Genomic DNA, 57,671 nt, shown 5'->3' with positions numbered 1-57,671 from the left:
CTTTTCATTAAAGGTGTATACAGAGAAAGAATATTTTCTTTCATTGTTTGATGCAAACTTGGGAGTATTTGAATTCTATCATTTTGATGATTTTAAAGATAAGTTTAAATGGTTGTTGTCTAATTATAAACCCATAATTAGGAAAGGAAAAAAATATATTGGGATTGTTGAGTGTGAAGAAAATAGTAACCCATTTTACCAAACTAAATGGAGTGAAAGTTTAGCAGAAAAAAATAAAAATTTAGTTGAGAACTTAAAAAAAATAGGTTTTTCTTTAGAATTTAAAGATAATATTAAAGGGAAAGTAATTGAATTAATTGATGGGAATACATTAATTATTGAAATATTAGAAAATAATAGGATCATAGAAGTAAGTATTGAAAGTGATTCTATTAATGAAACTATTTTATATATTCAAAAAAATATTGATAAAATCACCCATGATAAATCAATAAATAAAATGATTTTAGGCAAAGATAGTGATGGCGAAGTTATTATCACACCAACATTAATTAATTTCCCTAGTGTAAGAGAAAATAATAATAAAGGATATATAGATTTTCAAGATAATTATTTTGAGAATTTAATTAACATAAATAAAGATTTAGCAAGGGGGCAGTCAAAAATAAGATTGTCAGCTATTTTATCTAATCTTAAAATATTACATGGAAATGTTTATTTTAATAAGCTTGTTGCTAGTATTGAATTGTTGAAATTTATTCCTGATTATATTGAAAAATATGAAAATAGCCCAGTTAATGAAATATTAAATAAAATATACAAAAAATTAGAAAGTAAGATTTTTAATTATTTTGTAAATATTAATAAAGATAACTTTTTATCTATAGCATCAAAAAATAGCTCAGTAGCAGCTAGAATTTATCAAATCATTGTGTCAGAGAATAATGGAAGTTATTTTGGTATCAGTGATTTTATTTATAATAATATAAAGAGTAATTTTTTATTAAATAATGGAATTAATGTCGATGAAATAAATTATAAAAACTACTATTTCATGTTAGAAAATGAAAATATAAAAAATATTATTGATGGGATCAGTATTAAATATATAAAGGACAGTTTTTTTATCATTTCAAATGATAAAGTTTATACTAATATTACCTATAATCAATTAAATAATAACAGGGAAGATCCTGCAATTAATTATCTATTAGAAGTAATAGAAAATCAGTTGGATAAAAAAATAATTTATAAAGATAAAACTTATAATGAAATCTATATTAGCACATATTCCACTCAAACTTATAAAGATTTTTTATTACAAAAAGAGATCTCTGAATTAGAAAGTATCTATAAGGAAGATAATGATGCGGAATATTTCCCAAATAGATTTTATATTGAAGAAGAAGATCCAGAGAAGTTAATAAATAAATCAATTGAACTATATATTTCTGAACTAGATACTCATAATGTATTATTTGAATATAATGATAAAATAATTAAATATTTATTAGATAATAAGAATATTATTTTAAATAATGATATATCTCATGTTTTTATTGATATTTTTCCCACAGATCTAAATCAAGAAATTAGATTTTTTAATATCACAGGCGTGAAGAATGAATTAATAAATAATTTATTTAAAAAATATCCACAATTAGAAGAATTTATCTCTTTTTGTAAGGATAAAAAAATAAAATTCACAATGATTAGTTATGAGGAGAGTGAGGGGGTTTTTGGTAAAATTGTAAAGAAGAAAAAAGAAATTGAATATGTATACGATACTCTCTATGAAAATACCATTCCAAGCGAAAAAATTATTTATATAGGTAAAAAAGAAAATATTTATAATTCTATTTATAGTGAGCAATTTATTGAAGGCATTGCTCAAAAAATAAATGTGCCAGTATACAAAATTAGCAATGATAAAATAATGTTATCTACTGAGGGAACACTTATTTATAGTGATCCTGTTGATGCTAAAAATATAATAAATAAAATAATAAATGACTTTATATTAAATGAAGTGGTGACGGAAAAATCTATATCATCGATCGAAAAAAATAAAAAATATCATCGTGTTTATCATGCAAATAAAATATATAAAAAAATAAATTCTATTTATCCTGATTATAGAAAGGATAACGATTTTCTATTTGGATATAGAAATAAAATTGTTAACTTTATTAATGATTTCTCAAGTCATATGACTGAAAATGATATTTTAAATTATATAGAAAAAAATAAATATAATTTAAAAATGGAGGAGCTAGGAGCACTGCTTAGAGAAATAGATAACAGAGTATTAAGTCTTGAAGAATTAGGTAAACAAAGAAAGCGATTTGTTCAGTTATTTAATAAAGTTCAGAAGAAAGGAATGGTTGATAGTAAAGCATTATCTCTCTCTTTTCCTCAAAAGATTGTTTTATCAAAATTAAAAGAGGGAGGTGAAGGGTTTTGTGAATCATTAAGTATGTTATTTGCAGGAGTGAAATATTTTGAGCATCAAGGAAATCAGCAAAGTGGCCAATTATTTTTAAAAAAGCTGGCTTGGTTAATTGATTTTTTTGATGCTGATATAAATAAACAGAAAATAATAAATAATGAATTAGAATTAAATGAGTCAACGAAAAATTTACTTTCTATACTTCAAGAGCTTAGTCGTGGTAATTTATCGTTATCTTCAATCACCGAGGGTATTAAGCAAGAAACTCATGAGCTAACATTAAGCTCTATTTTTCATCGTCTTTTTAATAATAAGAATGCATCTTCTAATTATTTACAACTTTATACGAAAGATCATGCTTTATTTGTATGGGGCAATAAAAATAATTCTAATTATGGATTGTACGATCCTAATTTTGGCTTAGCTGAATTTTCAGAAGAAAATAAGTTTAAACATTATTTAACAGAATTTTTTTACGGTGATGATATTAATGCTAAAAAAATATATAAATTAGAAAAAATAAAATCAGACGATTTTTTGTTTGATAAAATATTAAGTATTAACGCAGAGGCATTAATTAATTTTAAATTTAAAAATGGTAAATCTATGAGGGAATTTATTACAGAACCTCTAGATTTACATAAATTAGATATTATGACTAACTCTAATAAGGATTTTGAAAGACACATAACAAATGAAATGTTAATTGATGAAACTAGAATAATTCAGTTAGCGATACCGAGTGAAATTATTGATGGAATTATTTATCATAAATTTTCGATAGATTATTCAGTATATAAATATTATGATGAACTTTCTAAATTATTTCATTCTGAATCTCATGAAGATATAAAAAATAAATTAATTGAAATAATTAATGATCCATTAGTAAGTAAGAGATTCAATCGATTTGTTATTAATGATGTTGATCAAAATAATTTCATGAATATATTTGATAATAAGGTTCATGACTTATTTAATAAAGATAAAATTGTATCTATAAAAATATTAATTAGTTCTATTAATGATGATCCCAGAGTAATAAAAAAGCTATCAGAAAATTCTAAACAATTATTATCTGATTTCTTTTCATTATCTGGGGATGAATTAATTGGTGAGATTTTACGAATAGTATCAACACAAGAAAAGTATTTATATACTATTAATCAACTAGATATGATGCTGTTTTATTCACTAAGTACTAATTTCAATGATGCAAATCAAAAAATTAATGAAACTACAGATCTTAAAAAAATCACTACACAATTCATTACTGATTTAAATAAACAAGAAAAAAATAGTTATCATAAATTTCAAAAGCAACTTTTAAATTTACCTCAATATTTTTCTTTTTCAGGTAATGAAAACTTCTCTTCTTTAATTTTATTTAATTACTTATCCAGTGAAATAAGAGATAAAGTCGAGCGCATTGATCACTTGTCTATGATCGAAGAATTGTATTATAAAAATGCGATAGATAACATTAATAGTCATGAAGAGAACTACTTATCTCTTTTTGAAACATTGCTTTCAACACTTTCAGAGAGTAAAGATCTAAAAGAAAATATTAAACACTTAAATTATGGCATGTTAGATGAAATAATCATTGGACTAAAACCAGGGAATTATATCTTAGAGATAGATCGCGAAAAAATAAATTTAACCATTAATATTTCTCCTGAAGGGAAAATAATATTTGATGTTTTTATTAATAAGGTCGGTAATATAAAAATAATAGGTCATGATAAAAATAAAATAACCTCTGATTTACTAAATTTAATAAATAACATTAGTTATAAAAATAGAACTGAGGGTAATAAAACAGTAGGTTCTATTTATCATATTAGCGAATTTGATACTAAATCAATATCATTATTTAATAAGTTCGCACTTATGGGGAAAGAGATAAAACTTGATTTTGATAATAAAAATACAATTAAAATTGATGATATTGAAATTAATAAAAAAATATTATCTTCATTAGGATGTTATGTTAATGATGTACCTATATTAAAAACAGATCTAAAAGTATTTTCATTGAAAAATGAAAAGCTAACCTTTTATGCAGATAAACTTAATGATTTTTTCTTATCTGCATCAGGTAGTGATGATGATAATGCCATCATTTCTTTATTAAAAAAGCAATTAAATCAAAAAGAAAAAAATATTACTTCAATACTTTCACCAGATATAAACCGAATGGATTATTTAGCAGCAAAAGAGCGTTTAGCAAAAATTATTGAATTAAATGAAGTAGACGTAAATAAAAACTATTGGGATAAATTACGTTATCCAACCTTAAAAATACCACGTTATATGAAAATTATATCTGGTATTGGTTATGGAAATATTACTTTTGGTATATGGCAATCTATAAATTCAACTTTAAATATGATGGAATTATTAAAGGATAACAATTTAAGCGAAGATCAGCGAAAAGAGATCCGCGCTAATCTTGCCATAATATGGACAGAAATGACCTATAACGGGTTATCTGAAATCATTGAAATTGCGGTAGCAAAAGGCATGTTAAAACACCGTACAAATGCTTTGGAATATGCTGGAAAGATGAGTACTCGTGTGGGAATGGCATTAAACCTACTTTCTGTGGGATTTGATATTTATAACATGTACGATAATTTCAGTCGAATATCATCAGAATCGAATGCGAGAAAACGTGATGATTACATTGTTAACGGTACGTTCGCTATTGTATCAGCATTAGCTACTATTGGTGTTTCTATTGCTATTTTGGCGGGAAGCACTGTTGCTGGTCCTATAGGGATTGTTGTGGGGGCCGCCATTGCATTAATAACGACTATTTATAATGCGGTACGTGTTGTTGAAGAAGCAAAAAATAAAGTTTCTTTTACTGTATGGGAGGAAATAGAAAGTGGTTTTCTTGCCGCGTTTACTGGCAAGATTGCCGCCAAAAAACAAAATGAAATTACCTTATTAGAGACTAAAGAATCGATTAAAATATCAACGGAAAAAGCCAGTCTGGATTATTATCAACAATTAATAAAATATAATCCTAATAGTAAATATTTTTATACGAATGAAGACTATCTTTATAAAGAAAAAAATTATTATAAAGTCGTGTATGAATTATTTAATGATCCAACAGGATTATTGATCCCTCCAATAGCAACTTTTATTGCAGAAAATCAAGCTAAATTGATGTCTAAAGAAGATGCAGAGAACTTTGCAAAGTTATTCCCTTATTTTGTTTCAAAGGAAACAAAGTATAAATATTATGAACCTCAAGAAGCAATAAAGACAGATGAAACACTGATATTTGATCTTGATTTTTATATCCATCAACTAAAAAAATATACTATAGATATAGTCCCTCAAAAAGGAGATGCTCGTCATTTAGAAATGATTGATGATGAATTTCTCAATAAAATTACTATGACGGAAAATAAGATCTTGCCATTGAAAAAAATTTTAAATAAAGAGTTACACTGTGTTAATAATCAGCAAATTTATTATGATTATTATCAAATCAAAGAAAATGAAGATTTCTATTTTAATACTAAAAATGGTAATGACATTATAGCAGCTCCGAAAAACGCAAAAAATACCTTTGATATTTATAATGGCACTAAACGGTTAAGCGGAGGAATTAAAGATGATATTTTTAATCTTTACACGACAAAATCTCCGCAATTTGCGAGCCGTTTTTATGGGAGAGAAGGTAATGATACACTTTGCATTGCTGAAAAATCAAAAATACATTCAGGTTATGAAGTAAATTTGTTGGCAAATTTCGTAAAATTTACTCATGTACTTAATCCCTCTAATAGCCTTAATTTTGGCTCTAAAATTTATCTCTATCATGATAAAAAGACACAAACACGGGCTCCAAAAGTGATTGTTGATACAATGCCGAATATAAAATTGCAATCTCATGAAGTTATTGCTTATTTAGACAGTATTGAAAATGTAATTGGCAGTGATAAAGGGAACGATTTATTGGTTGGTAATAACCAAGATAATTATCTTGATGGAGTATCGGGTAATGACACGATTTATGGTCATCAAGGTAATGATGTCATTCGGTTAGTCGAAGGGATTGCTGAAGGAGGAGATGGCGATGACACTTATATTGTCGCATTGGCACCAGAACATTACAGTGATAGAAAACAGATTAATATTACTCTTTTTGAAAATATAAAAAATAAAAGCAATAGTGTTGTAAAGTTAGAGCACTACTTTAATGATATAAAAAAAATAACTCGTGATAAAGAAGATCTTATTATTGAAATTAATAATAAAATAATTCTTTCGGATAAAGAAAATAAAATTATCCCAACATTTATTAGATTAAAAAATGTATATAAAAATATTACAAGTACTGAAGTTAATCATCATTATAACTTGATTACGGATGATGGTTTTATGTTAACAATAAATGATAATTTGATGCCAAATAATAATGTGTTATTTAATTTTAGCTATTTGGAAAATTATTCAAAACGTAAGGAGAAAATGACACATTTTTATTTGGATGAAGTCAAAAAAAAGCTTATAGCAACTTTTTCTCATTATAATGAAACATATAGCTTATTACCTGAGTTAAAATATAGCGGTGTTGCTTTGGGTGAGGCTATTTCCTTTACTTTAGAAGGTAGTGCTGATGATAATGCTTATTTTTCAGTGACTCCAAATTCAAAAATAAAACTGAGTAATGGACAAGATGCTTATCAATTAAAAACATTTATTGCGAACATTGATGGTGAGCATATTGATATACTTATTAACTCCTCTAATTTTGACGAAAGTAAAGAAAGCAGTGCTAATATTATTCTTTCCGATGTCAGTGGTTATGAGCTTAAGTTAGATAACGGTATTCTTGCTCATCGCTACAATCCTAATGGACATCTATATTTAGATATAAATAAAATATTATTAAAAAATAATTTATTCAAAAATTTAACATTTCGTATTATTGATAAAGATAGTAAGGTTTTTTCTTTACCTAATAAATATAAAGAAAATGGATTACTTGTTCCTATAGTACCTGATGTTTTTGAAATATCATCGGGTGATGATAATTTAGTTATTCAAAATAATATTATATTTAATGAATTTCTTAGGAATGGATCGGGCGTATACCATCATAATGCTGATCCCTCTTTGTTATCTCAGACATTTAAACAGCAAGATATTCCTAATATTGAATTATTACCAATTATCGATGTATTTGAAGGGAATGATATTGTCATTAATCATAATGAAGCAAGTTCAGTGATCTCGGGGGGAGCCGGTGATGATATATTGATTGTAGAAAAAGGGCATCATATTCTTCTAGCCGAAGAGGGAAATGATAAACTTTATGGTGGTGAGGGTAATGACTTACTTATTTCAGATAAAGGTCATGATTATCTGAGCGGTAGTGTAGGTAATGATATTTACGTGGTAGCACAACGTGAAGGAAATGTGGTTATCATGGATAACCAAGGCCATAATAGGGTATTTATTACTGGGGTTGATAAAAATAAACCGTTAATCTCATTACGAGAAGGAGATGATGAAATATTACGTTCTCAGGATAATCAATTTACGTTAACTATTAAAGATCAATACTTCAAAAGTTCACCCTCATGTCAAGTTGAGCAGAAAGCAAAAGAAGTAGACAGTGTCAATTTATCGGCAATTATTTATGAAATGGCACAATTTAATCAGACACAACTTTCCTCGATGGTCGGGGGGCAGCTTCCTAGTACACCTGATTGGTCATTATTACCCGTCATAATTAATCATTTAAATTGATCGTTATGTATTGATTTTGCATTAGAGAACAGTAATAAAGCCCACATTTTAATGTGGGCTTTGCTCATTAAAGAGATTGCTCTGCGCGTTTAAACACTAAGGTGTTACCTTCAGATTCTGCTGAGTTAAACTGATAACCCTCTAAATCAAATTCTTTAAGTTGTGTTTTGTCAGTGAGTTTTTCTTGAATAATAAAACGGCTCATTAATCCGCGCGCTTTTTTAGCGTAAAAGCTAATGACTTTGTATTTCCCATTCTTCTCATCTAGAAAAACAGGCTTAATAATTTCAGCATTGAGTTTTTGCGGGTTAACTGATTTAAAATATTCATCAGAGGCTAAATTAACTAAAACGTTATCACCTTGTGCTTCAATCGCTTTGTTTAACGCTTCTGTAATGGTGTTTTCCCAAAATTGGTATAAATCACTCCCTTTTTTATTTTTTAGTTTTATTCCCATTTCAAGGCGATAAGGTTGCATTAAATCCAGAGGGCGCAATACACCATATAAGCCAGAAAGCATGCGTAAATGTTGTTGAGCAAATTGAAAATCATCTTCAGAAAAGAGTTCAGCTTGCATGCCTGTATAAACATCACCTTTAAATGCTAAAATAGCTTGGCGTGCATTTTCTGGTGTGAAATTAGGTTGCCACTCACCAAAACGTGCTGCATTTAATCCTGCTAATTTATCGCTTATTTTCATTAAACTAGCGATATCACTTGAAGATAATTTTCGGCACTCTTCGATAAGTTGCTGGGAATATTTTAGCAATTCAGGTTGGGTGAACTGCGTTGTTGCTAAAGGCGATTCGAAATCCAGTGTTTTAGCTGGTGAAATAGTAATTAGCATAATTCCCTCGGTACGTTATTTTAATATTGACTGAATATAACAAATTCTTTCGATGATAGACTAAATTATAGCAATAGGAAAAAACAATGATTTTGCTAATTTGTCGTAAAAATCGACAAATTAAACGATTCAGCTTATGATCTTCTTCTGTTTTTTTCCGCTTTTGCTTTGCGAAAACGTTTGGCATTCAAATAATTGCTTTGTATGAATCTAAGCGTCTTGTAGTGTGAGCAGTCCATGTTATTATCAATAGATATCCGCAGGTGACTGCAAACAGATTTACCTAGTAGATGAGATAAACAAAATGACCAACAAATTGACTTCTTTGCGTAAACTGACAACGGTTGTTGCTGACACTGGTGACATTGCAGCAATGAAACTGTATCAACCACAAGACGCAACTACCAACCCATCTTTAATTTTAAATGCAGCTCAAATTCCTGAATATCGTAAATTAATTGATGAAGCGATTGAATGGGCACGCGCACAAAGCGATTCTCGTGAACAACAAATCGTTGATGCTTGTGACAAACTGGCAGTAAATATCGGTTTAGAAATTTTAAAACTGATCCCTGGTCGTATTTCAACAGAAGTGGATGCACGTCTTTCTTATGACACTGAAGCTTGTATTGTTAAAGCGCGTCATTTAATGAAGCTTTATAACGATGCAGGTATTAGCAACGATCGTATTCTTATCAAATTAGCATCTACTTGGCAGGGTATTCGTGCCGCAGAGCAATTAGAAAAAGAAGGTATCAACTGTAACCTGACTTTACTGTTCTCTTTCGCTCAAGCGCGTGCATGTGCTGAAGCAGGTGTTTACCTAATTTCTCCATTTGTTGGTCGTATCATGGATTGGTATAAAGCTAATACAGATAAAAAAGAATTTGCACCTGCTGAAGATCCAGGTGTTATTTCTGTGACTGAAATCTATAACTATTACAAACAACACGGTTACAACACCGTAGTTATGGGCGCAAGCTTCCGTAATATGGGTGAGATTTTAGAATTAGCAGGTTGTGATCGCCTGACTATCGCACCAGCACTGTTAAAAGAATTATCAGAAGCTGAAGGTGAAGTTGAACATAAGTTATCTTATAAAGGTGAAGTGAAAGCACGTCCAGAAGCTATCACTGAAGCACAATTCTATTGGGAGCATAATGCAGACCCAATGGCAGTAGATAAATTATCTGACGGTATTCGTAAATTTGCTGTCGATCAGGAAAAATTAGAGAAAATGATTGCGGATTTATTATAATTCGTCGTTAAATTCTTATAAAAATCTTAAATACCCATCTTTTATAGGTGGGTATTTTCATTTTTTTCTTCTCAAAATAACATTTAAGAAGATTTTAAGATTAAATTGATTGGAATATATTATTTATCCAGTAATAATTATAAAAATATATTATTAAAATACTCTATTTATTATTGGTGAATTATGAAAAAGATTGTCTTGGCAACGGTACTTGCATCGTTATTTTTTGGTGGCGCTGCAATGGCAGAGAGTAAAACCGCTTTCTCTTTACCTGCAATTGAAAAAAGTGCTGAAGGTGGAAACTCAGCGTCTCAATATCAATTGGGCGTAAAATATGAGAATGGCGAAGGTGTTGAACAAGATGCACAAAAAGCGCTGGAATGGTATACCAAAGCTGCAGAGCAAGGTCATGCTGAAGCGCAGTTAAACTTAGCACTTATGTATGACATGAGCGATGATATTGATCGCGATGCAGAAAAAGCAGTTTATTGGTATAACAAAGCTGCGGTTCAAGGCGTTTCTTTAGCACAATACAACCTTGCTGTTTCTTATGACGATGGTGATGGTGTAGAGCAAGATCATGAGAAAGCCGTGTATTGGTATACTAAAGCTGGCGAGCAAGGTGATAGTGATGCGCAATACAATCTCGGTATCTCTTATGATGAAGGTATCGGTGTAGCACAAGATCATGAAAAAGCGGTTGTCTGGTATACGAAAGCAGCAGAACAAGGCCACTCTGATGCGCAATATAATCTTGCTGTCTCTTATGATGACGGTGAGGGTGTAGAGCGTAACGGTGCTAAAGCTGTTTTCTGGTATACGAAGGCTGCAAACCAAGGTAATCGTGACGCACAAAATAACTTAGGTGTGATGTACGATGAAGGTGATGGTGTGGCTAAAGATGCACGTAAAGCCGTTGAATGGTACAGAAAATCAGCTATTCAAGGTAATGGTCTTGCACAAAATAATCTTGCGTTAAACTATTACTACGGCAAAGGTGTTAAACGTGATCTGAAACAAGCTTATGCATGGTTTACTGTTGCTGTTGAAAATGGCGATGGTGATGAAGCAATGCTAAAACGCACTGCTCGTGCATTAAATGCGGCACAATTAGCAGAAGCTAAAAGTTTAGCGGCATCTTATATAGCTAAATATATTGATGAATGATATTGATTAATATTATTTAGGATTAAAGAGAGGGGGCTTATGCTCTCTTTTTCTATTTTAGTTAACGATAAATAAAATAGAGAGTTATCAATTTTTATTATCCGTCCTCAATAATCAAATATTAAACATCATTAATATAATGAGATTATTTTTAATTCTCTTGTGTTCTCATGGTAATATCTGCGCGCAAGTTAGATGGTCATTGATTAATTGAGGTTGATATGAACGAATTACGCATAGGGTTAGTTTCTGTTTCTGATCGCGCATCAAGTGGGGTTTATGAAGATAAAGGCTTACCCGCTTTAGAGGCTTGGCTAAAAACTGCGTTAACAACGCCTTTTCATATCGAATCTCGTTTGATCCCAGATGAACAATTGATGATTGAGCAAACGCTTTGTGAACTTGTTGATGAATCAGGTTGCCATTTAGTACTAACAACGGGAGGAACGGGGCCTGCACGCCGTGATGTTACTCCTGATGCGACGTTGGCCATTGCAGATAGAGAAATGCCTGGTTTTGGTGAACAAATGCGCCAAATTAGCTTGAAATTTGTACCTACTGCAATTTTATCCCGACAAGTGGGGGTTATTCGTAACCAAGCATTAATTTTAAACTTACCCGGACAACCTAAAGCGATTGCAGAAACGTTAGAAGGGTTAAAAGACAGCGAAGGCAAAGTGATTGTTAGTGGTATTTTTGCGAGCGTGCCTTATTGTATCCAATTGTTAGATGGCCCTTACGTTGAAACAAACGAAGATATTGTGACAGCATTTAGACCAAAATCAGCCCGCCGTTCTACTTCTGCATAAATAATTTAAGAGGTTATTTGAACTGTTTGTATGAATGCTTGGAATTCGTACTGTATTCAAGTAGTACAAAAATAACCTCATTCTATTCAATCTCTTTTTCTTTTTTGTTTGTTAAAAGTCTTAATTTTCAATTAATTATGATTGTGTTTTGAGTTAAGTCTTAAAGTTTGTGTGTTAATTCGTCATGATATTATTTGCGTGTTATATAACTGTTTGATAAATAATAAATTTTAATTTATTTAGACATGGCTGATCCAATTTTTTCGCATTTTTTGCATTTTTTTTTATGATTCCCCTTGATGAATGTATTTATGACCCCATCTTCTTTTCAACTGCAATTACCACTATTGAGTTGCGTTGATTTTATATCCGCTTTGAAATGATATTGTTAAGTCTATTAATTTTTGACTTGAAAAATGAATATTCATCCTCATATAGATTGGTAGTCAAATTGATAAAGAATTCTCTTTGGAGGCGTTTAAATGGGTAAAATTATTGGTATTGACCTGGGTACAACTAACTCTTGTGTTGCTGTAATGGATGGCAAAACTGCTCGGGTTATTGAAAACAGTGAGGGCGATCGTACTACTCCTTCAATCGTTGCATATGCACAAGATGGTGAAATCTTAGTTGGTCAGCCAGCAAAACGTCAGGCTGTGACTAACCCACAAAATACTTTATTTGCCATCAAACGTTTAATTGGCCGTCGTTTCGAAGATGAAGAAGTTCAACGTGACGTCGCTATCATGCCTTACAAAATTATTAAGGCTGATAATGGTGATGCTTGGATTGAAGCTCGTAACGATAAAATGGCTCCGCCACAAGTATCTGCTGAAGTCCTGAAAAAAATGAAGAAAACAGCAGAAGACTATTTAGGTGAAGCCGTTACTGAAGCAGTGATTACTGTTCCTGCTTACTTTAATGATGCGCAACGTCAAGCAACTAAAGATGCGGGTCGTATCGCAGGTCTTGAAGTTAAACGTATTATTAACGAACCAACAGCAGCTGCTCTGGCTTACGGTTTAGATCGTGAAGTTGGTAACCGTACTATCGCAGTTTATGACTTAGGTGGTGGTACATTCGATATCTCTATCATCGAAATCGATGAAGTAGATGGCGAAAAAACCTATGAAGTTCTGTCAACCAATGGTGATACTCACTTAGGTGGTGAAGACTTCGATAGCCGTTTAATTAACTACTTAGTTGATGAGTTTAAAAAAGAACAAGGCATTGATCTACGTAACGATCCATTAGCAATGCAACGTCTGAAAGAAGCTGCTGAAAAAGCGAAAATTGAATTATCTTCAGCACAACAAACAGATGTTAACTTGCCATACGTTACTGCCGATGCAACAGGCCCTAAACATTTAAATATCAAAGTAACTCGTGCAAAACTAGAATCTTTAGTTGAAGATTTAGTTAAGCGTTCAATGGAACCAGTACGTGTTGCATTAGAAGATGCAGGCCTGAAAGTAAGTGAAGTTAACGACGTTATTCTGGTTGGTGGTCAAACTCGTATGCCAATGGTTCAGAAAACTGTTGCTGACTTCTTTGGTAAAGAACCACGTAAAGACGTTAACCCAGATGAAGCGGTTGCAATGGGTGCGGCTGTTCAAGGCGGTGTATTAGCGGGTGATGTTAAAGACGTTCTGTTACTTGACGTAACTCCACTGTCTTTAGGTATCGAAACAATGGGTGGTGTAATGACATCCCTGATTGCAAAAAATACCACAATTCCTACTAAACATAGCCAAGTGTTCTCTACCGCAGAAGATAACCAATCTGCAGTAACTATTCACGTATTACAAGGTGAACGTAAACGTGCTAGTGATAATAAATCACTGGGTCAATTTAACTTAGATGGTATTCAGGCTGCGCCACGCGGTATGCCACAAATCGAAGTTACTTTTGATATCGATGCTGATGGTATTTTGCATGTATCAGCTAAAGATAAAAACAGTGGTCGTGAGCAAAACATCACAATTAAAGCCTCTTCTGGTTTAAATGAAGAAGAAATCCAAAAAATGGTACGTGATGCAGAAGCCAACGCAGAATCAGACCGTAAATTTGAAGAATTAGTGCAAACTCGTAACCAAGCTGACCAATTAGTTCACGGTACTCGTAAACAAATTGAAGAAGCAGGTGATAAATTACCAGCGAACGATAAAGAAGCTATCGAAAAAGCGGTAAGTGAGTTAGAAATTGCTTCTAAAGGTGAAGATAAAGACGCTATCGAAGCAAAAATTAAAGCATTAGTTGAAGCTTCTGAGAAACTGTTAGAAATCGCACAACAACAAGCACAAGCTGGTGCTGCAGGTAATGCTGCTGGCGCAGATGCAAGTGCGAAGAAAGATGATGATGTTGTCGATGCAGAATTTGAAGAAGTTGACGGTAAAGACAAGAAATAATGCCCTTAACGGGCCACGGTAACTCACTTGTGAATAGTTACTGATACCGAACACGGGCGTCGAGGAAACTCTACGCCCGTGTGCTTATGTCAAGGGTAATCTAGAATGGCAAAAAGAGATTTTTACGAAGTTCTCGGTTTAAGCAAAAACGCCGATGAAAAAGAAATTAAACGTGCATATAAGCGTTTAGCAATGAAATATCACCCAGACCGTAATCAGGGTGATAAAGAGTCAGAATCAAAATTTAAAGAAATCAAAGAAGCCTACGAAATTTTAAGTGATGCACAAAAACGTGCAGCTTACGATCAATATGGTCATGCTGCTTTTGAGCAAGGCGGATTTGGTGGCCAAGGTGGTGGTGGTTTCGGTGGTGGCGCTGACTTTGGTGATATTTTCGGTGATGTTTTTGGTGATATTTTTGGTGGTGGTCGCCGTCAACAACGAGCATCACGGGGATCTGACTTACAATACAACATGGATTTAACGCTTGAAGAAGCGGTTCGTGGTGTAACCAAAGAAATTCGTATACCGACATTAGAAACTTGTGATAAATGCCACGGTAGTGGTGCTAAAGAAGGTACCTCGGCTGAAACATGCTCTACCTGTCATGGTGCGGGTCAGGTTCATTTACGTCAAGGTTTCTTCACTGTACAACAAGCATGTCCAACGTGTCATGGTCGCGGTAAAGTGATTAAAGAGCCTTGTTCTAAATGTCATGGTGATGGTCGTGTTGAGCGTTATAAAACACTGTCTGTTAAAATCCCAGCTGGCGTTGATACGGGGGATCGGATCCGTTTAAGCGGTGAAGGTGAAGCGGGCGAGAATGGTGCACCAGCAGGCGATTTATATGTACAGGTTCATGTTCGCCAACATCATATATTTGAGCGTGATGGTAATAACCTTTATTGCGAAGTTCCGATTAACTTTGCGATTGCTGCCTTGGGGGGCGAAATTGAAGTTCCTACACTAGATGGCCGTGTAAAACTTAAAATCCCAGCAGAAACACAAACGGGCAAAATGTTCCGTATGAAAGGTAAAGGTGTCAAGTCTGTACGTAGTAGCACTGTCGGTGATTTGATGTGCCGTGTTGTTGTTGAAACACCTGTTAAGCTCAATGAAAAACAAAAAGAGTTAATGGAACAACTTGGTGAATCATTTGGTGGTAAAAGTGGTGAGAAAAATACACCGCGCTCTAAAAGTTTCCTAGATGGTGTGAAAAAATTCTTTGATGATTTAACGAAATAATCTTCATTACTCCTTTCAAAAAGGCCTGATGACAGTATTTATCATCAGGCCTTTTTATTTGAATGTGGCTCAAGATTATCCCATCTTGATGGCGACAATACCGGCTAAAATGACTAAACACGCTAATAATTGTTTGCGGTTAAATTGTTCTTTTAGCAAATAAACAGATAAGACCATGGCAAATAGTACGCTGGTTTCTCTTAATGCCGCTACAAGCACAATAGAAGCATGACTCATTGCCCATATCACTATGCCATAACTGATTAATTGCATGACACCACCTAAAAATGCGGGCTTCCAATAATTTTTTATTTTAGTTTTTAAGTGTTGGCGATAACGAAGCCATGCCAGCAAATACATTGCGATACCATTTAAAAAGAAGAGCCATAAAATATAAGCAAAAGGTGTTTCTCCCACTCGGGAGCCATTACCATCAGATAGGGTATAACTTGCGGTAAATAATGCGGTAAGGAGCGCAAAAAAGAGTGCATCTTTACGTAAATTAAGCGTCGCTATTTTTCGGCTACGTGAAATAAGGATAATACCTAAAATAATCAATAAAATGCCGATTAAGCCAGTAACAGGAAGTGTCTCATGAAAAAGAAAAAAACCAAGAACAGCGGTCATTAATGGCGCACTACCACGAGAAATCGGATAGACCTGATTAAAGTCTGCCAAGGTATAACACCGGCTTAAAGAAAGGGTGTACCCAATATGAAATAGGACGGAAAGAATAAGCCATTTCCATGCTCCTATATCGGGAAGTCCAACCCAAAACAGAGCTGGGATTGTCACAATACCTGAAAAAAAGGTAAGTAACGAGATCCCAAGAAATCGATCACTACCTACTTTGACTAATGCATTCCAACATGCATGGAAGACAGCGGCAAATAGCACAGCAATAAAAACGGTAATCGACATATTGATAGAGGCCTTTGTACTAAAGCGAAAATTATTTTTATAAAACCATAACACAATGGGTAAATAGTGAAATATATAACATTTTTTTCCTCATAATCTAAGGGTGTTATAAACGGAAAAGATAAACATAGTATTATTTTTTGATAATTAAAAATTAATATGTTTGATCTATTTTATCGATTGGTGTCGTTTATTGAATTAGATGCTTATTTTTACTAATAATTTAAAAAAATATATGTTTATTAATATGTTATAAATTATTTTTTAAATTATTGTTTTGTTTTTTTATTAAGAATTAATGTTTATTAATTTCGACTATCTATCTTGTTTTACTTAATATTTCTCAATTAACTCGAAAAATACGAATTGTTATCCATAAATAAACTGTTTTTTACGAATCCATGGTTAGCATATTATTAACAAGATTAGTAATTTTGAGGTTAATATTATGACGGCAATTATTAGACAATTTTTGAGATTAGAGGCATCAGGCGGTATTCTTCTGATTATTGCTGCTATTATCGCATTGATTATGGCGAATACACCTCTAAGTGCTTTGTATAATGAGTTTTTATCTATTCCTATTATGCTCAAGTTTGGTGCATTCGAACTTGATAAGCCATTACTGCTTTGGGTAAATGATGCCTTAATGGCTATTTTCTTTTTGGTGGTTGGATTAGAAGTTAAGCGTGAATTAAAAGAAGGCTCTTTAGCTCAACGTGATAGAGCCATTTTCCCTGCAATTGCTGCTGTAGGAGGAATGTTAGCTCCTGCATTAGTTTATCTTATGTTCAATCATACCGATCCTATTGGGCAACAAGGTTGGGCAATTCCAGCGGCAACAGATATTGCATTTGCATTGGGGGTGATGGCGTTATTAGGTAAGCGTGTCCCTGTTGAATTAAAGGTTTTCTTATTGGCTTTGGCGATCATCGATGACTTGGGCGTTATTGTGATTATTGCACTCTTTTATTCAAAGAGTATTGCACTGATGCCGTTGGCTTTGGCTGGGGTGATTGTTATTGCTTTGGGCATAATGAACTGGCGTAAAGTTGGCAATACCGCCGCTTATTTAGTTCTTGGGTTTGTTTTGTGGGTGTGTATTTTAAAATCGGGTATTCATGCCACTATTGCGGGTGTCATAGTTGGATTCATTATCCCATTAAGAAATAAAGAAGGTGATTCGCCTTCTGAAGAATTAGAGCATGTGTTACATCCTTGGGTTGCCTATTTAATTTTGCCACTCTTTGCATTTAGTAATGCGGGGGTTTCCTTAAATGGTGTGACATTAGATGGCATGTTATCCGCATTACCGTTAGGTATCGCATTAGGACTATTTTTGGGTAAGCCGATTGGAATTTTCCTCTTTAGTTGGGTTTCGGTAAAACTAGGCATTGCAAAATTACCAGATGCGATTAATCTTAAGCAAATATTTGCAGTATCTGTGCTCTGTGGTATCGGTTTTACTATGTCTATCTTTATCGCAGGATTAGCATTTGATGGTGCAAGTGAAGCTTATAATACCTACTCTAAGCTGGGTATTTTAGTAGGTTCAACGGTAGCTGCAGTTGTGGGATATTTGTTGCTTCGTTCTGTTTTACCGAAGTCAAAAACGAAGTCAATATAAGGAAATTTATTACGGATTTGAGTTTCTAAACACAATAAATACCGAGCTATATATTTAAATCTACGGTGCAATACAGTGTATTGTGCCGTAGATGTTTTTATGAGGATTGGATGCAAGGAAAGCCAATCGCAAACTAATGCGTTATTACATAGTCTGTGTTTAAGGCACAGAAGTTGAAAGGAAGATAACTATGCGGGTGTCACATCTCAATTTTAACCATCTTTATTATTTTTGGCATGTGTGTAAAGAAGGCTCTGTTGTAGGTGCAGCAGAAGCTCTGTATCTTACACCTCAGACAATTACAGGGCAAATTAAAGCATTAGAAGAGAGATTGGGTGGTAAGTTGTTTAAACGCCAAGGAAGGGGGTTAGTTCCTTCAGAATTGGGACAACTTATTTTTCGCTATGCCGATAAAATGTTTATGTTAAGCCAAGAGATGCTGGATATCGTCAACTATAGTCGTGAATCGAACTTGTTGTTTGATGTCGGTGTTGCGGATGCATTATCTAAACAATTAGTCAGTCGCGTATTAGAAACGGCCGTGATTGATCATGAGCAAATCCATTTGCGCTGTTTTGAATCAACGCATGAATTATTATTAGAACAATTAAGCCAGCATAAGCTGGATATGATTTTATCGGATTGCCCAGTAGATTCTTCACAACAAGAAGGCTTGTTTTCTGTAAAACTCGGTGAATGTAATATGAGTTTCTTTTGTAGCCATCCACTTCCTGAAAAACCGTTTCCTGAATGTTTAGAAGAGCGAAAATTACTGATCCCTGGTCGTCGATATATGTTAGGTCGCCATTTGTTAACGTGGATACGTAATAAGAATCTGCAAGTGGAAATTTTGGGAGAGTTTGATGATGCGGCATTAATGAAAGCATTCGGATTAAATTATAATGCCATTTTTGTAGCACCTTCACTGTATACTGATGAAACTTTTGCTCATAGTAATATCGAAGAAATTGGAATGCTTGATACAGTAAAAGAAGAGTATTACGCGATTTTTGCAGAGAGAATGATCCAGCATCCAGCGGTTCAGCGCGTTTGTAATACTGATTTTTCAGATCTTTTTAATGGGAATAAGAAGAGTATTGTAAATCCATAAGTGAGTATGGTTAAAAAGTAGAAAACAAAAAACCGGCATAAGCCGGTTTTTTATAACACAAGAAAGCAAATATTACATTGCTTTGATTTGTGCTTGCAGATTAGCTTTATGACGTGCTGCTTTATTCTTATGAATTAAGCCTTTAGTTGCCTGACGGTCAACAATCGGTTGCATGTCATTAAATGCTTTTTGTGCTGCTTCTTTATCACCTGAAGCAACTGCTGCGTATACTTTTTTGATGTAAGTACGCATCATAGAACGACGGCTTGCGTTGTGTTGACGACGCTTTTCAGACTGAACCGCACGCTTCTTAGCTGATTTGATATTAGCCAAGTTCCAACTCCCAAATATATTCTAGCGAGGACAAATACAAAGGTGAAGGAATATGCCTTTTCAACCTAAGTTTGTCAATGGATTTATACAAAATTAGCGTCGTTGTACGCGACACTTGTTTCGTTGTGATGGCGCAAGATTTTATCAGTTAAGGCGGGTAGAATACAGTCTTTTGAGTGAAAAAATCATCAAAATCGTGTATATGAGTAATAAATAATAGATTCTAAGAGGATCTACGATTGATTTTATGCGATTTTATAACCAAGAAGCGAGTGATAGTCCATTTTTGTTTGATGTGAGCAATCAAATTTAAGAACAACAGTGAATCGACTTGTCGAGATATTACTCATCAATAAACATTGATATATTGGGTTACTCTCAAGCCTTTGACAAGGTATAATCCAATAATTTCCACGGTATTGAGCCAGTTATGGAGCTAATTCGCGGTATACAGAATATTAGAGCGCTACATCATGGTTGCGTTTTAACAATTGGGAATTTTGATGGTGTCCATCGAGGCCATCAGGCATTATTGAAACACTTGAAGCAAGAAGCCTCACAGAGAGGATTACCCACGGTTGTGATGACATTTGAGCCTCAACCACTTGAGTTTTTTTTACCAGAAAAAGCACCAGCACGTCTGACTCGTTTACGAGATAAGATAAAGTATTTGGCTGAATGCGGTATTGACTACCTTTTGTGTGTCAAATTTGATAAACAATTTGCGGCACAAACACCCGAAGAGTTTGTTTCATCTCTACTGGTCGATAAATTAGGGGTGAAATTTCTTGCTATTGGTGATGACTTTCGCTTTGGCAAAAATCGTGAAGGTGATTTCCATTTTTTACAACAAGCAGGTGTTCGGTATGGATTTGACGTCGCAAATACAGAAAGTTATTGCGATAAAGGGTTACGTATCAGTAGCACCGCAGTAAGAGAAGCGTTACTCAATGATGATTTAGTTCTTGCTGAATCACTCCTTGGACATCCTTATAGTGTTTGTGGACGAGTTGTTCATGGTAATGAATTGGGTAGAACTATTGGTTTTCCGACAGCCAATATTCCAATGAAGCGCTTAGTTGCACCAGTGAAAGGTGTTTATGCCGTTGATGTCTATTTATCAGATAATCAATTACCTTTGCCAGGTGTGGCAAATATCGGAAGTCGTCCAACTGTAAAAGGAAAAGGCGTACAATTAGAAGTTCATTTAATCGACGTTAATATGGATTTATATGGACGTTGTATTGATGTTGTGTTACGAAAGAAATTGCGTAATGAACAGCGATTTGCATCATTGGATGCATTGAAGCAGCAAATCGCAGATGATGTGGCTACTGCTAGGGATTTTTTATCACAGTAGTCGGAGTCATAAACTAGCGGAAAATTGGAACTGAGAATCGAATGAGTGACTATAAAAATACCCTGAACTTACCAGAAACAGGGTTCCCTATGCGCGGGGATTTAGCAAAGCGCGAGCCAGAGATGTTATCACGTTGGTACAAAGAAGGTTTGTATCAAGCTATTCGTCAGGCGAAAAGCGGTAAAAAAACATTTATTTTGCATGATGGCCCTCCATACGCCAACGGCAATATTCATATTGGTCACTCAGTAAACAAAATTCTCAAAGATATTATTATTAAATCCAAAGGGCTGTCAGGCTTTGATTCTCCGTACATTCCAGGATGGGATTGTCATGGATTACCTATTGAACTAAAAGTTGAACAAATCGTAGGTAAGCCAGGAGAGAAGATATCTGCAGCACAATTCCGCGAGGAATGTCGTAAATACGCTTACGAACAAATTGAAGCACAGAAAAAAGATTTTATTCGTTTGGGTGTTTTGGGTGATTGGGATAAACCTTATCTCACAATGGACTATAAAACCGAAGCAAATACTATTCGTGCTTTGGCGCGTATCATTGCAAATGGTCACCTATTAAAAGGCGCTAAACCTGTTCACTGGTGTACCGCGTGTGGCTCATCATTGGCTGAAGCAGAAGTCGAATACTACGATAAAACATCCCCTTCTATCGATGTACGTTTCACCGCCGTAGATTCAAAAGCTGTTGCTGCTAAATTTGGCTCAGCAACAGATAAACCAATTTCTTTGGTTATCTGGACAACAACGCCTTGGACATTACCTGCTAACCGCGCTATCGCCTTAAATGCAGAATTTAATTATGCCTTAGTCTCATTTAATGATGAGTGTGTGATTTTAGCTGCTGATCTTGTTGAATATGTGATGAAACGTATTGGCGTAACTGACTGGGCTGTTTTAGGTGAATGTAAAGGTACAGATCTAGAATTGTTGCGCTTTAATCATCCATTTATGGGCTTTGATGTTCCTGCTATTTTAGGTGATCACGTTACTTTAGAAGCAGGTACAGGGGCTGTTCATACTGCACCAGGCCATGGTCCGGATGACTTTGTGGTTGGTCAAAAATATGGTTTAGAAGTTGCAAACCCAGTTGGGCCAAATGGTTGTTATTTACCTGGCACTTACCCAATATTAGACGGTGTTTTTGTTTTTAAAGCGAATGATGTCATCGTTGAATTGCTAAAAGAAAAAGGCGCTCTGTTACATCACGAAGCGATGCAGCACAGTTATCCTTGCTGTTGGAGACATAAAACTCCAGTTATTTTCCGTGCAACACCTCAATGGTTTATTGGCATGGATAAAAATGGGTTGCGTCAACAATCATTAAAAGAGATCAAGGGTGTTAAATGGATACCTGATTGGGGTCAAGCACGAATTGAGTCAATGGTTGAAAACCGTCCTGACTGGTGTATTTCTCGTCAACGTACTTGGGGTACTCCAATGTCTCTGTTTGTTCATAAAGAGACACAAGAGCCACATCCACGTACTTTAGAGTTGATGGAAGAAGTTGCAAAACGTGTTGAAGTTAGCGGTATCCAAGCATGGTGGGATTTAGATATTCGTGACGTGTTGGGTGATGAAGCTGACGATTACATGAAAACACCAGATACGCTGGACGTATGGTTTGACTCAGGATCAACACACTCAACCGTTGTTGATGCTCGCCCAGAATACCATGGTAATTCAGCCGATATGTATTTAGAAGGCTCTGACCAACATCGTGGTTGGTTTATGTCTTCGTTGATGATCTCAACGGCAATCAAAGGTAAAGCACCTTACCGCCAAGTATTAACACATGGTTTTACCGTAGATGGACAAGGCCGTAAAATGTCTAAATCTATCGGTAACACAGTAAGTCCTCAAGATGTGATGGATAAATTAGGTGCTGATATTTTACGTTTATGGGTTGCCTCAACAGATTATACAGGTGAAATCGCCGTATCTGATGAGATCTTAAAACGTTCTGCGGATACTTATCGTCGTATTCGTAATACTGCACGCTTCTTCTTAGCAAACTTGAATGGTTTTGATCCTGCAAAACATCAAGTTAAACCAGAAGAGATGGTCACGTTAGATCGCTGGGCTGTGGGGCGTGCGCAAGCTGCCCAAGCAGAAATTTTAAAACATTATGAAAACTATGATTTCCATAATGTTATTCAACGCTTAATGCAATTCTGCTCAGTGGAAATGGGTTCTTTCTATCTAGATATCATTAAAGACAGACAATACACAGCGAAAAGCGACAGTGTTGCTCGTCGTAGTTGCCAAACAGCATTATTCCATATCAGTGAAGCATTAGTCCGTTGGATGGCGCCAGTTATGTCATTCACTGCTGATGAAATCTGGAATGAACTGCCAGGTGAGCGTGCAAAATATGTCTTAACTGAAGAGTGGTATACCGATTTATTTGGTTTAGATGCATCAGAAACCTTAAATGACGATTACTGGGCTGAATTACTGGCTGTTCGTGGTGAAGTCAATAAAGTGTTAGAGCAAGCACGTACAGATAAACAACTACGTGGCTCTTTAGAAGCATCAGTCACACTGTATGCAGATAACGCTTTAGCAGATAAATTAAATGCATTAGGTAATGAACTGCGTTTTGTTTTATTAACATCTCAAGCGACAGTAGCTGATATTAGTGAAGCACCAGAAACAGCATTAGCCTCTGATATGGCGGGTTTAAAAATCGCCTTTAATAAAGCAGATGGCGAAAAATGTCCTCGTTGCTGGCATTATGCGACAGATATCGGTCAAGTAGCGGAACACGCTGAATTATGCGGACGCTGTGTTACTAACGTAGCCGGTAACGGTGAAGAACGTAAGTTTGCTTAATTAATGAAGAAAACACTTTGCTCTACAGGTTTACGCTGGTTGTGGTTAGCAATTGCTGTAGTGGTGTTGGATTTAGGAACAAAACAGTATTTCATGCAGACATTTCGTCTGTATGAATCTGTTGCTGTGATGCCTTTTTTCAATTTCACTTACGCACATAACTATGGTGCTGCCTTTAGCTTTTTAGCGGATAAAGGGGGATGGCAACGTTGGTTTTTTGCACTGATTGCATTAGCAATCTGCATTACTTTATTAGTAATGATGTATAAAAATAAAGCGAACGCCAAACTAAGTAACATTGCTTATGCGCTTATTATTGGCGGAGCATTGGGTAATCTTTCTGATCGTCTGATCCACGGGTTTGTTATCGATTTCCTTGATGTTTATGTCGGAGATTGGCATTGGCCCACTTTTAATATTGCTGATATGGGTATTTGTATTGGTGCTGGACTTATTATCATTGAAAGCTTTTTCCCTGATAAAAATGTCAGTCCGCAAGATACAAAAAAGCAAAAGTAATCAGACAATGAGTTAACTAAAATAACCCCTGCCTTATGGCGGGGGTTACGCTTAATAGAAGGTATTAGTATGGTTATGCAGGTACTCAACAATAGTGCGGTATTGCTGAATTTCACTTTAAAATTAGCCGATGGCTCTGTTGCTGAATCTACGCAAGCACATGGTAAACCCGCTCTTTTTCGTTTAGGTGATGAAAGTTTATCGCCAGCCTTAGAAGCTGAATTATTGGGGTTATCAACGGGAGATAAAAAAACTTTTACGCTTGCGGGCGAACATCTTTTTGGTAAATACAACCCTGACTTGATCCAATACTTTATGCCTTCTGACTTTGCAGAGTCTGGGGTGCCAGAAGCGGGCACTATTATGCTATTTACAGCAATGAATGGCAGTGAAATGCCGGGCATTGTAAAAAATGTCACTGAAGATTCTGTCACGGTTGATTTTAATCACCCATTAGCGTCAGAAGAAGTGACATTTGATATTGAAGTTGTCAGCATCAATCCTGAGGAGGAAACAACACATGCAAATACTGCTGGCTAACCCACGAGGCTTTTGTGCGGGTGTTGACCGAGCTATCAGCATTGTTGACCGCGCTCTGGAAATCTATGGCGCACCTATTTATGTTCGTCACGAAGTGGTTCATAACCGTTATGTAGTTAACGATTTACGCGAACGTGGCGCTATCTTTATTGAAGAAATTTCAGAAGTACCCGATAACGCGATTTTAATTTTTTCGGCTCATGGTGTTTCTCAAGCTATTCGTCAAGAGGCTCGTTCACGTAATTTAACAATGCTTTATGATGCAACTTGCCCATTAGTAACTAAAGTTCATATGGAAGTAGCTAGAGCTAGCCGTAAAGGTAAAGAGGCGATACTAATCGGTCATGCAGGGCATCCCGAAGTTGAAGGTACAATGGGGCAATACAATAACCCTGAAGGAGGGATGTATTTAGTTGAGTCACCTGCTGATGTCTGGAAGCTAACAGTCAAAGATGAAGACAATCTTTGTTTTATGACCCAAACAACACTTTCTGTAGATGATACATCTGAAGTTATTGATGCTTTAAATGCACGTTTTCCCAAAATTATTGGGCCTCGTAAAGACGATATTTGTTATGCAACAACCAATCGTCAAGAAGCGGCGAGAGAACTTGCTGAAAAAGCAGATGTTGTTTTTGTTGTTGGTTCTAAGAACTCATCAAATTCAAACCGCTTAGCAGAATTGGCTCAGCGTGCAGGAAAACCTTCTTATCTTATTGATAGCTTTGAAGATATTGATGAGTCATGGGTGACTAATGTCAATATTGTCGGAGTGACTGCAGGAGCTTCTGCCCCTGATATTTTAGTACAGCAGGTATTAGAGCGTCTAAAAAGCTTTGGTGCTGATGAAGTGATCGAATTATCAGGGCGTGAAGAAAATATTGTTTTTGAAGTACCTAAAGAACTTCGACTTGATTATAAAGTTATCGAATAAGACATCTAGAAAGCGTGGTTTTTAAAGCAGAGTTTAAATCTCTGCTTTTTTTATATCTAAAGTTAAATGAATAATCATGCTATTCATCTCTTTTACTGATAATTAGCGCTGTTTGGTGTGTTTTTCTTATCTAGAACGTTAAATACTGGCATCAAACGGATGACATCGCTAATCTGTAAATAATAAATAGAGATCATAAGCATTGTTAAGGAGAAATTTAGTTATGTCTGCAAAAGAACTTCGTCTTGCTGTTGTAGGTGCTGGTGGACGCATGGGGCGCCAATTAATTCAGGCAATTTCTCAACAAGAAGGAACTGTGCTAGGTGCTGCTTTTGAACGTACAAATTCTTCATTAATTGGCTCAGATGCGGGCGAGTTGGCTGGCATTGGCCATATCGGTGTCACGGTAACTGATAACTTATTAGCACAAGCTAATTCATTTGATGTATTAATTGATTTTACACGTCCAGAAGGCACGCTTTCGCATATTGAATTTTGTGTAGAACAACAAAAAGGTATGATTATCGGTACGACAGGCTTTGATGATGAAGGCAAGAAAGCCATAGATGATGCAGCAAAAATCATCCCTATTGTGTTTGCAGCCAACTTTAGTGTTGGTGTTAATTTGGTGCTTAAATTACTTGAAAAAGCCGCTAAAGTGATGGGATCTTATAGTGATATTGAAATTGTAGAAGCGCACCATCGCCATAAGGTTGATGCACCATCAGGCACAGCATTAGCAATGGGTGAATCTATTGCAGATGCATTAGGTCGTGATCTTAAAGAGTGTGCCGTTTATGAGCGAGTAGGGCATACGGGAGAGCGTGACCCTAAAAGTATTGGTTTTGCTACTATTCGTGCAGGTGATATTGTGGGTGAACATACTGCGATTTTTGCCGATATTGGCGAAAGAGTCGAGATAAGCCACAAAGCTTCTAGTCGAATGACATTTGCAAATGGCGCAGTAAAGGCGGCTATTTGGTTAAGCTCTAAAAAATCAGGTTTATATAATATGAAAGATGTTCTTTCTTTAGAAGATTTGTGATTTATTGTTTTTTATAATCAATTGAAAACTCATGATTATTTTTTAATTGTGAGTTTTTTTATTTGATTTTTTATTTTTATTGTATTCTTTCTTGTTTATATTGATTATCTCTTATATTTTCTGTTTTTTTTCTAAAAAAAGACACAATTCTTCTGTTTTTTCTTTTAAAATCTCATTTTTAAATTATCTTAGTAAGCAAACGGTTAAATTTGCAAGATTTGTTATATTAATTGTCACTTGGTTGATTAAATTGCTAATGATTGATATTTTTTTAATTAAAAAGGTGTTTTTTCTAGACATCTGTCCATTCGATCTTTAGAATGCGCCCAATTTGCCAAAAATTTGCCCAATTTTATGTTTTTGGCATTGATTTAGAGTCTTAAATCTGAATTAATATGCATGAAATGTGATTTATTATTCTCTGGAGGGCGTTTTGATTAAATCAGCTATACTGGTTCTAGAAGATGGGACCGAATTCCACGGCAAGTCGATTGGCGCAGAAGGCGCCGCCATCGGTGAAGTCGTTTTTAATACTTCAATGACTGGTTATCAAGAAATACTAACCGACCCGTCTTACTCTCAACAAATTGTTACTCTCACCTATCCCCACATTGGCAACACCGGCGTTAATCATTCAGACGAAGAATCAGAAACCATTCATGCTCAAGGCTTAATTATTCGTGATTTACCATTAGTGATGAGCAACTATCGTGCACAAGAAACATTATCTGATTATCTTAAACGCCATAATATCGTTGCGATTGCAGATATTGATACACGCAAGCTAACGCGCTTATTGAGAGAAAAAGGTGCGCAAAACGGTTGCATTATCGCAGGCAATCACCTTGATACTCAACAAGCTCTCGAAAAGGCCAGATCATTTCCTGGTTTAAAAGGAATGGACTTAGCAAAAACGGTGACAGTGAAACAGCCTTATCAGTGGACTCAAGGAAGTTGGACATTAAAAGGTGAGTTACCCAAAGCAAAATCAGTAGATGAATTGCCATTGCATATTGTGGCATATGATTTTGGTGTGAAACGTAATATTTTACGCATGCTGGTGGATAGAGGGTGTCGAGTTACCATTGTACCAGCACAAACACCTGCGCAAGATGTTTTAGCACTTTCACCTGATGGTATTTTTCTTTCAAATGGTCCCGGGGATCCAGAGCCCTGCGAATATGCCATTAACGCCATTCAAACATTTTTAACAACCGATATTCCTCTCTTTGGCATCTGTTTAGGTCATCAGCTTTTAGCATTAGCCAGCGGTGCAAAAACCATCAAAATGAAATTTGGGCATCATGGTGGTAACCATCCTGTTAAAGATTTAGATAAAAATACGGTGATGATCACAGCGCAAAATCATGGATTTGCCGTTGATGAAACCTCTCTTCCTGCCAATTTACGTGTGACACATAAATCTCTATTTGATGGTTCTTTACAAGGCATTCATCGCACAGATAAACCTGCATTCAGTTTTCAAGGCCATCCAGAAGCCAGCCCTGGGCCACATGATGCTGCACCTCTTTTTGATCACTTTATCGAACTTATCGCGCAATATCGTCAAAACCTGCAATCAGTAACAACAAAATAAATCAGGAGCGAAAGAAAATGGCTAAAAGAACAGATATCAAAACAATCCTGATTTTAGGTGCAGGGCCGATTGTTATCGGACAAGCGTGTGAATTTGATTATTCAGGCGCTCAAGCATGTAAAGCGCTACGTGAAGAGGGGTATCGAGTTGTTTTGGTAAATTCAAATCCTGCAACCATTATGACCGATCCTGAAATGGCTGATGCAACGTACATTGAGCCTATTCACTGGCAAGTTGTGAGAAAGATTATTGAAAAAGAGCGTCCTGATGCGGTATTACCAACAATGGGCGGGCAGACAGCACTGAACTGCGCTTTAGAATTGGAGCGCCAAGGTGTTTTAGCTGAATTTGGTGTCACCATGATTGGTGCAACAGCTGATGCAATTGATAAAGCAGAAGATAGACAACGCTTTGATAAAGCGATGAAAAAAATCGGCTTAGATACAGCACGTTCAGGTATTGCACATAACCTTGATGAAGCGTTTGCGGTCGCACAACAGGTTGGCTTTCCTTGTATTATTCGTCCATCATTTACTATGGGCGGTACAGGGGGCGGTATCGCCTATAATCGTGAAGAATTTGAAGAAATTTGTACTCGTGGTTTAGATTTATCACCTACCAATGAATTATTAATTGATGAATCATTGATTGGCTGGAAAGAGTATGAAATGGAAGTTGTTCGCGATAAAAATGATAACTGTATTATTGTTTGTTCTATTGAAAACTTTGATGCAATGGGCATTCACACAGGGGACTCCATTACTGTTGCACCTGCGCAAACATTGACTGACAAAGAATATCAAATTATGCGTAATGCCTCGATGGCGGTATTACGTGAAATAGGTGTTGAAACAGGCGGTTCTAACGTTCAGTTTGCCGTTGATCCGAAAACAGGACGTTTGATTGTTATTGAAATGAATCCTCGGGTGTCACGTTCTTCTGCCTTGGCATCCAAAGCAACAGGCTTTCCAATTGCTAAAGTTGCCGCAAAATTAGCGGTAGGTTATACCCTCGATGAGCTGATGAATGACATCACAGGAGGAAGAACACCTGCCTCTTTTGAGCCTTCAATAGATTATGTTGTGACAAAAATTCCTCGTTTTAACTTTGAAAAATTTGCAGGAACCAATGACAGATTAACAACGCAAATGAAATCTGTTGGCGAAGTGATGGCAATTGGTAGAACGCTACAAGAATCTATGCAAAAAGCATTACGAGGCCTCGAAGTGGGGGCGACAGGTTTTGATCCTAAAGTCGATTTAGACGACCCAGAAGCATTAACCAAGATCCGTCGAGAGCTAAAAGAAGCAGGCTCTGACCGAATTTGGTATATCGCAGATGCTTTCCGTGCTGGATTATCCGTTGATGGCGTCTTTAACCTCACCAATATTGATCGCTGGTTTTTAGTTCAAATAGAAGAAATCGTTCGCCTTGAAGAAAAAATCAGCGAAGTCGGTATAAAAGGCTTAAGTGCTGATTTCTTACGTCAGTTAAAACGTAAAGGTTTTGCTGATGCACGTTTAGCTAAAATACTTAATATAAAAGAGCACGCTATTCGTCAATTACGAGAGCAATATCAGCTACATCCAGTCTATAAACGTGTTGACACATGTGCGGCAGAATTTGCGACTGATACCGCTTATATGTACTCGACTTATGAAGAAGAGTGCGAAGCAAATCCACATCAAGATAAACCTAAAGTCATGATATTAGGTGGCGGACCCAATCGTATAGGTCAAGGGATTGAATTTGATTATTGCTGTGTTCATGCGGCGCTTGCGTTACGTGAAGACGGTTACGAAACCATTATGGTGAACTGTAACCCTGAAACAGTTTCAACAGATTATGACACTTCTGACAGACTCTATTTTGAACCAGTCACATTAGAAGATGTGCTTGAAATTGTACGTATCGAAAAACCAAAAGGGGTTATCGTGCAATATGGTGGGCAAACCCCACTGAAATTAGCAAGAGCGCTAGAAGCTGAAGGTGTGCCAGTCATTGGCACAACACCAGATGCTATTGATAAAGCAGAAGATCGTGAGCGTTTCCAAAAAGCGGTTGATAAATTAGGGCTAAAGCAGCCTGAAAATACCACGGTGACTGCTTTAGAAGAAGCGGTAGAAAAAGCACAGTTAATTGGTTATCCACTGGTGGTTCGTCCTTCCTATGTACTTGGTGGACGCGCAATGGAGATTGTTTACGATGAAGTCGATTTACGTCGCTATTTCCAAACCGCGGTGAGTGTGTCAAACGATGCGCCAGTGTTGTTAGACCGTTTTCTTGATGATGCGATTGAAGTCGATATTGATGCGATTTGTGACGGTAAGCAAGTCGTGATTGGCGGCATTATGGAGCATATTGAACAAGCGGGTGTTCACTCTGGTGACTCAGCTTGCTCATTGCCTGCTTATACCCTAAGCAAAGAAATTCAAGATGTGATGCGTAAACAAGTTCGTGAACTTGCTTTTGAGTTAGGTGTAAAAGGGTTAATGAATGCACAATTCGCGGTAAAAGGTGATGATGTTTACCTTATCGAAGTCAATCCTCGCGCTGCTCGTACTGTACCTTTTGTATCAAAAGCCACAGGTGTGCCATTAGCCAAAGTCGCCGCGCGTGTGATGATTGGCCAAACTCTTGAAGAGCAGGGCGTTACAAAAGAAGTTATTCCCCCTTATTACTCAGTAAAAGAAGTCGTTTTACCTTTTAATAAATTTGCAGGCGTTGACCCCATTTTAGGGCCAGAAATGCGTTCAACAGGTGAGGTAATGGGCGTCGGTGCAACCTTTGCACAAGCCTTTGCTAAAGCAATGTTAGGCAGCAGTTCTACCATGAAGAAAAAAGGTAGAGCACTTCTTTCTGTGCGTGAAGGTGACAAAAAGCGTGTTGTTGATTTGGCAACGAAATTACTAAAAAGTGGATTTGAATTAGATGCTACACATGGTACAGCCATTGTATTAGGTGAGGCGGGAATAAATCCACGTTTAGTCAATAAAGTACATGAAGGGCGACCGCATATTGAAGATAGAATTAAAAATGGTGAATATGACTATATTGTTAATACCACATCTGGTCGCCAAGCCATTGAAGATTCTAAAATTATTCGTCGCAGTGCATTAAGATATAAAGTCCATTATGACACGACGTTAAATGGCGGATTTGCAACAACGTTGTCATTAGCGGCCGATCCTACGGCGAGTGTTATTTCAGTTCAAGAAATGCATAAAAAGATAAATAAAGCTTAAGTTTATTTGTTGCCGTAATAATGATCCTGAATATGAGGAAACTTGTATTCGGGATTTTTTATTTTTTATCGCTATTAAAAAAAAGAAAATTTTACGGAAAAAAGAAAGCCCCAAATAAATTTATTTGGGGCGATTGCAAAACAAAGAGGTGGGTGCGGATCTTTTTTTTCAAGTAAGGAGTCAAGAAAATAAAATAAGTTAATTTCTTTGTTTTAGCGGGTTGATTTTGTCTTTTTTTGTCGCTTGAGTCAAGAGAAAATTATTTTACGATATTAAGTAACGTGTTGTTTTAATTGATTTAAATTTGTTATTTGCTACGGAAGAGGTATAGGGGATAGAGAAATTTCTGTTACTATATTGGCGGGTGCTTGGATCATTTTGGTTCAAGCATTTTGCAAGAGCCAAAAAGAGAAAAGCCCCGAATTCTATTTTTATAAAATCCGGGGACAGACTCAAACCTCAACAACTTGATTCTGTCTCCTTTTCCGAAAGGAGTCAATCAAATTGACGAAAATAACCTTATTTGGCATTACGGTTATCTGTGTGACTGTTCTATGTTTTACAATAATTGTAGGCGAACGATTATGTTCACTTAACATTAGTAATGGAAACACAGTCGTTCAAGCTATTTTGATGTGTAATAAATAGCTTGGTTGGAGGGAGGTTTTCTCCCTCCCAATTTTTCTTCAAGTTGTCAGAGTTTTGGTACAAGCACCCTGTCTTTTAAATTATTCTTTGTGATAGTTGGATATAAATGATAATGATTGCTATTTCGTTGAATGTTTGACAACATAGCTGATTATTTACTCTGCTGATATCTTTCTATTATGTCTCAACACTCTTCATTCTATTCATATATTGGTTATCAACCTAAGCATCAACAGGTTGAAGAATATCGCTTTCAAGACCAAATTTTATTACGCCAAGGTGTATTAGAAACTACAGAAGATCTGCATATTGAAGAGACTTATCAAGCCGGCTTTAATTTAGTGGCAGTTCATAGTGGAAGTGTGATTAGTGAAAGTGTCAATGGGCAGAAAATAGAGATAGCAACACCGAGTATTTTTATTGCTAATAGTGTTGAACGTTATTCTTTATTGAATCAATTTAAATCTGGCGATCCTCTAAGATACACATTATTGCAATTATCATCTCAGTGGCTTGAGCAACAATATATTTTATTACCTGAGATATTAAAGAAAAATCAAGGATTAACTCTGCATCATCTGACTTTGGATAATACGTTTTTAGCGTTAACCATGCAGTTATTCCAAAATCCGGTTCATGATTCCTTAAAACCACTTTATTACTCAGGTAAAGCTTGCGAATTTGCTTCATTAAGTTTGCAATATTTATGTCATGAACAAGAGCCAGCCAATCGGCCATTAAGTCAGCGTGAAAAAAACAGTTTAAAACAAGCCAAAGAAATTTTAATTGCTGAAATGGAAACGCCACCAAAGCTTGAAATATTAGCAACTCGTGTGGGATTAAATACTCGAAAACTTACTCAAGGTTTTCGTCAATTATTTGGCAATTCTGTTTATGGTTGGCTACAAGAATATCGTTTACAAACCGCATATAATATGTTGCTAAATGAAGGGGAGTCTATCTCAAGTGTTGCCTATTATGTTGGTTATACACCCGCTCATTTTTCCGTCGCGTTTCGTAAACGTTTTGGTATATTACCGGGAGATGTACGCAAAGGGCATTTTACGCCTTAATTGATTTTATTAGGTTTATCGGTATATTTATTATCTTCATCGCTTGATTTGTCATCTATTAAACACTTAATTAATTCTATCTTTTCCATCTTGCTTAATAAATAAGCAAAATGCGTCTAAATCGAAAGTAATAGTCACGCAATCTAAAGTCTTGTTGCTAGAGGGAAAATACCCTTTTCGCTATAGTGCCACAAGATGTTGTGGAGATTATTATGCATAATGAATTATGGATGTTGTTGCGTCCTTATCGCCCTTTATTAATAGGTGCGCTGTTACTACAAGCTGTTGCAGGTTTTAGCTCTTTAGTACCTTGGTTAGCACTTTATCAACTTATTGTTTCTTTTCCTTCTACTAATACATTCTGGCTAACTATTGCGGTTATTGGTGGCATTGTATGGCTAATATCACAAACCATTGCATTTCATTTAACACATTTAATGGATGCAAAATTAACCTACCAATTACGATTAGCATTATCAGAAAAAATGCAAAAATTACCGTTAAATTGGTTTGTTAGCCAAGGAAAAAATGGTATCAACCAATATGTTCAGCGCGATATTAAAGCATTACATCAATTAATTGCTCATGCACCTGCTGATATCGTGCAATTAATGGTTGTTCCTGTTATTGCTATTATTGTGTTATCAACATTAAATCCTTTTTTACTGGTTTTCTCTCTTATTCCTTTAATCATTGCTTATTTTTGTTTTAAACAAACACAATCATCACGTTATCAAACCTATTGTGAACAGCGTGATGAGGCAATGAAAATGCTCTTTGAAGATTATCAACTTCTTGCTGAAAATCCTCTCGTAGCACGCCAATTTCCGCATAAAGGAATTGTTGATAAAACAGAGAAAGCACTATTTAATTTTGTTTTTCATTTTCAAAATTGGGTTAAACGAGTTGGATTATTAGGATCACTTACCCAATTATTATTGAGTGCCACCTTATTAACAGGATGGCTATTATTGGGTGCTACTATTTTTGAACAAGCGTTACCATTGGCCGATTTATTACTGTTTATTTTATTGTTAAGACGTATTGCAGAGCCTGTTATGGCTATGGGGCATGGCGGTGATGCCTTATGTGCGGCAAAAAAATCTGCGCAGCGGATACAGCAATTATTAAATCAGCCTGAAATGCAATATGGTGATTTATCAACAGAGACGATATCTCACGCTGTAGCGTTAACAGCACACTCTGTTTGCCTTTCGTATGGTGATAAAGAGATCCTCAATAATATTAATTTTGAAATTAAGAAAGGAGAATTTATTGCCATTGTAGGCCCCTCTGGCGCAGGAAAAAGCTCTTTACTACAACTGATTGCTCGATTTATGGATGCAACATCAGGTGAGATTTTTATTGAGAATAAGCGTTTACAGGCGTATTCACGTAATACATTAAATCAAATTACTACAGTGGTGATGCAAAACAGTCAACCATTGCCTTATTCAATTAAAGATAACTTATTGTTATTTAATCCCCATTGCAGTGAAGAGCAACTACAATCAGCAATGAATGAAACATATTTTGCTGAAGTCGTTACTAACTTACCCCGAGGTTTATCTACTTTAATTAATGATGAAACGCCACTTTCTGGCGGTGAAGCACAACGTTTGGCAATAGCGCGTGCTTTCATTGCTAATAGCCCACTGTTATTGGCTGATGAACCTTCTTCAGCACTAGATCCTGATAATGCCCAACATATTTTTAATGCATTAAAAAATAAAACCATGACACGGATAATCGTCACACATTCACTGGTTTTAGCACAACAAGCCAACAGAGTGATATTTATGGTTGATGGAAGATTAGTAGCAATGGGAAATCATGATGATTTGCTACTCAATTGTGAGCGCTATAGTGATTTTGTTCAGAAACAAGGAGAGCAAAATGAAGACTAATCCCTTTGTTTCATTACTCTTATCTTTAAAATATCCTCTCAGTTTTATGGTATTGAGCGCCATTTTAGAAGGGCTGTGTGGTTTATTATTATTGCCGATTATTATCTATTGGGATCAGGATGCTAGCCAATATTTATGGATGTTAGCGGGATTAACATTAATTACACTTGTTTTTCAGTACATTGCGACATTAAAAGGTTTTCTTGCGGGTACAACGGTGATGAAAATCTTAGTTCAAGCGTTGATCCGCCATTTACCTCGTAGTTTAACACCACCACCTCAAGCACACACGTTATGCTCAGGTGCTGCAATGAGTGCAATGAGTATCCCTGCCCATTTATTAGCGCCTGTTATTAGTGTTGTAGTGACGCCATTAACTGTAATTATTGGGCTTTTATTTTATAACATCATTTTTGCTTTGATTTTTATCGTAGCTGCATTATTACTTGTTGCAGTGATGCGGATCAGTGCCAAGGGGCTGTATAGACAAGAAGTGACACTGCAAACAGCAGAGTCTGTTGTGGCTAAAACATTGGCTGATTTTGCACAACATCAGGTATTATTGCGAAAAAGTGGGAGAAATACGCTGTTTTCACAGCAATTACAGCAAGACTTATTGGATCAACACCACCAACAAGTGCAATTATTACAACGAAGCTTACCCTATCATCTGATTTTTTCTTTATGTATTCAGGTTATTTTCATTGCTGTTTTAGTTATTGGTGTAGTGAATGTTGATATTAATACTCTTACTTTAACGCAGTGGTTGGCTGTCGTGGTATTAATCGCTCGTTTTATTGAACCTTTATTTCAGCTTTCTCATATTGATCAAGCATTAAGGCAGAGTAAACAATCACTTACTTTAATAAAAAATACGTTGGATGCTCCCACATTACAAAGCCCAAAACAAAGTGATACTCCTAAAAGCAATGACATTCGTTGTGAACAACTGGAGGTGAATAATAGTTTAGGAGCGCTGATCCTTTCTAACATAACAGTGCTATGCCCTGATAAAAAAATGACGGCAATTGTCGGCAGTTCTGGTGCGGGTAAAACAACATTATTACATGTTTTGGCACGTCTTAGGGATGCTGATAAAGGGCAGATTTATTATGGAGACAAAAGGGTCAATGATTTATCTGAGAGTGTATTAGCGCAAACAAGACAAATTGTATTTCAACATAATCAATTAATTAGAGGCACATTGCGTTGGTCATTATTACAAGATGATAACTCAACTGTCAGTGATAATGATATTTTGCATCTACTTAATGCATTGAATTTATCGGTGACTCAAACAGATTTAGATGAAGATGTGGGCGATCAGGGAGATCGTTATTCCGGTGGACAAAAACAGCGACTATGTTTAGCGCGTTCATTATTAGCCGATCCTAAGATCTTATTTTTAGATGAGCCAACAGCGAGCCTCGACATCGTCAGTCGTGAGAAAGTGGTACGTTATCTTGAAGGGCTAACATCTACTCGTGTTGTGATCACGCATGATCCTGATATTGCTAAACATGCTGATCACGTGATTGTGCTTGATAATGGAAAAGTTATTGCTGAAGGTTCGCCTAATACGTTGTTGACATCTTCAACATGGTTTCTGAATTTTTGTGGCTCATTGTGAGTGTTAGATCTTTACTGATTGCCAATCAATATCGATTGGCAATCGAAAGAGATAATCTGGCAATCTAAAATACCGTAATCCTAAAATTGGTAGAGTGATAACCATTATCATTTGAATATTTTGGGATGAATATGGTTTGCATTTCTTCTTTAGCTGGCTTAGATAAAACACAGAAATTATCGCCAGTATTAAATCAACGTACACAAAATAAATTGGCATTAACACAATGTGCTATTTTGTGTTCTACCGCTTTATTTTCACTTTCTGCCATCGCAAATACAGCAACAGAAAATAATAAAGCAGTCGATGTTTTGGTTGTGACTGAAAGCGTAGCACAAAACCGAAATAACCTTGCTCCTGGTGTTAGTACATTAAGTAAAATGGCGCTTAAACCTAGAGAGATCCCACAAACTGTCTCTGTGATAGATAGAGAGCAGATAGAAAATCAAAACCTAAATACTCTTGATGAAGTGATGACTCGTGCTAATGGGGTTACTAGTGCACCTTTTGTTTTATTAACAACGGCTTATTACGCACGTGGTTTTCAAATTAACTCCTTTGAACTTGATGGTGTTCCCGCATTAATGGGAAATATGGCAAGTTCGCCACAAGATATGGCAGTGTATGAGCGTGTAGAGATCTTAAAAGGCTCTAACGGATTAATGCATGGAATGGGAAATCCTGCGGCAACCGTCAATATGGTACGTAAACACGCCCCTTTAGACTCACAATTAAAAGCAACATTTACGGCTGGGAGTTGGAACCGTTATCGCGGTGAAGTCGATGTGGGCGGACGTCTAAATCAAGAAGGTAGTGTGCGCGGTCGTGTCGTAATGGCATGGGAAGATAAAGATTTTTTCTATGATATTTCAGATCAAAAGACGCGTTTGATTTATGCCACAGTGGATGCAGACTTAACGACTAACACACTATTACGTACCGGTATTCAATATCAAACAATAGACTCCATCACCAATATGGCAGGTGTGCCAATGGGAAAAGATGGTAGCGATTTACACCTTCCTCGTAAAACTTATTTAGATGCTGATTGGGATCGCTTTAAATGGGATACCACTCGGTTATTTACCGGAATTGAACATCAAATTAATGATGATTGGTTGTTTAAAATCAACGGTGATTATCAATATGCTAAAGCGCGTTTGTTGTATGCAGGGGCATGGGGAAATATTGATCCTGAAACCGGTGATGGTGCCATGCTAATGGGAGGAGCATACAAGTTTCATAACTATCAAACCAGTCTTGATACCAACGTCACAGGAAAACTTAACGGTTGGGGCTTACAACATGATCTGATAGTGGGAATGAGCTACTCAAAAGCCAGTGAAGAACAGCACACTGGGCAATTTAAAGATCCTCTCAATGTTCCTGTAAATATTTATCGCTGGGATCCTCATAGTGTACCGAAACCACAAATAACGGGTTATTCCTCTCAAGGCGCGACAAAAACGGAACAAACTGGTGTCTATGGAATGGGGCGGATCAAGCTTATTGAGCCAGTAACATTGATTGCAGGGGCGAGAGCGAGCTGGTGGGAAGTGAAAAAACCCCAAGCTAAGTTTACTGAAAATGGAAAAATCACCCCTTATGGTGGTTTGATTTGGGACTTTGCACCTCAATGGTCATGGTACAGCAGTTATTCTACGGTTTATCAACCACAAACGGGGAAAACCTGGAGTGGTGACATGTTGAAACCAGTGGAAGGACAAACAGTTGAAACCGGGATCAAAGGAGCGTTGATGAACGGTGGGCTTAATGTATCAGCCGCTGTTTTCCGTATCGACATGAAAAATAATCCACAAGAAGATCCGGCACATCCTGGCGGTGGTTTTAATACCTATTTTATTAGTGGCGGCAAAGTTGTTAGTCAAGGTTTTGATATTGAAGGAATGGGGTACTTATCGCCATTTTGGGATCTCTCGGTCGGTTATACCTATACCGATACGGAATATAAAGAAGATACCTTGAATAAAGGTAATAGCTTTAACTCATTAGTGCCTCGTCACATGGTAAGAGTGTGGACAAATTATCAGTTACCTTGGGATGCGCGTAAGTGGAGTGTGGGTGGTGGTATTCAAGCGCAAAGTGAATATAGCAAAACAAACGGTGAAGTTACGTTACGCCAAGGTGGCTATGCGGTATTCAATTCGCGTTTAGGTTACCAAATTAATGAACATTGGTCTGCTGCATTAAATATTAATAACGTCTTTGATAAACGTTATTACTCAAGCCTTTTCTCACCTCAATGGAATAACCGTTACGGCGAACCTCGTAACGTTATGTTGAATATCAAGGCTGATTTCTAATGCAAAAGGCACTGCTGATCAGTTGTGCTGTTTTAGGCAGCGTAATAGGGAGTATTACGCTGTCATTATTGATAGCAACATTTTATCCCAGCACTGACCCCCTTAATCGCCTATATGCAGCCGTCTTTTTACCCGTTGTCTGTTTATGTGGATTGCTCTGTTTTAGCTTATTCTCACTAAATGGAAAACAGGTATTTTGGCGCGCATGGAGCTGGTGGCCATTACCTTTAATATTGATGGAATTTATTGTATGAAAGCAATATTAAAGCGCCAATTTTTACAACTTCATCACCAAGTGGGTTCTTTGTTTGGTATTCTATTATTTATTATTCTATTGACAGGAACATGGTCATTAGCACATGAAAATTTAAATTTATGGGCTCAATTTAAGCCATTAGATAGAGAGTTATTGCCGTTAGATCAGTTATTAGTAAAAGGCGAATATCTATTAGGTCAAAACGGTTTCAATAGTGTGAAATTACCCTCTATAGACCATCCAATTATTACTTTCTGCCAAGGAATGGGCGATTGTTCACTGCAATTAAATGCACAAACGGGTGAAAAAATTACAGTAAGAGAAGTTATCTCTCCTATTGTTAATTTACATAAAAATCTATTTATGGGTTTTTCTGGGCGGTTATTTATTAGTTTATTTGGTTTTGTGTTTGCGCTATTACTAATAACGGGCATTGTTATTCATCACCGTAAAGTTTATCAACTATTTCGACTCCGTTTTAATCAAGGGCGTAGGCTGTTTTTCTTTGATTTACATAATGTAATTGGATTATGGAGTTATCCTTGGCTAGTAATGTTTGCATTAACTGGAGCATTATCAGGATTAGGGGCATTTGGTACATTAATGCTCGCAAAATATGTAGAGCCAGATGCTCCAGTACAAGTCATGATGAAATTAATGGGACAATCAACGCCTGTTTCATCTGAGTTTATTGCATCTTCTCCTAGCTCATTATTAATTCAACTTTCACAAGAAAAACCAGACTTTATTCCTGAAACTATTAATTGGAAAAATAGAAGTAATACTGAGCAGCAAATTACAGTGAGTGGTATTCATTTATATTTACCCAGCACCGCTAATTTTGAGCAGTTATTTTTTTCTGGCTTAGATAACCATTGGATTGCGGAAAAAAGTTCTGTGTCTCAGCAATTTTGGACACGTGCTTTTATTGCCATTCAACCTTTGCATTATGGTCAATATTTATGGGCAGGTTCAGCAAATTTTAGTTTATCGGTACTTCATTGCCTAATGGGAATGATGGCCTGTGTATTGACCTTTAGTGGATTAGTAATTTGGGCATTAAAAAAGCCTATTAATATCAGTTCCCGTTTAGTGTTAGGAAGTTGTTCTGGCTTAATTTTTGCCAGTACATGTTTACTTCCTTTCGCTATTTTCTCCGCGTTATCACCGATACTGCCTTTTTTTGGTGTTTGGTTGATAACGCTTCTTTTTTATTTTTTTTATCCGCAAGTGATCCAACTTACTTTTCTTATTTTAACCATCAGTAGTGTGGTTTTATTTATCAGTGTCTTTAGTCACTTATTTATAACCCACGCTGCTTTGTGGTGGATAAGTTGTGCCTTGTTGATCAGTGCTATTTTTTATTTTTTGATAGGTCTTTTTCTACTAAAAAGACAGTAATTGGAGTCTGTTATGCAAGAATTATTAAAACATCGGCAATTAGTGATAACGCTAGGTTTACTTTATTTAGCACAAGGTATTCCGATGGGAATTGCGATGGATGCATTGCCTACATTATTACGCCAAGAAGGTTCGGCTTTAAGTGCAATCGCATTTATTCCATTAGTTGGATTGCCATGGGTATTAAAATTTTTATGGGCGCCAGTGGTTGATAATTATTGGTTTAAATCTTTAGGTCGTCGCCGTAGCTGGATTATTCCCATGCAGATCATTGTGACGTTCTGTTTATTATTATTAGCAATCCTTGGTATTTCTATCGAAACGGCAAAATGGGGTGTCACTTTATTAGCTATCGCTTCATTAGCCAGTGCTACACAGGATATTGCAACAGATGGTATGGCCGCTGAACATGCGAGTGGCACGTTATTATCGAAAATAAATGCTGTTCAAATTGCAGGCGTGATGGGCGGCTTTTTCTTAGGAGGAGCAGGTATGATGATCCTCACTGATAAATTAGGCCAGCATACCGCATTACTGTTATTTGCCTTAGTGCCCGCTATCAGTTTATTTTTTATTACGTTATTTCGTCAAAAAGCAAAATATGATGAGGGTGAAAATGGTGATTCACCTAATGCAAGCCTATTAAAAATGGTACGGAGAAAAGGAGCGGTAAGACTATTAACACTGACATTGCTTTCAGCAGTAACCGCAGTATCAGGCTTTGGTTTAGCAAAGCTCTTTTTAAGTGACAGTGGTTGGTCTTTAGCAGAGATTGGGAAAATGGGCATGATGGGTGGCATGGTAACCCTTTTCTTTGGTTGTGGCGGTGGTGCTTGGTTAATTAATAAAATTGGTGTGTGGCGCGCTTTTTCTGCAGGATTACTGTGTGCTTTAGGTTCCTCATTATTATGGCTTTCACAATCAATAGGCTCTATCAGTCTTACAATAGTTACTGTGTGTATTGTATTAGGCTCTTTATCATCAGGGATCACTTCTGTGGCTATTATGACCGCAGGCATGCGTTTTGCGTCAACCGATAATCAAGCCGGTACTGATATGACCGCAGTACAAAGTATGCGTGATATCGGTGAAATGGCGTGTGCAATGATGTTGGTGAGTTTAACGGCAACAATAGGGTATCGTGGTGGGTTTGGTTTGGCAGCTATAATTGCAGTTTGTGCATTGGTAGTGACGTTGATGAATGTAAAATACCAAGAGAAAGTGTCGATTTCTTAAAATTAGAAAAGATAAAAGCATTGATGATTAAAAAACCCCCGTAAAAAGTAAACTTTACGAGGGTTTTATATTAATCAGTCATTTTTTAATTTACTGCTTTATTATAAATAGTGCTGACTTTATTTTTATTTGGATCACCTGTGCCGTCCCATTGAACTGTTTGTTGATATTCTTTGGTTACTCCATTGATCGTGATATTTGTGATTAATGTCGCTGAGCCTGAATCAGGATCACCTGCTAGAGGTTGAAAACAATCTTCTTTCATCGCTAATGAAGGAAACGTATTATTGAAAGAATTATTTTGAGTTGAAGTATTATACACGTATTCATCATGATAATCGACTTCACTACGACTTGCATCACCTTGAATATTAATGAGTTTATGAGAAACTGCTATAGGGTATAATAATTTCTCAGAATATAACCCTAATGAGGTAACAGGAGAAGCCATAACATGTGTCATTGTATCTGTTGGTAATGTTCGGCACGAACTGGTTTGTGTGCCATTATTACTTGTTTCAATAAATAAGATTTTTCCAGCTAATGTAAAATCCATATATTTAGGAGAGATTGCTTTAACATTTAAAGGGTAGAAAGTAGGGTATTCTTTATTGTTGTCAGCAAGATCAAATACAATAACTTTGATTTTAAGATCAGTGCTTTGTAATGAATTTTTTTCCATCGTTAATCGCGTTGTGACTGTATTCCCCGAAGCGATTGCGTTTGCTGGATATTCAAATATTTTGCTAGTTTTTTTGTTACCGTCCCATAATTCAAAGTTAACTGCATATTCCATTCCGGATGTTTTAGGCGGTATCCAAGAAAAAGTTAACGCATCATCCTCATAAACCGGTGTCCAACTTATTGGTGTATTGGTATTTGGAATAATTTGAGCTTTATTATTATTATCCACTCTTCGTGAGACATAATTAATTGTGACATGAGGCACCTTTCTTACATTAACAAAATAATACCCTTCTGATTCATAGAAATAGTCATTTTCTTTTGATGTTAATGTAATCTCTGTGCTACCTGAGCTGACTTTAATAATGGTTCCATCTTCTTTTATCGAAACAATACTAGGATCTTTTGCTGACCAAACACCTTGCGCCTCTTTAGGTAAAGGGGATATGGGTTGTTGAACCTTAATATTGGTATCATTTTCATATAATATCATGTTTTTTGATGCAAATTGAATGGACAGTGTTCCTTTATCTTGTTGATAGTCAACGGTCACGGTATCTGCTAAAAATTGTTCGGTGGCATCACTGTTTATATGTATTTTTGTTTTACCGGGCTTGACTTCCGTAATAGTACCTTGTGTATCAATAGTCATTACGTGTTGGTCATCACTTACATAATTTAAAGGAATATTTTTTGCATCAGCATTGTCAAAAGTAACGCTAACATTATATGTTACCCCATCATTCCATGTTGATTGTATAGAGAGTGGGGACGTTAGTTTTAGATTTGGTTTCGCTTTTTCAATCACCAAAGGATAGCTGCTTTGAGATGGTTGATATTGGTCATTACCCGCCGTTTGTAACGTAATAATCGCGGTTCCTGCTTTTTTCATCGATACTTCACCGTTAAGAGCATCAATTGAGGCTACTGAAGGATCAGAACTAGACCACATCACATTAATGTTATTTGGAATACCTGTATAACCTAATGCGTTAATGGGTGCAGAAGCATAGGTTTCTTGCTGAATAGGCTTATCAAAAATAATCTCAGGTTTAGGAATAGTCACTTTAATGGTGATAGGTTTGGCAAGCGTTATCCCCTCTGAATTTGCCGTTAATACGATATCTGTTTTGACATTCGACGTGAGGTTGGTTTGATATTCTCCATTTCCCACGGGTTTTAACGGATTATCGCTAAAGTGAGGTGTGCCGCTGGTGGCGGTAATCGACACTTTTTTACCCTCAATGGCGTTATCATACTTATCTATTAATTTAACAGAGAGTAAGGCGCTATCTTTGTCATTTCCACCAATAGATTGACGGCTACTGCTAAAGGTTGATTTATTGGCGTCAATATCAGCTGGTGTGACAACTACATCATGAATAGGTTTATGATTATTTAAATCAAGGTAAGCACTCATTTTTAATGTGCCTGCAACATGACTTGTGACTTTCGTTCTTGCGACACCTTTTGCATCGGTGTAGGTACTAAAGTCATAATCATCCGCCAAGCCTTGTAATTTCCACGAGACGATAACGTTCGGCAATATATTGTCATTGGCATCGACAATGGTGGCTTGGTAATTAACGCCTTTGTCACCGGCAATTATGGTTGTTCTATCAACATCAACAGCTTTAACTTGCCATGTTGCTGGATCGGCGCGCAGTTGTAAGGTTTTTTGCTTCTTAAATTCGACTCCATTCACTTTAACAGTGAGTTGTGTGGTGCCTGATTGAGTCCCTGTGACGGTGATTTCATAATGACCAGGGGACACCTGTTTTGCTGTGCTAAATTGCAAGGTTGGGTTAGCTGAAATACCTTCAACAGTTTGATCTGGCAGAATATTGCCTCCTTTATCACGAACCGTTAATGAAAGTACCGCACTATCTTTACCATTAGCAATAATACTTGAAGGCAATAAACCAATTTCTGAGCGATTTTCGTCAACATCATCGGCGATAAAATTAACATCATCTGCAGGATAAGTACCCGTGCTTAATACAACACTGACTTTGGCAATACCAGCGGGATCTCGGGTTAATTTAGCTTGTGTTACACCTTTACTATCAGTAAAAGTGAGCGGTGTAGCTAATAAACTGTCTTTGTTTGTTGTCCATGTGACAGGCATACCCGCAATAATAGGGTTGTCATTGGCATCAATTAAGTAAGCATCATAGGTGATGGTATCTCCTGCATGAGGTGTTCTATCACTGATCACAAATTTGCTGACTTTTGCCGTTTGTCCATTAGGTAAGACAGTTAATGGTGCGGTTTGCGTTAAAGTGACTGCGTTGACTTCGGCACTGATGACCGTCTGTCCTGCTTTTATCGCGCCAATTTGTGCTTGATAAATACCTTTATCCGTTTCAGTAAAAGGAGAGATTGTAAACGTGAGATCCGTACTGTAACGAGCATTAATTTTACTTGCTAATCCTTTGAGTAAATTCCCATTTTTATCTTTTAATGTGAGTGTCAATGTGGCTTTTGTTACTGTGGAAACAATGCTATCAGGGGTGAGCGATAACTGAGATTGATCCGCAGAAATAACATCAGTATTAAAGGTAATAATATGGTCTGCATCTAAAGATTGCTGACTGTCTAACAGTGCACTGACTTGTGTTACACCCGCTTGTGTACTGGAAATGGTGGTTTCGGCAATACCTTGCGCATTAGTTTTGCTGAGAGGGGAAGAGAATGTGCCTAATGGACTTATCCAACCGACAGCAACATTTGCCATGCTTGGATTCCCTTGCTTATCAACTATTTCTGCGCGAAGTGTAACTTTATCATGACCGTTAGCAATGACTTCATAAGGCTTGATAACTGTGACACTTTTAATCACGGCATTTTGGGTATCAGCAACAAAACCTAATGGTTGAGTTAAGGTAAATTTGGTATTGCTTTGCTGATATTGCGCACTGATGGTGCTTATTCCTTCTTGTTTACCACTGATATTGAGTTGATAAATTCCTTTGGCAATTTCTTTGATAGAACTAAATTGAATGGTGTTGTTATCCCCAGTTAATAACAGTGTTTTTGCTTGCTGAGGCACAGGGTTATCAAATTTATCTTTTAACGTAATAGTGGCAGTAGAAACCGATTTACCATCCGCAATAATCGATTGTGGATTGAGTATCATGCTGCTGTGTGCACTGGCAGCATTACCCGGTGTGAAGATAACATCTAATGACGCTTGTTGTTTATTTAACAGCGTTGCGGTGAGTGTTGTTGGTAGTGCTTGTGTTCCTTTTAATTCGATATTAACGTCGCCGTTATTATCAGTTTTAACTAAGTTTTTGCTTAATGTATTGTGTGTTGCCTGCCAAAAAACAGGGTGCTGCATTAATGGATTATGATGTGAATCCACAACATGAGCTGTAAATGTCAGGGTGTCGCTATCATCAGCAATTGCACTGATTTTACCATTCAGTGGAGTAATGGTGACAGTTGCACTGTTATGATCAGCAACGGCCATTAAGGTAACTTGTGCTGTTTTACCATTTGCCAATTTGGCGTTAATGGTGGTTAAACCAGCTTGATTTGTCGTGATACGTGTTTGAGTTTGTCCTTGTTTATCAGTTCGTGTCTGAGGTGCACTAAATACTACACCTTGAGAGCCTTGCCATTGCACTGACATATCCGATAACGGGTTGCCTAAATTGTCGGTAATAACCGCTGTGAGTAATGCACTGTCTTTGGTATCGGCAGTAATTTGGTTTTTATCAATCGTTAATGAAGCAAAAAGAGCTTGTTGAATATCAGCAGTAAAATGAATAGGTGCAGCATCAACAGTATCGTTGCTAATGCTGGCGGTCACTATTACATCTAACTCTTTGGTGCTGGTGATTTGCGTCGTCGCTATCCCTTGATCGTCAGTAACAGACATATCATCAATTTTTACGCTATTAGGATCTCCATCAGTTGACCAAATAATTTTTGCGTTGATTAATGGGTTGTTATTATTATCTTTTACCACAGCGGTGTAGGTTACTGGGGTTTTACCATCAGCAATATAAGGTGGCGCAGATGCGGTGATAGACGTGATTTTTCCATTTGACATATCCGCAATAAATTGTGTTTTTTCTTGGCTAACCACGTTATTAACTTCAGCACTAACGGTCACAATTCCTGATATTTTGCTGGTCATTGTGGTAGAGGCAAGACCTTGTTTATCAGTCGTTAATGTGGTTTGTTTTAGTTGCGCTTTATTGTCAGCAGTTAATTGAATTGTGATATCTGGAACGGGGTTTTTATTGGCATCAAGGACTTTAAATGCCAACGTTTTTTCATCACTATTATTGGCAAAGGAGCGATAAGGCGTGATGGTGAAAGTCTCTAATTTTGCCGTATGAACATCAGCAATGAAATTAACTTTCGCCGCATAAGCAATATCTTTCACTGTGACTTCAATGTTTGTTTGACCTTGCAGTGTATTGGTAATAGGAACAATAATTTTACCCTGTGCGTCAGTCTCACCTTGTTGCATTATCGTTGCACCATTATCAGCACTAAAGCTAACGGGATAATGAGGAATTGGATTATGGTTAAGATCAGTGACTATCGCTTGGATTTTATTTTGACTTTTACCATCAGCAGGGGCGTTATCTTTAACAACTGTTAACTCACCCTTGGCAATATGCGCAGTAATATCATCAGCAATAAAAACAACCTTTGCCGAATTAAAGGTATCATCTCTAAATTTCGGCGTTAATGTGACCGTTTCAGGTGAACTTCCTGCCGTGATAGTAAGCTGATATTTCCCTGCATCAAGACGAGTAAACGCGGAAATTCGGCTGGTGCTTATTGCGTTATCCGAGCTACTGTTTAGTGATAATTCTTTAAGATTAATATCAACGGGTAATTTATCGTTATCCAGTACGGTTAACAGTAATGATTGCGTGGAGTGCCCATCAGCAGCTAATTGGCTTATTTTAGGCGTAAATTGGCTATTTTGCGTATTAATTGCCGATTGAGAAACTATAATTTTGCTTTGTACAGGATCAGAGCGATTACCTTGTTCATCAATAGCAATTGCACTGATGGTATAGCTATTTTGTTGCTCAGTACCAGTGACATGGCGAGGTAAAATAACTGAATAATTAAAGCCACCGTTATGATTAATTTTACCGCCATTGGTGATTAAGCGACTTGCAGACCATTCAATATTTTTCACGGGATATTTAGCGTGAACATAAACATTGAGATCTTTTTCTTCATTGGCATAACCCGAAAGTGAAGGTGCCATGGAGAGGAAAACCAGCGTTTTCTTTTTATACTCCAAAACAATATCGTTATTTCTATCGACAAAATCATAGCGGCTACCCGACATTAAACGCATTGCTCGCACATTATCAGGATTAAGCTGTGATGAGATTGATTCACCAAGGTGATATTGTAAGCTAATATCTAAGCGATTATCGCCATTGTCGTTTAAACCAAAGCGACGCTCTGCACCAAAAGTGAGCAAAGGAACGGGGGTATAAGTGAGTCCAGCAGTATAAGCGTGAGGATTTTCTTGACGATTATCTTTGCCAAACAAACCCACTTCTTTGCCGTAATACTGTTCAAAAATAAGTTTTGCACCTAATTGTGGATATGCTGGCAAATAGCCTTCTGTTCTGATATCCCAACCATTAGCTGGGCGTTCGTTATAATCCATGACATCATCAGAAGTGCGCCAATTGGATAAACGATGGTAGTGGTTCATGCTGAGTTTAAAATAATCTCGCCAAACTTCAGCACCAACACCAAATCGGCTGTGATAGCGGCTGAGGTCGTAGTCATAAAACGCATTAAGTCCCACCATAAATTTATCGGTAAAATGACGATAACCAATTCCTTGGTTGAATTGGCTACGTGAGTCTTTACGGTGATAACTTGTTTGAGTAAAAACTAAATTTTTCTCTTGATCGTAAATGGGAATTAATAAATCGGCCGAGCTATTTTCTAACGTAAAATCTTTATCTGTGGATAATGATACTCGAGCATGACCAAATTGATTTAACCATTGTTCTATTTGTTGATTGGCTTTACTTGATACTCGGCTAATTGCATATTGTGTTGCATCAGTCTCTTTATTTAATAAAGATGAGTTATCAACAATAATTTGAGCGAGTTCTTGTCCGTCTGTTGAAGGAATAGGATTATCTTGATTGTTATTATTTAACCATTTTTTTGTCAATAAAGATTTACTAGGGATATTCAGTGTAATACCTGTTTTTATCTTTAAATTACCAACTAAAGAGACATAATCAGGATTTATTTCAATTAACTCAAATAGCTTTATATTAAACTGCTTTGCAATAGACTCAGGGGTATCACCTTCTTTAACTTGATACGTATTTTCTTTATTAATGAGTTGATTTTCTTGTATATTCCCATCCGCAAAAACATTGACAGGTATTGTTGCTGAAATAGGAAAAGCTAACTGAATTATAATATTAAACCAAGCAACTTTCTTTGTAATGGAGGAAAGTTGCGGTGTTAGCTCACTTTTAAATTTTGTCATTTTTAAACTCACCGTTACAAATAATGATGAGATTCTCGTATTTATATATCTTTTTTATATCAGAAAGTGAACTTGAATTAATTAATTTCTAAAGATATAAAAAAATGCATTCAGAAAAATAAAAATATATCGTCAAAAAAAGGAAGAATAGAGGATGAGCGAATTGAATAAGAAAAAAGTCAATAGGAAATAACACTATTGACTTTTAACGTGTGAATTAATATTAGATATCAACAAAAACATCAGGATCAGGTCCTAAACGTTTTTTCTGCTCAAGTGTTGTTATTTCCGCAACTTCCTCTTTTTCTAATTTAAAATCAAAAATGTGAAAGTTTTCTTCAATACGAGAAGGGGTGACAGATTTTGGAATAACCACTAGTCCACTATCTAAATGCCAACGTAACACAATTTGAGCGGGTGTTTTATGGTATTTTTCAGCCAGTTTTTGAATAATTGGTTGATCAAATACGCCCTCGCCGCCTTGGGCTAATGGGCTCCAGGATTCAGTCACAATATTGTGAGTCGTATTCCATGCTCTTAATGGTGCTTGTTGCATTAATGGATGAATTTCAATTTGATTAATAACAGGAGTAACGCCCGTTTCAGTAATGATACGTTCGAGGTGCTCTTCTTTGAAATTACAGACACCGATACTTTTGACCAAACCTTCTTTTTGCAAGATGATCATTTGCTTCCACGTTTCAACATAAAGTTCACGTGATGGTGCTGGCCAATGTATTAAATAGAGGTCAATATAATCAAGTTGTAAACGCTGAAGACTTTCTAAGACAGCACCACGAGCATGGGTTTGATCGTTGTTCCATAATTTGGTTGTGATAAAGAGTTCATCACGAGGAACCGTCGTCTGTTTTAGCGCTTTACCTACACCTTCTTCATTGTGATAAATTGCCGCGGTATCAAAAAGACGATAGCCTGTATCAAGAGCGTGGTGAATAGCTTTAACCACTTGATGGTTATCTGCTTGCCAAACGCCAAGCCCTAATTGAGGTATTGCGTTGCCATCAGATAATTTGATTAGTTTAGGTTTATTCATTTATATCTCCAAAGTCGTATTAAAGTCCTTAGAGTGCCGCTGTATAAATACGTTGGCTGACTTCTAACGTGATATCTTGGTGCTCGCCCAGCGCTGTTTGTCCATGCTCTTCCAATTTTCGCACTAATGCGGGAATATCTTCTTCATTGATTTTGAAATCAGCCAGTCGAGTTCTAAGACCCATTAATTCAAAGAATTTTCGAGTTTCGTTAATCGCAGTTTCAATTTTAAAAGCGTCAGAACCTTGGTTTATACCCCAGACTTTTTGTGCATATTGGATTAACTTTTCATATTTAGCCTGTCGTTTTTCATTTAATAGGGCAGGTAAAACGATGGCGAGAGTTTGTGCATGATCAAGCCCGTGTAAAGCTGTGAGTTCGTGACCTAATGCATGCGTAGCCCAATCTTGAGGAACACCAACACCAAGGATGCCATTAAGGGCTTGTGATGCTGTCCACATAATATTAGCACGGATATCATAGTCTGTAGGTGATGTCAGCGCTTTTGGTCCTTGATCAATTAAAATACGTAAAAGGCCCTCTGCATATTCATCTTGTACACGAGCATTCACAGGATAAGTGAGATATTGCTCTAATATATGAATAAAAGCGTCTACAACCCCATTAGCCGTTTGTCTTGGGGGTAAAGAATAGGTAGTTGTAGGATCTAAAATGGCACAATGAGGGTAGACATAAGGACTGGAAAAGCTTTGTTTATCCATGGTCTGTTTTTTACTGATAACTGAAAAACTGTTTGTTTCTGTACCAGTTGCCGGAAGCGTTAATACGCAACTTAAAGGTAGGGCTTTTTCAACGACTTTACCGCGACTGGTAACAATTTCCCATGGCTCGCCTTGATAGGGAACAGCAGCTGCAATAAATTTTGTCCCATCAATAACCGACCCGCCCCCTACGGCTAATAAATGCGTGATACCGTGATATCTTGCATAAGAGACGGCTTTCATCAATGTTTCATAAGAAGGGTTGGGTTCAATACCACCGAATTCATGAATTTGATGGCCGGGAAGTGCAGTATAAATTTGGTCTAATACACCATTACGTTTAATACTACCCCCACCATAGGTCAGTAATATCCTTTCATTTTTTCCGATTTCAGAACGTAATTTTTCGATTTGACCTTGACCAAAATGAAGGCGAGTAGGGGAGTAATAAGTAAAGTTTTGCATGTTGTTTCCACCTTAAATTGATGTTCTGTGGGATGACAATAAATCAGGAAAAATTTATTTATTGTATCTAGACGAAATAGCATGACATAACTATAACTGTAAGGTTGTAGAATTAAGAGGTGAATTATCTGCCTTAATGACTACAACGTCCTATCGTGTTGTAATTTATAAGGAGTTATATGGAAAGTCATTATTTAACATTAAACCAAGAACATTGGGATAAACAAGCTGCAATGGAAAATCAGTGGTCTAAGCCTGTAAGCGATGAAGAAATTATCGCTGCAAAGCAAGGCGACTGGAAAGTTCATTTAACGCCTAACCCAGTTAAGAGTGAGTGGCTAGCTGATATTAAAGGTAAAAAAATACTCTGTTTAGCGTCTGCGGGTGGGCAACAAGCGCCTATTTTAGCCGCGGCTGGTGGTATTGTGACAGTATTTGATTTATCAGAAGGGCAATTAAGTAAAGATAGCCAATTGGCGCAAAAGCATCAGTTAGATTTGGTGGCAGTACAAGGAGATATGGCAGATCTAACAGCATTTGCTGATGAAAGTTTTGATATTATTTTTCATCCTATTTCCAATTTATATGTACCAGATGTAAATCCTGTTTGGCAAGAGTGCTACCGTGTTTTGAAGAATGGCGGTGTATTGATGGCGAGTTTCTATAATCCCGTTGTATTTGTTGATGATAGAGATCCGCAATTACGTTCTCAGGGATTAATGAGACCCACTTACCGCTTACCGTATAGTGATCAAGATTCATTGCCTTCAGACATTCTGCAAGAAAAAGTGGCCAAAGGTGATGGGCTTGTATTTGGTCATTCTTTAACGGATCTTATTGGTGGACAATTAGCGGCGGGTTTTCTATTACAAGATTTTATTGAAGATTTTGCCCCTCATGCGCGTTTTCTTGTTGATAGCTATATTCCTACATTCCTTGCTTCAAAAGCGATTAAGCTTTAAAGAGAAATAGAGTAAAAAGACCATGATTGTAATTAATATAAATGGATTTTTAGTCAGATATTAATAGATTAGGAGATAAAACAATGAACAACTGAACTTTTGAAGTATTAGATGATTAAAAACGCCATTATAATGTTTAAAATAATGGCGTTTTTTTGAATTACTTATTACTGGGGCTATTTTTACGATGGCGAATATACATTACGATAGAGCCAATTAAACCTGCGCTTAAGAGCAATACAGGCAGTGTCATCAAAATATTCATCACTAATGTTTCATGCTTTTGAATAAAGGGAATTAAATTCAATACATAACCTAGTGACACAATAATACCCACCCACAAAAAGCCACTTAACCAGTTAAATATTTGAAAGCGACGTTGTTGTAATTCGGATAAGCCTGCTAACGTTGGTAATAATGTTCGTACAAAACCGATAAAGCGACCAATTAATAGTGCATACAAACCTTGGCGATGGAAAAGATCATTTGCCTTATGGTGATATTGCTCAGGTAATTGAGCCATCCAACGTTTAACTATTTTTGTATCACTTAACCAGCGACCTTGTAAAAAACCAAGCCAACTCCCAATACTGGCGGCAGTACCTAATACAATGATTGTCGGAAAGAAGTGTAAAACATCTTTTGCAATTAAGGCACCGCAAAGAATAAGCAGTGTATCTCCTGGTAAAAATGCTGCGGGTAACACCCCATTTTCCAGCATAATAATAACAAAAAGAACAATATAGATAACCCATAACACATTAGGATTAGCCAACACCATATAATCGTGTTGCATTAATGCGTGAATTATCTCTTTTAATGTACCCATTAGCGAACTCGCATTAAAAAGAACTTTATGTTCGCTATTCTAACGCAAAATAAAGATAACAGTTTGATTTAATCCCTGTGGAACCACAGGGATAGATTTTTTTTATAAAAATTTAATGATTAATTAAGAAATACGTAAAAATGCGTGTTCAAGATCTTCAATTAAATCATCTACATTCTCTAATCCAATATGAACACGGAATAATGTGCCAGTAAATGTAGGTTGTGTTTCATATTGGCGCATTGCTTTAATGTCATTAGGTTGATAACCCAAAATTAAAGATTCAAATCCTCCCCATGAGAAAGCCATTTTAAATAATGAAAAGTTATCTAAAAAAATCTCAAATTCTTCTGGCGAGAGGTTTTTTTTCAAACTAAAAGAGAATAATCCGTTACTGCCTGTGAAATCACGTTGGAAATATTCATGTCCTGGGCAAGAGGCTAGCGCAGGGTGATAAACGTTATCAACTAATGGATGCTGTTTTAGCCAACGAGCAACTTCCAATGCGCTTTGCTCATGTTGCTTCATTCTTACTGGTAATGTTCTTAATCCTCTTGCTGCCATATAAGCAGTATCAGGATCAACACATTGTCCTAATAGATAGGTATTTTCTCGTAACTGTTTCCAACAGCGTTCATTCGCTACAGCAAAACCTAACATGCCATCAGAGTGGCCATTAATATACTTTGTGGCAGATTGGATTGAAATATCGACACCAAAAGTCAGTGGTTTAAGTAGCAATCCTGCCGCCCAAGTGTTATCAATCATAATAATGATTTCAGGATTATATTGGCGAACTGAGCTGATTATTCCTTGTAGATCTTGAATTTCCATCGTGATTGAACCGGGGGATTCAAGAAAAATAATTTTTGTTTCAGGTCGCAGTAGTTGACTGATATTTCTACCTATTAATGGATCAAAATAGGTTGTTGCGACTGAAAACTTACGTAAGATCTGATCACAAAAGTTTTGCGTTGGATCATAAGCTGATCCTGTCACAAGAATATGAGAGCCTTGTTCAACAAAGGCGAGTATAGACTGCGTAATAGCTGCCGCACCTGAAGGAAAAAGTGCACAACCTGCACCGTTTTCTAATTCAGTTAAGGCTTCTTGTAAGGCAAAATGGGTGGTTGTACCTCGACGGCCATAAAAAAGTGTACCCTCCGCGCGTTTTTTGGTTGCATCACGTTTTTGTGCAACTGAATCAAAAATAACAGATGAAGTGCGTTGTATAATAGGGTTTACTGCGCCGTGAGAATATTTTTTAGCTCGACCAGAAAGGAGGAGTGAGGTTTCTTGTTTTTTTAGCGTCATCCTTAATACCTTCTTTTAATTGATGGTGTGTTTACTCCACGTTAATTCATTTTTTGGATAAGTACAAAAGACGATCGATGTAGTTGATAAAATTTCACGTTACGTGAAATAACGATAATTTGTCTTAAAAATCGACAAATGAAAAAAAAATAGCCAAATAGTAATGATAATTACTATCAAAATGCTTCATGTTTGATATCATTTGAGCGTTTTCTCTTTCCTGATGGCAAACAGGATGATTGTAAGCGAACGATTTTGGGTAAGTAGTGACGGAAAACGTCATTGCTGAATAAATAAATAGATAAAAAGAGAGTAAAAGGCCAACTGATGCGTAATTTGACAGCTTCTATTCTATTGGCAATCGGTCTGACAGGCTCTGCTTTTGCGGATACGACTCCTGCCACACCAACTGAACAGCCAACTACTGCTGCCGTTTCTTCAACAGCTTCTACACAGGGAACTGCTACAACTACAACACCAACAACAGACTCATCTGCGAATACCAGCAATGAGGCTAAAGTACCGGGTTCTGAACCTGCTAAGCCTGAGGGTGAAAATACTTTACCTGCAACGGTTGAAAATGCAGAAAACACGGTAAATACTCCGTCAGCGACAGAAAATTCATCACCAGCAGTAGAGCCAGAAATGGTTGCTGGTGGTGGGTTTGCAGAAGATTTATCCGTAATGGGCATGTATCGTAATGCCGATTTAGTCGTTAAAAGTGTCATGATTGGCTTACTGTTAGCTTCTATTGTGACGTGGGCGTTATTTTTCGCCAAAGGAAGCTACTTACTCTCATTACGTCGTCGATTAAGAAATGAAACAGCGCAATTAGTTGATGCTAAATCACTCAATGATGCTTTAACCATTAGCAAAAAATTTGGTAATAAGAGCGCGACTGCTGATTTCTTTAATGATGCTGAATTAGAGCGTACATACTCTCAAGAAAGTAAAGTGGCATCAGGCATTAAAGAACGCGTTGAAATGCGTATGGAACGTCGCGTTGCTGCCATTGTTCGTGAATTAGGCCGTGGTAATGGCTACTTAGCGACTATCGGTGCAATTTCTCCATTTATCGGTCTTTTTGGTACGGTTTGGGGAATTATGAACAGTTTTATTGGTATTGCACACTCTCAAACGACTAACTTAGCAGTTGTTGCTCCAGGAATTGCAGAAGCTTTATTAGCTACCGCGATTGGTCTGATTGCCGCCATCCCAGCAGTTATTATTTATAATATTTTTGCTCGTATGATCGCAGGTTATCGTGGTGAAATTGGTGATATTGCAACAGGTGTGGTGACATTAGTTAGCCGTGACTTAGATATCGAAAACAGCAAAGCAAGGTAATGAATTATGGCAATGCGTCTTGGTGATGATTCAGGTGATGATAATGAATTACATGATATCAATGTGACGCCTTTTATTGATGTCATGTTGGTTCTGCTCATTATCTTTATGGTAGCCGCGCCTTTAGCTACCGTTGATATAAAAGTAAATTTACCCGCTTCAAGTGCAAAACCACAGCCACGTCCTGAAAAGCCTGTCTATTTGACTATTAAGTCTGATAAGCAAATTTTCATTGGTGAAGAGATGGTCACGCATGAAACGATGGCTAATGTGTTAGATACGATGACACAAGCAAATAAAGAGACCACTATCTTTTTTCAAGCAGATAAAAGCGTTGATTATGAAACGTTAATGGCTGCCATGGATTCGTTAAGAAAGGCAGGGTATCTCAAAGTTGGATTAGTAGGGATGGAAACAGTCTCTACAGGTGGATAAAGTTTAGAAATACGTCATCCAACTAAGTATTATTACGCTATTTTAAAAGCACTTTATTTATCGTTGTAAAATGATGAATAAGGTGCTTTTTTATTGTACAAAAAATTATACTTATATTTTTTATTGTTTTTAGTTATTAATGAGACAATTAATAAAATTGAGTTAGAATAAAATTTAGCTTTAGTGTTGAATAATATTAATAATAGATAGATTAATTTTAAGAATAAATAGTTAATTAAGTTACTTGGTAATAACGAGCTGAATCAATTAATGCTAAGTAGATATTATTATTTCAACTTACCTTACATTAATATTCATTAACTCTTCATTTTTTTTCACTTTTTGATTTGTTGATATTTTCTTTTTTAAGTTAAATCTCCTTATAACCATATGATTAGTAATGTTTTTGTGTGAATTTGATTTAAGTGTAAAAATACTTGCGTAAAAAATCTTATTGGATATAATGCATCCACGTTACAAATTGAAACATTCTGTTACGTACAAGAACGCCTAATTTGTTTATTATCTAAGTTATCCGTATTTGGATGCTTATTTTTTTATTGCACCAGGTAGACCGTTGTTTTCAGTCATTCCAATTTCTGATAAGTAGATTTTATTTACTTATTCAAACCACTTCTTATTTTTGATAAGCGGTGAGTAAAATAAAACGTGAAAGGCAGAGAACTACACATAGCATTTTATTATTTTAATAAATTTAAAGGCCATAACATTTCGGTGTTATGGCTTTTTATTTTGTTGACTGATTCTATTTTTATCATTATTTTTGTCGTTCCTGTCGTTCCTGTCGTTCCTGTCGTTCCTGTCGTTCCTGTCGTTCCTGTCGTTCCTGTCGTTCCTGTCGTTCCTGTCG

General features: G+C 36.3%; 35 protein-coding genes (1 of these 35 only partly in view). 27 read left to right on the top strand and 8 right to left on the bottom strand.

From position 1 onward, the window contains the following. On the top strand, window positions 1-8,188 hold the 3' portion of the coding sequence (locus tag ABN256_RS05650) for an Mcf1 protease effector domain-containing protein (protein ID WP_349439251.1). 1,526 nt of this gene lie to the left of the window's left edge; 8,188 of the gene's 9,714 nt are visible here — the last part of the coding sequence; its start codon lies off the left edge, out of view; the stop codon is at window positions 8,186-8,188. A gap of 67 nt (window positions 8,189-8,255) precedes the next feature. Here the strand turns inward: ABN256_RS05650 and yaaA are convergent, their stop codons facing one another. After that, the gene (yaaA, locus tag ABN256_RS05645; protein ID WP_072069473.1) at window positions 8,256-9,035 is read right to left on the bottom strand and encodes a peroxide stress protein YaaA; all 780 of its coding nucleotides are present in this window, start codon (window positions 9,033-9,035) and stop codon (window positions 8,256-8,258) included. Between the two features lie 304 nt (window positions 9,036-9,339). On the opposite strand from yaaA, the gene tal reads away from it, so the two are divergent. From tal to dnaJ, 5 genes are all read left to right on the top strand, one after another. Beyond that, a complete protein-coding gene (tal, locus tag ABN256_RS05640; RefSeq protein ID WP_072069472.1) occupies window positions 9,340-10,293 on the top strand; it encodes a transaldolase in 954 nt (317 codons plus the stop codon). 183 nt (window positions 10,294-10,476) lie between these two features. Further along, window positions 10,477-11,460, top strand: a complete 984-nt coding sequence (locus ABN256_RS05635) for an SEL1-like repeat protein (protein ID WP_072069471.1) — start codon at window positions 10,477-10,479, stop codon at window positions 11,458-11,460. A 221-nt stretch (window positions 11,461-11,681) separates the two neighbouring features. After that, window positions 11,682-12,269 (top strand): molybdopterin adenylyltransferase, encoded by a 588-nt coding sequence (gene mog / locus ABN256_RS05630; RefSeq protein WP_072069470.1) that lies wholly within the window; start codon window positions 11,682-11,684, stop codon window positions 12,267-12,269. A gap of 482 nt (window positions 12,270-12,751) precedes the next feature. After that, window positions 12,752-14,677: a molecular chaperone DnaK gene (gene dnaK, locus ABN256_RS05625; protein WP_196553498.1), complete on the top strand. Its 1,926-nt coding sequence runs from the start codon at window positions 12,752-12,754 to the stop codon at window positions 14,675-14,677. A 105-nt stretch (window positions 14,678-14,782) separates the two neighbouring features. Then, complete coding sequence (gene dnaJ, locus ABN256_RS05620) at window positions 14,783-15,922, top strand: molecular chaperone DnaJ (protein WP_164525931.1); 1,140 nt, start codon at window positions 14,783-14,785, stop codon at window positions 15,920-15,922. A 75-nt stretch (window positions 15,923-15,997) separates the two neighbouring features. Here the strand turns inward: dnaJ and ABN256_RS05615 are convergent, their stop codons facing one another. Beyond that, on the bottom strand, window positions 15,998-16,843 hold the full coding sequence (locus ABN256_RS05615; protein ID WP_196553499.1) for a DMT family transporter: 846 nt from the start codon (window positions 16,841-16,843) through the stop codon (window positions 15,998-16,000). A 448-nt stretch (window positions 16,844-17,291) separates the two neighbouring features. Here ABN256_RS05615 and nhaA point away from each other — a divergent pair, with 448 nt between their 5' ends. Continuing rightward, window positions 17,292-18,470 (top strand): Na+/H+ antiporter NhaA, encoded by a 1,179-nt coding sequence (gene nhaA, locus ABN256_RS05610; protein WP_196553500.1) that lies wholly within the window; start codon window positions 17,292-17,294, stop codon window positions 18,468-18,470. 190 nt (window positions 18,471-18,660) lie between these two features. Further along, window positions 18,661-19,581, top strand: coding sequence for a transcriptional activator NhaR (gene nhaR, locus ABN256_RS05605; protein ID WP_196553501.1), 921 nt, complete (start codon window positions 18,661-18,663; stop codon window positions 19,579-19,581). 72 nt (window positions 19,582-19,653) lie between these two features. Here nhaR and rpsT read toward each other — a convergent pair whose 3' ends face one another. Beyond that, on the bottom strand, window positions 19,654-19,914 hold the full coding sequence (gene rpsT, locus ABN256_RS05600; protein ID WP_004248964.1) for a 30S ribosomal protein S20: 261 nt from the start codon (window positions 19,912-19,914) through the stop codon (window positions 19,654-19,656). A gap of 430 nt (window positions 19,915-20,344) precedes the next feature. On the opposite strand from rpsT, the gene ribF reads away from it, so the two are divergent. The 16 genes from ribF (at window position 20,345) to ABN256_RS05520 (ending at window position 42,481) form a co-directional block, all read left to right on the top strand. Further along, complete coding sequence (ribF, locus tag ABN256_RS05595; protein ID WP_115350507.1) at window positions 20,345-21,274, top strand: bifunctional riboflavin kinase/FAD synthetase; 930 nt, start codon at window positions 20,345-20,347, stop codon at window positions 21,272-21,274. Window positions 21,275-21,315: 41 nt separating this feature from the next. Next, window positions 21,316-24,126, top strand: a complete 2,811-nt coding sequence (ileS, locus tag ABN256_RS05590) for an isoleucine--tRNA ligase (protein ID WP_115350506.1) — start codon at window positions 21,316-21,318, stop codon at window positions 24,124-24,126. A 3-nt stretch (window positions 24,127-24,129) separates the two neighbouring features. Continuing rightward, entirely contained in the window at window positions 24,130-24,645 is a 516-nt protein-coding gene (gene lspA / locus ABN256_RS05585; protein ID WP_196553503.1) for a signal peptidase II, read from the top strand. 69 nt (window positions 24,646-24,714) lie between these two features. Next, window positions 24,715-25,185, top strand: coding sequence for an FKBP-type peptidyl-prolyl cis-trans isomerase (gene fkpB, locus ABN256_RS05580; RefSeq protein WP_072069463.1), 471 nt, complete (start codon window positions 24,715-24,717; stop codon window positions 25,183-25,185). Beyond that, window positions 25,166-26,119, top strand: a complete 954-nt coding sequence (ispH, locus tag ABN256_RS05575; protein ID WP_072069462.1) for a 4-hydroxy-3-methylbut-2-enyl diphosphate reductase — start codon at window positions 25,166-25,168, stop codon at window positions 26,117-26,119. Before fkpB ends, ispH begins: the two co-directional genes overlap by 20 nt. Before the next feature lie 223 nt (window positions 26,120-26,342). After that, window positions 26,343-27,164 carry a 4-hydroxy-tetrahydrodipicolinate reductase gene (dapB, locus tag ABN256_RS05570; protein WP_340895101.1) on the top strand — a complete coding sequence of 274 codons (822 nt, stop codon included), beginning with the start codon at window positions 26,343-26,345 and terminating at the stop codon, window positions 27,162-27,164. A 433-nt stretch (window positions 27,165-27,597) separates the two neighbouring features. Continuing rightward, a complete protein-coding gene (gene carA / locus ABN256_RS05565) occupies window positions 27,598-28,761 on the top strand; it encodes a glutamine-hydrolyzing carbamoyl-phosphate synthase small subunit (RefSeq protein WP_072069460.1) in 1,164 nt (387 codons plus the stop codon). Between the two features lie 17 nt (window positions 28,762-28,778). Beyond that, the gene (gene carB / locus ABN256_RS05560) at window positions 28,779-32,006 is read left to right on the top strand and encodes a carbamoyl-phosphate synthase large subunit (RefSeq protein WP_340895104.1); all 3,228 of its coding nucleotides are present in this window, start codon (window positions 28,779-28,781) and stop codon (window positions 32,004-32,006) included. 504 nt (window positions 32,007-32,510) lie between these two features. After that, window positions 32,511-32,654: a Hok/Gef family protein gene (locus ABN256_RS05555; RefSeq protein WP_151436716.1), complete on the top strand. Its 144-nt coding sequence runs from the start codon at window positions 32,511-32,513 to the stop codon at window positions 32,652-32,654. 179 nt (window positions 32,655-32,833) lie between these two features. Continuing rightward, window positions 32,834-33,727: an AraC family transcriptional regulator gene (locus ABN256_RS05550; protein ID WP_196553507.1), complete on the top strand. Its 894-nt coding sequence runs from the start codon at window positions 32,834-32,836 to the stop codon at window positions 33,725-33,727. A gap of 212 nt (window positions 33,728-33,939) precedes the next feature. Continuing rightward, entirely contained in the window at window positions 33,940-35,634 is a 1,695-nt protein-coding gene (locus tag ABN256_RS05545; RefSeq protein WP_349439250.1) for an ABC transporter ATP-binding protein, read from the top strand. Then, entirely contained in the window at window positions 35,624-37,264 is a 1,641-nt protein-coding gene (locus ABN256_RS05540; protein WP_349439249.1) for an ATP-binding cassette domain-containing protein, read from the top strand. The genes ABN256_RS05545 and ABN256_RS05540 overlap by 11 nt, the downstream gene beginning before the upstream one ends. 131 nt (window positions 37,265-37,395) lie before the next feature. Further along, window positions 37,396-39,588, top strand: a complete 2,193-nt coding sequence (locus tag ABN256_RS05535) for a TonB-dependent siderophore receptor (RefSeq protein ID WP_340895110.1) — start codon at window positions 37,396-37,398, stop codon at window positions 39,586-39,588. Beyond that, complete coding sequence (locus ABN256_RS05530) at window positions 39,588-39,842, top strand: hypothetical protein (protein WP_072069454.1); 255 nt, start codon at window positions 39,588-39,590, stop codon at window positions 39,840-39,842. The genes ABN256_RS05535 and ABN256_RS05530 overlap by 1 nt, the downstream gene beginning before the upstream one ends. After that, the gene (locus ABN256_RS05525) at window positions 39,839-41,245 is read left to right on the top strand and encodes a PepSY-associated TM helix domain-containing protein (RefSeq protein ID WP_340895112.1); all 1,407 of its coding nucleotides are present in this window, start codon (window positions 39,839-39,841) and stop codon (window positions 41,243-41,245) included. The genes ABN256_RS05530 and ABN256_RS05525 overlap by 4 nt, the downstream gene beginning before the upstream one ends. Before the next feature lie 12 nt (window positions 41,246-41,257). Next, window positions 41,258-42,481 (top strand): RhtX/FptX family siderophore transporter, encoded by a 1,224-nt coding sequence (locus tag ABN256_RS05520; protein WP_340895113.1) that lies wholly within the window; start codon window positions 41,258-41,260, stop codon window positions 42,479-42,481. Window positions 42,482-42,566: 85 nt separating this feature from the next. Here ABN256_RS05520 and ABN256_RS05515 read toward each other — a convergent pair whose 3' ends face one another. The 3 genes from ABN256_RS05515 to ABN256_RS05505 all read right to left on the bottom strand — a co-directional run bounded on the left by ABN256_RS05515 (window position 42,567) and on the right by ABN256_RS05505 (window position 51,913). After that, window positions 42,567-49,673: an Ig-like domain-containing protein gene (locus tag ABN256_RS05515; RefSeq protein WP_349439248.1), complete on the bottom strand. Its 7,107-nt coding sequence runs from the start codon at window positions 49,671-49,673 to the stop codon at window positions 42,567-42,569. Window positions 49,674-49,896: 223 nt separating this feature from the next. After that, window positions 49,897-50,727 (bottom strand): 2,5-didehydrogluconate reductase DkgA, encoded by an 831-nt coding sequence (gene dkgA / locus ABN256_RS05510; RefSeq protein ID WP_196553514.1) that lies wholly within the window; start codon window positions 50,725-50,727, stop codon window positions 49,897-49,899. A 28-nt stretch (window positions 50,728-50,755) separates the two neighbouring features. Beyond that, window positions 50,756-51,913 carry an iron-containing alcohol dehydrogenase gene (locus ABN256_RS05505; RefSeq protein ID WP_196553515.1) on the bottom strand — a complete coding sequence of 386 codons (1,158 nt, stop codon included), beginning with the start codon at window positions 51,911-51,913 and terminating at the stop codon, window positions 50,756-50,758. A 179-nt stretch (window positions 51,914-52,092) separates the two neighbouring features. On the opposite strand from ABN256_RS05505, the gene ABN256_RS05500 reads away from it, so the two are divergent. Further along, window positions 52,093-52,875, top strand: a complete 783-nt coding sequence (locus tag ABN256_RS05500; RefSeq protein ID WP_196553516.1) for a class I SAM-dependent methyltransferase — start codon at window positions 52,093-52,095, stop codon at window positions 52,873-52,875. A gap of 160 nt (window positions 52,876-53,035) precedes the next feature. Here ABN256_RS05500 and ABN256_RS05495 read toward each other — a convergent pair whose 3' ends face one another. Both ABN256_RS05495 and metC read right to left on the bottom strand, forming a co-directional pair. Continuing rightward, window positions 53,036-53,704, bottom strand: a complete 669-nt coding sequence (locus ABN256_RS05495; protein WP_196553517.1) for a DedA family protein — start codon at window positions 53,702-53,704, stop codon at window positions 53,036-53,038. A gap of 123 nt (window positions 53,705-53,827) precedes the next feature. Continuing rightward, entirely contained in the window at window positions 53,828-55,018 is a 1,191-nt protein-coding gene (gene metC, locus ABN256_RS05490) for a cystathionine beta-lyase (protein ID WP_349439247.1), read from the bottom strand. A gap of 327 nt (window positions 55,019-55,345) precedes the next feature. Here metC and exbB point away from each other — a divergent pair, with 327 nt between their 5' ends. Then, window positions 55,346-56,365, top strand: a complete 1,020-nt coding sequence (gene exbB / locus ABN256_RS05485; protein WP_196553519.1) for a tonB-system energizer ExbB — start codon at window positions 55,346-55,348, stop codon at window positions 56,363-56,365. A 6-nt stretch (window positions 56,366-56,371) separates the two neighbouring features. After that, window positions 56,372-56,800: a TonB system transport protein ExbD gene (gene exbD, locus ABN256_RS05480; RefSeq protein ID WP_072069444.1), complete on the top strand. Its 429-nt coding sequence runs from the start codon at window positions 56,372-56,374 to the stop codon at window positions 56,798-56,800. The last annotated feature ends 871 nt before the right edge of the window (window positions 56,801-57,671 follow it).

This window comes from Proteus sp. fly-1008 (assembly GCF_040140305.1).
Taxonomy (GTDB): domain Bacteria; phylum Pseudomonadota; class Gammaproteobacteria; order Enterobacterales; family Enterobacteriaceae; genus Proteus; species Proteus vulgaris_B.
Note: the sequence above shows the minus strand (reverse complement) of the source record. Positions and strands in the feature narration are given on the sequence as shown.

What these genes read in the sequence shown, in the direction of transcription:
- yaaA (WP_072069473.1), bottom strand. Translation starts at nt 9,035, where the DNA reads ATGCTAATTACTATTTCACCAGCTAAAACACTGGATTTCGAATCGCCT.
- tal (WP_072069472.1), top strand. Translation starts at nt 9,340, where the DNA reads ATGACCAACAAATTGACTTCTTTGCGTAAACTGACAACGGTTGTTGCT.
- ABN256_RS05635 (WP_072069471.1), top strand. Translation starts at nt 10,477, where the DNA reads ATGAAAAAGATTGTCTTGGCAACGGTACTTGCATCGTTATTTTTTGGT.
- mog (WP_072069470.1), top strand. Translation starts at nt 11,682, where the DNA reads ATGAACGAATTACGCATAGGGTTAGTTTCTGTTTCTGATCGCGCATCA.
- dnaK (WP_196553498.1), top strand. Translation starts at nt 12,752, where the DNA reads ATGGGTAAAATTATTGGTATTGACCTGGGTACAACTAACTCTTGTGTT.
- dnaJ (WP_164525931.1), top strand. Translation starts at nt 14,783, where the DNA reads ATGGCAAAAAGAGATTTTTACGAAGTTCTCGGTTTAAGCAAAAACGCC.
- ABN256_RS05615 (WP_196553499.1), bottom strand. Translation starts at nt 16,843, where the DNA reads ATGTCGATTACCGTTTTTATTGCTGTGCTATTTGCCGCTGTCTTCCAT.
- nhaA (WP_196553500.1), top strand. Translation starts at nt 17,292, where the DNA reads ATGACGGCAATTATTAGACAATTTTTGAGATTAGAGGCATCAGGCGGT.
- nhaR (WP_196553501.1), top strand. Translation starts at nt 18,661, where the DNA reads ATGCGGGTGTCACATCTCAATTTTAACCATCTTTATTATTTTTGGCAT.
- ribF (WP_115350507.1), top strand. Translation starts at nt 20,345, where the DNA reads ATGGAGCTAATTCGCGGTATACAGAATATTAGAGCGCTACATCATGGT.
- ileS (WP_115350506.1), top strand. Translation starts at nt 21,316, where the DNA reads ATGAGTGACTATAAAAATACCCTGAACTTACCAGAAACAGGGTTCCCT.
- lspA (WP_196553503.1), top strand. Translation starts at nt 24,130, where the DNA reads ATGAAGAAAACACTTTGCTCTACAGGTTTACGCTGGTTGTGGTTAGCA.
- fkpB (WP_072069463.1), top strand. Translation starts at nt 24,715, where the DNA reads ATGGTTATGCAGGTACTCAACAATAGTGCGGTATTGCTGAATTTCACT.
- ispH (WP_072069462.1), top strand. Translation starts at nt 25,166, where the DNA reads ATGCAAATACTGCTGGCTAACCCACGAGGCTTTTGTGCGGGTGTTGAC.
- dapB (WP_340895101.1), top strand. Translation starts at nt 26,343, where the DNA reads ATGTCTGCAAAAGAACTTCGTCTTGCTGTTGTAGGTGCTGGTGGACGC.
- carB (WP_340895104.1), top strand. Translation starts at nt 28,779, where the DNA reads ATGGCTAAAAGAACAGATATCAAAACAATCCTGATTTTAGGTGCAGGG.
- ABN256_RS05550 (WP_196553507.1), top strand. Translation starts at nt 32,834, where the DNA reads ATGTCTCAACACTCTTCATTCTATTCATATATTGGTTATCAACCTAAG.
- ABN256_RS05545 (WP_349439250.1), top strand. Translation starts at nt 33,940, where the DNA reads ATGCATAATGAATTATGGATGTTGTTGCGTCCTTATCGCCCTTTATTA.
- ABN256_RS05540 (WP_349439249.1), top strand. Translation starts at nt 35,624, where the DNA reads ATGAAGACTAATCCCTTTGTTTCATTACTCTTATCTTTAAAATATCCT.
- ABN256_RS05535 (WP_340895110.1), top strand. Translation starts at nt 37,396, where the DNA reads ATGGTTTGCATTTCTTCTTTAGCTGGCTTAGATAAAACACAGAAATTA.
- ABN256_RS05530 (WP_072069454.1), top strand. Translation starts at nt 39,588, where the DNA reads ATGCAAAAGGCACTGCTGATCAGTTGTGCTGTTTTAGGCAGCGTAATA.
- ABN256_RS05525 (WP_340895112.1), top strand. Translation starts at nt 39,839, where the DNA reads ATGAAAGCAATATTAAAGCGCCAATTTTTACAACTTCATCACCAAGTG.
- ABN256_RS05520 (WP_340895113.1), top strand. Translation starts at nt 41,258, where the DNA reads ATGCAAGAATTATTAAAACATCGGCAATTAGTGATAACGCTAGGTTTA.
- ABN256_RS05515 (WP_349439248.1), bottom strand. Translation starts at nt 49,673, where the DNA reads ATGACAAAATTTAAAAGTGAGCTAACACCGCAACTTTCCTCCATTACA.
- dkgA (WP_196553514.1), bottom strand. Translation starts at nt 50,727, where the DNA reads ATGAATAAACCTAAACTAATCAAATTATCTGATGGCAACGCAATACCT.
- ABN256_RS05505 (WP_196553515.1), bottom strand. Translation starts at nt 51,913, where the DNA reads ATGCAAAACTTTACTTATTACTCCCCTACTCGCCTTCATTTTGGTCAA.
- ABN256_RS05500 (WP_196553516.1), top strand. Translation starts at nt 52,093, where the DNA reads ATGGAAAGTCATTATTTAACATTAAACCAAGAACATTGGGATAAACAA.
- ABN256_RS05495 (WP_196553517.1), bottom strand. Translation starts at nt 53,704, where the DNA reads ATGGGTACATTAAAAGAGATAATTCACGCATTAATGCAACACGATTAT.
- metC (WP_349439247.1), bottom strand. Translation starts at nt 55,018, where the DNA reads ATGACGCTAAAAAAACAAGAAACCTCACTCCTCCTTTCTGGTCGAGCT.
- exbB (WP_196553519.1), top strand. Translation starts at nt 55,346, where the DNA reads ATGCGTAATTTGACAGCTTCTATTCTATTGGCAATCGGTCTGACAGGC.
- exbD (WP_072069444.1), top strand. Translation starts at nt 56,372, where the DNA reads ATGGCAATGCGTCTTGGTGATGATTCAGGTGATGATAATGAATTACAT.